The organism is Gemmobacter aquaticus, from assembly GCF_007859075.1.
In the GTDB taxonomy this organism is placed as follows: Bacteria; Pseudomonadota; Alphaproteobacteria; order Rhodobacterales; family Rhodobacteraceae; genus Gemmobacter; species Gemmobacter aquaticus.
In genome coordinates, this window is sequence record NZ_VOAK01000011.1 from 883,329 (window position 1) to 939,283 (window position 55,955).

The 55,955-nt window shown below is 63.5% G+C and carries 54 protein-coding genes and 1 tRNA gene (2 of these 55 cut by a window edge); 26 read left to right on the forward strand and 29 right to left on the reverse strand.

Going from position 1 to position 55,955, the window contains the following annotated elements:
* From secD to FQU74_RS06520, 8 genes are all read left to right on the forward strand, one after another.
* On the forward strand, positions 1 to 1,312 hold the 3' portion of the coding sequence (gene secD, locus FQU74_RS06485) for a protein translocase subunit SecD (RefSeq protein WP_146285590.1). Its footprint begins 356 nt before the window's first position; 1,312 of the gene's 1,668 nt are visible here — the last part of the coding sequence; its start codon lies beyond the left edge, outside the window; it ends in the stop codon at positions 1,310 to 1,312.
* Between the two features lie 10 nt (positions 1,313 to 1,322).
* Positions 1,323 to 2,303 (forward strand): protein translocase subunit SecF, encoded by a 981-nt coding sequence (secF, locus tag FQU74_RS06490; RefSeq protein ID WP_146285591.1) that lies wholly within the window; start codon positions 1,323 to 1,325, stop codon positions 2,301 to 2,303.
* Between the two features lie 8 nt (positions 2,304 to 2,311).
* Positions 2,312 to 2,665: an Mth938-like domain-containing protein gene (locus tag FQU74_RS06495; protein WP_146285592.1), complete on the forward strand. Its 354-nt coding sequence runs from the start codon at positions 2,312 to 2,314 to the stop codon at positions 2,663 to 2,665.
* A 78-nt stretch (positions 2,666 to 2,743) separates the two neighbouring features.
* Positions 2,744 to 3,367, forward strand: coding sequence for a heme ABC exporter ATP-binding protein CcmA (ccmA, locus tag FQU74_RS06500; protein WP_146285593.1), 624 nt, complete (start codon positions 2,744 to 2,746; stop codon positions 3,365 to 3,367).
* Positions 3,364 to 4,020 (forward strand): heme exporter protein CcmB, encoded by a 657-nt coding sequence (gene ccmB / locus FQU74_RS06505; RefSeq protein WP_146285594.1) that lies wholly within the window; start codon positions 3,364 to 3,366, stop codon positions 4,018 to 4,020. Before ccmA ends, ccmB begins: the two co-directional genes overlap by 4 nt.
* Before the next feature lie 51 nt (positions 4,021 to 4,071).
* Positions 4,072 to 4,800 (forward strand): heme ABC transporter permease, encoded by a 729-nt coding sequence (locus tag FQU74_RS06510; RefSeq protein ID WP_146285595.1) that lies wholly within the window; start codon positions 4,072 to 4,074, stop codon positions 4,798 to 4,800.
* Positions 4,797 to 4,967, forward strand: a complete 171-nt coding sequence (gene ccmD, locus FQU74_RS06515) for a heme exporter protein CcmD (protein ID WP_146285596.1) — start codon at positions 4,797 to 4,799, stop codon at positions 4,965 to 4,967. Before FQU74_RS06510 ends, ccmD begins: the two co-directional genes overlap by 4 nt.
* A complete protein-coding gene (locus FQU74_RS06520) occupies positions 4,967 to 5,515 on the forward strand; it encodes a DsbE family thiol:disulfide interchange protein (RefSeq protein ID WP_146285597.1) in 549 nt (182 codons plus the stop codon). The genes ccmD and FQU74_RS06520 overlap by 1 nt, the downstream gene beginning before the upstream one ends.
* A 5-nt stretch (positions 5,516 to 5,520) precedes the next feature.
* Here the strand turns inward: FQU74_RS06520 and FQU74_RS19270 are convergent, their stop codons facing one another.
* Both FQU74_RS19270 and acnA read right to left on the reverse strand, forming a co-directional pair.
* Entirely contained in the window at positions 5,521 to 5,658 is a 138-nt protein-coding gene (locus FQU74_RS19270) for a hypothetical protein (protein ID WP_158635548.1), read from the reverse strand.
* 133 nt (positions 5,659 to 5,791) lie between these two features.
* A complete protein-coding gene (gene acnA, locus FQU74_RS06525) occupies positions 5,792 to 8,545 on the reverse strand; it encodes an aconitate hydratase AcnA (protein ID WP_146285598.1) in 2,754 nt (917 codons plus the stop codon).
* 266 nt (positions 8,546 to 8,811) lie between these two features.
* Here acnA and FQU74_RS06530 point away from each other — a divergent pair, with 266 nt between their 5' ends.
* Positions 8,812 to 9,513 carry a DUF1223 domain-containing protein gene (locus tag FQU74_RS06530; RefSeq protein ID WP_373288982.1) on the forward strand — a complete coding sequence of 234 codons (702 nt, stop codon included), beginning with the start codon at positions 8,812 to 8,814 and terminating at the stop codon, positions 9,511 to 9,513.
* Positions 9,514 to 9,520: 7 nt separating this feature from the next.
* Here the strand turns inward: FQU74_RS06530 and FQU74_RS06535 are convergent, their stop codons facing one another.
* From FQU74_RS06535 to FQU74_RS06560, 6 genes are all read right to left on the reverse strand, one after another.
* Entirely contained in the window at positions 9,521 to 10,402 is an 882-nt protein-coding gene (locus FQU74_RS06535) for a lysophospholipid acyltransferase family protein (RefSeq protein WP_146285599.1), read from the reverse strand.
* A 5-nt stretch (positions 10,403 to 10,407) separates the two neighbouring features.
* Entirely contained in the window at positions 10,408 to 11,274 is an 867-nt protein-coding gene (locus FQU74_RS06540) for a DMT family transporter (protein ID WP_146285600.1), read from the reverse strand.
* A 57-nt stretch (positions 11,275 to 11,331) separates the two neighbouring features.
* Entirely contained in the window at positions 11,332 to 12,411 is a 1,080-nt protein-coding gene (locus FQU74_RS06545; RefSeq protein ID WP_146285601.1) for a FliG C-terminal domain-containing protein, read from the reverse strand.
* A gap of 57 nt (positions 12,412 to 12,468) precedes the next feature.
* Positions 12,469 to 12,630, reverse strand: coding sequence for a chitin-binding domain-containing protein (locus FQU74_RS06550; protein ID WP_146285602.1), 162 nt, complete (start codon positions 12,628 to 12,630; stop codon positions 12,469 to 12,471).
* A 118-nt stretch (positions 12,631 to 12,748) separates the two neighbouring features.
* Positions 12,749 to 14,053 carry an adenylosuccinate lyase gene (gene purB / locus FQU74_RS06555; RefSeq protein WP_146285603.1) on the reverse strand — a complete coding sequence of 435 codons (1,305 nt, stop codon included), beginning with the start codon at positions 14,051 to 14,053 and terminating at the stop codon, positions 12,749 to 12,751.
* Between the two features lie 147 nt (positions 14,054 to 14,200).
* Positions 14,201 to 14,452, reverse strand: a complete 252-nt coding sequence (locus FQU74_RS06560) for a DUF333 domain-containing protein (RefSeq protein ID WP_146285604.1) — start codon at positions 14,450 to 14,452, stop codon at positions 14,201 to 14,203.
* Positions 14,453 to 14,578: 126 nt separating this feature from the next.
* Between FQU74_RS06560 and FQU74_RS06565 the strand changes: the two genes are divergently transcribed.
* Complete coding sequence (locus FQU74_RS06565) at positions 14,579 to 15,361, forward strand: heme-dependent oxidative N-demethylase family protein (protein WP_146285605.1); 783 nt, start codon at positions 14,579 to 14,581, stop codon at positions 15,359 to 15,361.
* Here the strand turns inward: FQU74_RS06565 and FQU74_RS19275 are convergent.
* From FQU74_RS19275 to FQU74_RS06580, 3 genes are all read right to left on the reverse strand, one after another.
* Positions 15,358 to 16,077 (reverse strand): hypothetical protein, encoded by a 720-nt coding sequence (locus FQU74_RS19275; RefSeq protein WP_158635549.1) that lies wholly within the window; start codon positions 16,075 to 16,077, stop codon positions 15,358 to 15,360. The genes FQU74_RS06565 and FQU74_RS19275 overlap by 4 nt on opposite strands.
* A 192-nt stretch (positions 16,078 to 16,269) precedes the next feature.
* Positions 16,270 to 17,679 carry a type I glutamate--ammonia ligase gene (glnA, locus tag FQU74_RS06575; protein ID WP_146285606.1) on the reverse strand — a complete coding sequence of 470 codons (1,410 nt, stop codon included), beginning with the start codon at positions 17,677 to 17,679 and terminating at the stop codon, positions 16,270 to 16,272.
* Between the two features lie 75 nt (positions 17,680 to 17,754).
* Positions 17,755 to 18,093: a P-II family nitrogen regulator gene (locus FQU74_RS06580; protein ID WP_146285607.1), complete on the reverse strand. Its 339-nt coding sequence runs from the start codon at positions 18,091 to 18,093 to the stop codon at positions 17,755 to 17,757.
* A gap of 175 nt (positions 18,094 to 18,268) precedes the next feature.
* Between FQU74_RS06580 and FQU74_RS06585 the strand changes: the two genes are divergently transcribed.
* From FQU74_RS06585 to tig, 3 genes are all read left to right on the forward strand, one after another.
* Complete coding sequence (locus tag FQU74_RS06585) at positions 18,269 to 19,804, forward strand: NAD(P)H-hydrate dehydratase (protein ID WP_146285608.1); 1,536 nt, start codon at positions 18,269 to 18,271, stop codon at positions 19,802 to 19,804.
* Between the two features lie 137 nt (positions 19,805 to 19,941).
* Positions 19,942 to 20,026, forward strand: a tRNA-Leu gene (locus FQU74_RS06590).
* A gap of 28 nt (positions 20,027 to 20,054) precedes the next feature.
* Positions 20,055 to 21,389 carry a trigger factor gene (gene tig, locus FQU74_RS06595; protein WP_146285609.1) on the forward strand — a complete coding sequence of 445 codons (1,335 nt, stop codon included), beginning with the start codon at positions 20,055 to 20,057 and terminating at the stop codon, positions 21,387 to 21,389.
* Between the two features lie 444 nt (positions 21,390 to 21,833).
* On the opposite strand, the gene efp is transcribed toward tig, so the two are convergent.
* Positions 21,834 to 22,403, reverse strand: coding sequence for an elongation factor P (gene efp, locus FQU74_RS06600; RefSeq protein ID WP_170246199.1), 570 nt, complete (start codon positions 22,401 to 22,403; stop codon positions 21,834 to 21,836).
* A gap of 129 nt (positions 22,404 to 22,532) precedes the next feature.
* Here efp and epmA point away from each other — a divergent pair, with 129 nt between their 5' ends.
* From epmA to FQU74_RS06615, 3 genes are all read left to right on the forward strand, one after another.
* Positions 22,533 to 23,582 (forward strand): EF-P lysine aminoacylase EpmA, encoded by a 1,050-nt coding sequence (epmA, locus tag FQU74_RS06605; RefSeq protein ID WP_146285610.1) that lies wholly within the window; start codon positions 22,533 to 22,535, stop codon positions 23,580 to 23,582.
* A gap of 93 nt (positions 23,583 to 23,675) precedes the next feature.
* Positions 23,676 to 24,953, forward strand: a complete 1,278-nt coding sequence (locus FQU74_RS06610; RefSeq protein ID WP_146285611.1) for a hemolysin family protein — start codon at positions 23,676 to 23,678, stop codon at positions 24,951 to 24,953.
* Positions 24,954 to 25,186: 233 nt separating this feature from the next.
* Positions 25,187 to 26,284, forward strand: coding sequence for a TRAP transporter substrate-binding protein (locus FQU74_RS06615; protein ID WP_146285612.1), 1,098 nt, complete (start codon positions 25,187 to 25,189; stop codon positions 26,282 to 26,284).
* Between the two features lie 126 nt (positions 26,285 to 26,410).
* On the opposite strand, the gene FQU74_RS06620 is transcribed toward FQU74_RS06615, so the two are convergent.
* Positions 26,411 to 28,276, reverse strand: coding sequence for a TRAP transporter large permease (locus tag FQU74_RS06620; RefSeq protein ID WP_146285613.1), 1,866 nt, complete (start codon positions 28,274 to 28,276; stop codon positions 26,411 to 26,413).
* On the reverse strand, positions 28,273 to 28,857 hold the full coding sequence (locus FQU74_RS06625) for a TRAP transporter small permease subunit (RefSeq protein ID WP_146285614.1): 585 nt from the start codon (positions 28,855 to 28,857) through the stop codon (positions 28,273 to 28,275). The genes FQU74_RS06620 and FQU74_RS06625 overlap by 4 nt, the downstream gene beginning before the upstream one ends.
* 254 nt (positions 28,858 to 29,111) lie before the next feature.
* Here FQU74_RS06625 and FQU74_RS06630 point away from each other — a divergent pair, with 254 nt between their 5' ends.
* Positions 29,112 to 30,146 carry a cysteine synthase A gene (locus tag FQU74_RS06630; protein WP_146285615.1) on the forward strand — a complete coding sequence of 345 codons (1,035 nt, stop codon included), beginning with the start codon at positions 29,112 to 29,114 and terminating at the stop codon, positions 30,144 to 30,146.
* Between the two features lie 3 nt (positions 30,147 to 30,149).
* On the forward strand, positions 30,150 to 32,789 hold the full coding sequence (locus FQU74_RS06635) for a DUF3772 domain-containing protein (protein WP_146285616.1): 2,640 nt from the start codon (positions 30,150 to 30,152) through the stop codon (positions 32,787 to 32,789).
* A 24-nt stretch (positions 32,790 to 32,813) separates the two neighbouring features.
* On the opposite strand, the gene FQU74_RS06640 is transcribed toward FQU74_RS06635, so the two are convergent.
* A complete protein-coding gene (locus FQU74_RS06640) occupies positions 32,814 to 33,659 on the reverse strand; it encodes a helix-turn-helix domain-containing protein (RefSeq protein ID WP_146285617.1) in 846 nt (281 codons plus the stop codon).
* Positions 33,660 to 33,837: 178 nt separating this feature from the next.
* On the opposite strand from FQU74_RS06640, the gene FQU74_RS06645 reads away from it, so the two are divergent.
* Positions 33,838 to 34,101: a hypothetical protein gene (locus FQU74_RS06645; protein ID WP_146285618.1), complete on the forward strand. Its 264-nt coding sequence runs from the start codon at positions 33,838 to 33,840 to the stop codon at positions 34,099 to 34,101.
* Positions 34,102 to 34,216: 115 nt separating this feature from the next.
* A complete protein-coding gene (locus FQU74_RS06650; protein ID WP_146285619.1) occupies positions 34,217 to 35,149 on the forward strand; it encodes a PHP domain-containing protein in 933 nt (310 codons plus the stop codon).
* Positions 35,150 to 35,152: 3 nt separating this feature from the next.
* Here FQU74_RS06650 and FQU74_RS06655 read toward each other — a convergent pair whose 3' ends face one another.
* Positions 35,153 to 35,842, reverse strand: a complete 690-nt coding sequence (locus tag FQU74_RS06655) for a PAS domain-containing protein (RefSeq protein WP_146285620.1) — start codon at positions 35,840 to 35,842, stop codon at positions 35,153 to 35,155.
* 220 nt (positions 35,843 to 36,062) lie between these two features.
* On the opposite strand from FQU74_RS06655, the gene FQU74_RS06660 reads away from it, so the two are divergent.
* From FQU74_RS06660 to FQU74_RS06670, 3 genes are read left to right on the forward strand one after another with little or no spacing between them, the layout of a single operon-like run.
* Positions 36,063 to 36,956 carry a YicC/YloC family endoribonuclease gene (locus tag FQU74_RS06660; RefSeq protein WP_146285621.1) on the forward strand — a complete coding sequence of 298 codons (894 nt, stop codon included), beginning with the start codon at positions 36,063 to 36,065 and terminating at the stop codon, positions 36,954 to 36,956.
* A 2-nt stretch (positions 36,957 to 36,958) separates the two neighbouring features.
* On the forward strand, positions 36,959 to 37,594 hold the full coding sequence (gene gmk, locus FQU74_RS06665) for a guanylate kinase (RefSeq protein ID WP_146286233.1): 636 nt from the start codon (positions 36,959 to 36,961) through the stop codon (positions 37,592 to 37,594).
* Positions 37,591 to 38,115 (forward strand): gamma carbonic anhydrase family protein, encoded by a 525-nt coding sequence (locus tag FQU74_RS06670; RefSeq protein WP_146285622.1) that lies wholly within the window; start codon positions 37,591 to 37,593, stop codon positions 38,113 to 38,115. Before gmk ends, FQU74_RS06670 begins: the two co-directional genes overlap by 4 nt.
* Positions 38,116 to 38,286: 171 nt before the next feature.
* On the opposite strand, the gene hutU is transcribed toward FQU74_RS06670, so the two are convergent.
* The 3 genes from hutU to hutI are packed head-to-tail and all read right to left on the reverse strand — an operon-like array spanning position 38,287 to position 42,682.
* Entirely contained in the window at positions 38,287 to 39,969 is a 1,683-nt protein-coding gene (hutU, locus tag FQU74_RS06675; protein WP_146285623.1) for a urocanate hydratase, read from the reverse strand.
* Positions 39,970 to 39,978: 9 nt separating this feature from the next.
* A complete protein-coding gene (hutH, locus tag FQU74_RS06680) occupies positions 39,979 to 41,508 on the reverse strand; it encodes a histidine ammonia-lyase (RefSeq protein WP_146285624.1) in 1,530 nt (509 codons plus the stop codon).
* Positions 41,498 to 42,682, reverse strand: coding sequence for an imidazolonepropionase (gene hutI, locus FQU74_RS06685; RefSeq protein WP_146285625.1), 1,185 nt, complete (start codon positions 42,680 to 42,682; stop codon positions 41,498 to 41,500). Before hutI ends, hutH begins: the two co-directional genes overlap by 11 nt.
* A 72-nt stretch (positions 42,683 to 42,754) precedes the next feature.
* On the opposite strand from hutI, the gene FQU74_RS06690 reads away from it, so the two are divergent.
* The 3 genes from FQU74_RS06690 to FQU74_RS06700 are packed head-to-tail and all read left to right on the forward strand — an operon-like array spanning position 42,755 to position 45,763.
* Entirely contained in the window at positions 42,755 to 44,104 is a 1,350-nt protein-coding gene (locus tag FQU74_RS06690; RefSeq protein WP_146285626.1) for a formimidoylglutamate deiminase, read from the forward strand.
* Positions 44,104 to 44,787, forward strand: coding sequence for a GntR family transcriptional regulator (locus FQU74_RS06695; protein WP_146285627.1), 684 nt, complete (start codon positions 44,104 to 44,106; stop codon positions 44,785 to 44,787). Before FQU74_RS06690 ends, FQU74_RS06695 begins: the two co-directional genes overlap by 1 nt.
* The gene (locus tag FQU74_RS06700; protein ID WP_146285628.1) at positions 44,753 to 45,763 is read left to right on the forward strand and encodes an NAD(P)-dependent oxidoreductase; all 1,011 of its coding nucleotides are present in this window, start codon (positions 44,753 to 44,755) and stop codon (positions 45,761 to 45,763) included. The genes FQU74_RS06695 and FQU74_RS06700 overlap by 35 nt, the downstream gene beginning before the upstream one ends.
* Here FQU74_RS06700 and FQU74_RS06705 read toward each other — a convergent pair whose 3' ends face one another.
* The 10 genes from FQU74_RS06705 to FQU74_RS06750 all read right to left on the reverse strand — a co-directional run.
* Complete coding sequence (locus FQU74_RS06705) at positions 45,764 to 46,423, reverse strand: SDR family NAD(P)-dependent oxidoreductase (protein ID WP_146285629.1); 660 nt, start codon at positions 46,421 to 46,423, stop codon at positions 45,764 to 45,766. It abuts the gene before it with no gap.
* Positions 46,424 to 46,610: 187 nt separating this feature from the next.
* The gene (gene purF, locus FQU74_RS06710) at positions 46,611 to 48,086 is read right to left on the reverse strand and encodes an amidophosphoribosyltransferase (protein WP_146285630.1); all 1,476 of its coding nucleotides are present in this window, start codon (positions 48,084 to 48,086) and stop codon (positions 46,611 to 46,613) included.
* A gap of 110 nt (positions 48,087 to 48,196) precedes the next feature.
* A complete protein-coding gene (locus FQU74_RS06715; protein WP_146285631.1) occupies positions 48,197 to 48,805 on the reverse strand; it encodes a CvpA family protein in 609 nt (202 codons plus the stop codon).
* A 19-nt stretch (positions 48,806 to 48,824) separates the two neighbouring features.
* On the reverse strand, positions 48,825 to 50,180 hold the full coding sequence (radA, locus tag FQU74_RS06720; protein WP_146285632.1) for a DNA repair protein RadA: 1,356 nt from the start codon (positions 50,178 to 50,180) through the stop codon (positions 48,825 to 48,827).
* A gap of 1 nt (position 50,181) precedes the next feature.
* The gene (locus FQU74_RS06725; RefSeq protein WP_146285633.1) at positions 50,182 to 51,159 is read right to left on the reverse strand and encodes an LLM class flavin-dependent oxidoreductase; all 978 of its coding nucleotides are present in this window, start codon (positions 51,157 to 51,159) and stop codon (positions 50,182 to 50,184) included.
* The gene (locus tag FQU74_RS06730) at positions 51,156 to 51,572 is read right to left on the reverse strand and encodes a paraquat-inducible protein A (RefSeq protein ID WP_146285634.1); all 417 of its coding nucleotides are present in this window, start codon (positions 51,570 to 51,572) and stop codon (positions 51,156 to 51,158) included. The genes FQU74_RS06725 and FQU74_RS06730 overlap by 4 nt, the downstream gene beginning before the upstream one ends.
* A gap of 283 nt (positions 51,573 to 51,855) precedes the next feature.
* On the reverse strand, positions 51,856 to 52,602 hold the full coding sequence (locus tag FQU74_RS06735) for an ABC transporter ATP-binding protein (protein ID WP_146285635.1): 747 nt from the start codon (positions 52,600 to 52,602) through the stop codon (positions 51,856 to 51,858).
* Positions 52,599 to 53,342: an MlaE family ABC transporter permease gene (locus tag FQU74_RS06740; protein WP_373289008.1), complete on the reverse strand. Its 744-nt coding sequence runs from the start codon at positions 53,340 to 53,342 to the stop codon at positions 52,599 to 52,601. The genes FQU74_RS06735 and FQU74_RS06740 overlap by 4 nt, the downstream gene beginning before the upstream one ends.
* A 32-nt stretch (positions 53,343 to 53,374) precedes the next feature.
* Positions 53,375 to 54,436: an alanine racemase gene (gene alr, locus FQU74_RS06745; protein WP_146285637.1), complete on the reverse strand. Its 1,062-nt coding sequence runs from the start codon at positions 54,434 to 54,436 to the stop codon at positions 53,375 to 53,377.
* Between the two features lie 172 nt (positions 54,437 to 54,608).
* Positions 54,609 to 55,955, reverse strand: the 3' portion of a protein-coding gene (locus tag FQU74_RS06750) for a mannitol dehydrogenase family protein (RefSeq protein ID WP_146285638.1). Its footprint extends 87 nt past the window's final position; only the last 1,347 of its 1,434 coding nucleotides appear in the window; its start codon lies off the right edge, out of view; its stop codon occupies positions 54,609 to 54,611.

The following is a 55,955-nucleotide window of genomic DNA, read 5'->3' on the forward strand; positions in this document are numbered from 1 at the left end:
GCCCGCTCCCGACGGTGTGCTGCGGGTGGCCATCTCCAATCCGGCGGGGCTTGAGGTCGCGCTTGAAAAAGTGCGCGCGCTTGCCACGCCAGTCACAACGCTGACGGGGATGGGTTCGTCGGATATCGAAGTGCGGGCCGAGGGCGGCGAGATTGTCGTCCAGCTTTCCGAGGCCGAGCGTGTCGCATCCGACCAGCGCACCGTGCAGCAAAGCCTTGAAATCATCCGCCGCCGTGTCGACGAAGTCGGCACGCGCGAACCGACGATCCAGCGTCAGGGCACCGACCGTATTCTGATCCAGGTGCCGGGCATCGGATCGGCGGCCGAGCTCAAATCGCTGATCGGAACCACGGCAAAGCTGACCTTCCATCCCGTCGTGCGCGTGACGCAAGATGCCGGCACTCAGGTTGGCGCCCGCGAGGCGCTGATGCCAGAGATGGACCGGACGGATCTGTTCTACGTCGTCGAAAAGACCCCCGTGGTCTCGGGGGACGAGCTGACCAATGCCCAGCCCTCGTTCGACCAGAATGGCAAACCGGCGGTCGAGTTCCAGTTTGACGCAACCGGTGCGCGCAAGTTCGGCGACTATACGGCGAACAACATCGGCAAGCCCTTTGCCATCGTGCTGGACGGGCAGGTGATTTCGGCGCCCGTGATCCAGAGCCATATCCCCGGCGGGCGCGGTATCATCACCGGCAGCTTCTCGGTCGAGGAGAGCACCGAACTCGCCGTGCTTCTGCGCGCAGGTGCCCTGCCGGCCGAGATGACCTTCCTTGAAGAACGCACCATCGGGCCGGAACTGGGCGCGGATTCGATCCGCGCGGGCCAGAATGCGGCGCTGGTCGCGACGGCATTTGTGGCCTTTTACATGATCGCAAGCTATGGCCTCTTCGGGGTCTTTGCGGTGCTGGCGCTGGCTGCGAACATCGCCATGATCTTTGCCATCCTCTCGGTGATCGGGGCGACGCTGACGCTGCCGGGCATCGCGGGCATCGTGTTGACCATGGGCATGGCGGTGGATGCCAACGTGCTGATCTATGAACGTATCCGCGAGGAACTACGTGCCGGTCGCTCACCGGGGGCGGCGATTGACGAAGGCTTTGGCAAAGCGCTGTCGGCAATCGTCGATTCGCAGCTGACGGGCCTTCTGACCGCCGTGATCATGTTCTTTGTCGGCACCGGCCCGGTGCGCGGCTTTGCGGTGACCACAGGCATCGGTATCCTGACCTCGATGTTCACTGCAGTCTATGTGACGCGGGCCATCGTGAACATCTACCTCGGGTGGCGTCGCCCGAAGACCATCATCGTCTGAGGAAGAGGCCATGGCATTTCGTCTGAAACTGGTTCCCGAAAAGACCAACATCGACTTCTTCCGCTGGCAGTGGCTGACCTTCGGCGCCTCGGTGATCGCGGTGGTGCTGTCGCTGTTGTCGGTCGCGGTGATTGGCCTGAACTTTGGTGTCGACTTCAAGGGTGGCACCACGATCCGGGCTGAAAGCACGCAGAACAACGACATCGCGCTCTACCGCGAGGCACTTGAGGGCCTCGGCCTGGGCGAGGTCTCGATCACTGATGTCTTCGACCCGTCGTTCCGTGCCGACCAGCATGTGAAGATGCTGCGCGTCGCCCCGCAAGAGGGCTATGAGGCCGTCACCCCTGAGGTGATTACCCAGATCGAGACCGCGCTGCAGACCGTTGACCCGAGTGTGACCTTCCCTTCGGTGGAATCGGTCGGGCCGAAGGTCTCGTCCGAGCTGATCATGAAGGCACTGCTGGCGGTCTTTGCCGGTTCTGCGGGGATCTGGATCTACGTCTGGCTGCGGTTCGAGTGGCAGTTCGCGGTGGGCTGTGTGGCCGCGCTGATCCATGACGTTGTGGTGACGGTCGGGGTGTTCTCGATCTTCCAGTTGAAGTTTGACCTGACGATCGTGGCGGCGCTGCTGACCATCCTGGGCTATTCGGTCAACGACACCGTCGTGATCTTTGACCGGCTGCGCGAAAACCTTGCCAAGTACAAGCAGATGCCGCTGCGCGATCTGATGAACCTGACCACGAACGAAACGCTGTCGCGCACCATCATGACGGCGACCACCACCGCTCTGGCGCTGACCGCGCTCTTGATTTTTGGCGGCGACGTGATCCGCGGCTTCGTCTTCGCCATGCTGTTTGGTGTCATCATCGGTACATATTCGACGCTCTATGTGGCCAAGAACATCGTGCTGATGCTGGGCGTTGACCGGGGCGACAAGCCCAAGAAGGAACGCGAACGGGGCGAGCACGAATTCGCCAACATCGACGCCTGAGGCCCGCCATGCGCCTGACTGAAATCAGCTACGGCGAGGCGCAACCCGTAGAGAGCTACGGGCCGGGGTTCTTTCGCATCGGGGGCCGTGTCCTGCACGGCCCCACGATCATTACGCCATGGGACGCAGGCCCCTGGGGCGGACTTGAGGACGCGGCGGCGCTTGAAGGTCTGGCCGACAAGGTCGACGTGATCTTCCTTGGCATGGGGCGCGACATCGCACCGGCGCCACCCGCGCTAAGGGCCACGCTGGAGGGCTTGGGGCTTGGCGTAGAGGTCATGTCATCACCCGCCGCCTGCCGCACCTACAACGTGCTGCTCAGCGAGGGGCGCAGAGTCGCGCTGGCGCTGCTGCCGGTCTGACGCGCCGACCATGCTGCCTTTGTCGCAGGCATGCGCTTTGGCTTTGAACCCATCCGGGCAATCGGCTAGGCAGGGCGCATGGAACTGATCGTATCCGATGTGGCTGTGGCGCGTGGCGGCATTCCGGTGCTTGAAGGGGTGAACCTGTCGGTTTCCTCGGGCACGGCACTGGTGCTTCGCGGGCCGAACGGCATTGGCAAGACGACGCTTCTACGCACGCTGGCGGGGCTGCAGCCGCCCTTGCAGGGAACTGTCACCCTGCCGCCCGAGGGGATTGCCTATGCAGCCCATGCGGATGGGTTGAAGGCCACGCTGACGGTGACCGAAAACCTGCACTTCTGGGCCAGTGTGAACGGGCAGGGCGGTGTCGAGGAGGCCATCACCCGGATGAACCTTGCCGATCTGCGCGACCGCCGGGCGGCGAACCTGTCCGCCGGGCAGAAGCGTCGGCTAGGCCTTGCGCGCCTCTTGGTCAGCGGTCGGGCGATCTGGTTGCTGGATGAGCCCACGGTCAGCCTCGATGCCGCCTCTGTGGCGCTGTTCGCGGGCGTCGTTCGGGAACATCTGGTGCGCGGTGGTGCGGCCGTCATGGCCACGCATATCGACCTTGGTATCCCCGAGGCCGAGGTGCTTGACCTGTCGGCCTTCCGCGCCAACCGTCATATTCCTGCAGGCCACGGCTTTGACGAGGCCTTTGCATGATCGCCCTTCTGGTTCGCGATCTGAGACTGGCGATCCGCGCGGGCGGTGGCTTCGGGCTAGGTCTCGCCTTCTTCCTGCTGGTGGCGGTTCTTGTGCCGCTTGGCGTCGGGCCCGAGGGTGGGCTTCTGGCAAAGATCGCGCCGGGTATCCTGTGGGTCGGCGCGCTGCTGGCCTGCCTTCTGTCGCTGGACCGGATCTTTGCGCTGGATTTCGAGGATGGCTCGCTGGACCTTCTCGCAACCGCCCCCATCCCGCTGGAAGGGGTGGTGGCGATCAAGGCGCTGGCACATTGGCTGGTGACCGGACTGCCGCTGACGTTGGCCGCGCCGCTTCTGGGCGTTCTTCTCAACCTGCCGCTGACGGGGCATGGCTGGCTGGTGCTGTCGCTCTTCCTCGGCACGCCTGCACTGTCGGTGATCGGGGCTTTTGGCGCGGCGCTAACGGTGGGGTTGAAACGCGGGGGGCTGCTGCTGAGCCTGCTGGTGCTGCCGCTTTACGTGCCGACGCTGATCTTTGGGGCCGAGGTGGTCAAGCGGGGCGCGGCAGGCCTTTCGGTCGAGGCGCCACTCCTGCTTATGTCCGCAATCACCCTGGGGTCGGCCGCCGCCCTGCCATTTGCCGCCGCCGCCGCGCTGCGCATCAACCTGCGGTGAGGCGCGAAGATGACGCTTGCCGCACAGCCATCAAGGATTTAGCGAGGCCCAATGTCGATCTGGGAATATGCCAATCCGAAGAAGTTTTCCGAGACCGCCGCGCGCATCCTGCCGGTGGTCGCGCCCCTTTCTGCGCTTACCCTGCTGGTGGGGCTGATCTGGGGGTTCTTCTTCACACCGGATGACTACAAGCAGGGCGCGACGGTCAAGATCATCTACCTGCATGTGCCTTCGGCCATGATGGCGATCAACGCTTGGGGGATGATGCTGGTGACAAGCCTTGTCTGGCTGATCCGGCGCCATCATGTCAGCGCGCTTGCCGCGCGTGCGGCGGCGCCGATCGGGCTTGCTTTCACACTGATCGCGCTGGTGACGGGGGCGTTGTGGGGCCAGCCGATGTGGGGCACCTGGTGGGCCTGGGATCCGCGGCTGACCTCGTTCCTGATCCTTGCGCTGTTCTATCTGGGCTATATCGCGCTGTGGCAGGCGGTCGAGAACCCCGATACCGCCGCTGACCTGACCTCTGTTCTGTGCATCGTCGGTTCGGTCTTTGCCCTGCTTAGCCGCTATGCGGTGAACTTCTGGAATCAGGGTCTGCATCAGGGCGCCTCTCTCAGCCTCGACAAGGAGGAAAACGTCTCGGACGTTTTCTGGTTGCCGCTTCTCGTCTGTATTGCTGGGTTTATTCTACTGTTCGTGTCGCTGGTGCTGCTGCGCACGGTGACAGAAATCCGCCTGCGCCGCCTAGCGGTGATCGAGGCACGCGAGAGGGTGGAATGATGCCGGATCTGGGGAAATACGCGGTTCCTGTGCTGGGTTCCTATGGGGCGACCCTTGCCATTCTGGCGGTGCTGATCGGGGTGTCGGTCTGGCGCCATGCGCGCGTGAAGCGCGCATTGACCGAGGCCGAGGCACGCCGCGCGCGGGCCGAGAACGGGGGCAAGTGATGGGTCGCATCCTCTATTTCATCCCGCTGCTGCTGATCGTGGGGTTCCTTGGCGCGGTCGCGCTGCCCAAGCTGATCGAAAACGCCGAGAACCCCGGCGATGTAAACGCGATCCCCTCGACGCTGGCAGGAAAACCCGCGCCGACGCTGGAGTTGCAGCCCCTTCAGGACCTTCCGCTTTTGACCGATGTGGCGGTGCGGGCACCCGAGGTGAAGCTTGTGAACTTCTGGGCCAGCTGGTGCGCGCCGTGCCGTGCCGAGCATCCGACGCTGATCAAGCTTCAATCCGAGGGGCTGACGATCCTTGGCGTGAACTACAAGGACAAACCCGAGAACGCGCTCGGTTTCCTTGCAGAACTTGGCAACCCATATGCTGCTGTTGGTGCGGATTCCGGCCGTCTGGGCATCGAGTGGGGGGTGTATGGCGTGCCTGAGACCTTTGTCATCGATGCCAAGGGCCATGTCATCCTGCGTCACGCCGGGCCGATCACCGAACAGGAACTTGAACGGGTGATCCGCCCGGCGATCGCCAAGGCCCGCGGCGAGTAATCCGGCTAGACCAGCTGCAAAAGCCAGACGACTGCGACCATACAGGCCGCAGCCACCGCATGTTCACGCCGTGGGAACAGAAGCCGCGGCCAAAGGCGGGCGCGGTCAAGCTCGGCTTGGGGAAGAAGATCGGGGAAGGTCATTGTGCACTCCTGTCTGGGGTGCAGCCATTCTGCGCGGGAAGAACTTAATGCGAACATAACGCGCGGCCGAAGCAGCCCAAATGACAACGGGCGCCCCAGTAAGGGGCGCCCGTCGTTTTCCGTCCCAGCCTGATCAGGCGCGTGCGAGGTCGCGCAGCACGTAGTGCAACACGCCGCCATTCTCGACGTATTCGATCTCGATTGCCGTATCGATGCGGCACTTGATCTGGATCGTCTTCACGCTGCCATCGGCATACTGGATGGTGCAGGGCACCAGGCTCAGCGGTTTCAGATCGCCCGCCAGACCGGCGATCGAGACCACTTCGTCACCCTTCAGGCCCAGCGACTTGCGGTTCATGCCTTCGGTGAACTCGAACGGGATGACGCCCATGCCGACGAGGTTCGACCGGTGGATACGTTCGAACGATTCGGCGATCACGGCCTTGACGCCCAGAAGCGCCGTGCCCTTGGCAGCCCAGTCACGCGAGGAGCCCGCGCCATATTCGATACCACCAAAGATCACCAGCGGCGTGCCCTGATCCTGATAGGCCATCGAAGCGTCGAAGATCGAGGTCTGCTCGCCATCCGGCCCTTTGGTGTAACCGCCCTCAACGCCATCCAGCATCTCGTTCTTGATGCGGATATTGGCAAAGGTGCCGCGCATCATGACTTCGTGGTTGCCACGACGCGAGCCGTAGGAGTTGAAGTCCTTCACCGGAACCTGACGTTCGGTCAGATACTTGCCGGCCGGGGTGGTCGCCTTGAACGAACCCGCGGGCGAGATGTGGTCGGTGGTGATCATGTCACCCAGAATCGCGAGGACGCGGGCGCCTTCGATATCCTTGATGACACCCGGCTCTTTACCCATGCCGCGGAAGTAGGGCGGGTTCTGGATATAGGTCGAGGTCGGCGGCCAGTCGTAGGTCTGGCTGTCGGTCACCTCAACGCCCTGCCACTTTTCGTCGCCCTTGAAGACGTCGGCGTATTTGGCCTGGAACATCTCGCGCGTGACAACGCTGTCGACCAGATCGGCCACTTCCTTCGAGGTCGGCCAGATGTCTTTCAGATAGACCGGCTTGCCGTCTTTCGAGGTGCCGATCGGGTCTTTCGTCAGGTTGATGTTCAGATCACCCGCGATGGCATAGGCCACGACCAGCGGCGGCGAGGCGAGGAAGTTCGCGCGCACATCGGGGCTGATACGGCCCTCGAAGTTCCGGTTGCCCGAAAGCACCGCAGTCGCGACAAGGTCATTCTCGTTGATCGCCTTGGAGATCGCCGGATCGCCCAGCGGGCCCGAGTTGCCGATACAGGTGGTGCAGCCGTAGCCCACGAGGTTGAAGCCGATGGCATCCAGGTCCTCTTGCAGGCCAGCAGCTTGCAAGTACTCGCCCACGACCTGCGATCCCGGTGCCAGCGAGGTTTTCACCCAGGGCTTGCGGGTCAGGCCAAGCGCGCGTGCCTTGCGGGCCACGAGGCCGGCCCCCATCATCACATAGGGGTTCGAGGTGTTGGTGCACGAGGTGATCGCCGCGATCACGACCGAGCCGTCACCCACCTTGTAGTCCTTGCCCTCTACCTGCACGGATTTGCGCGGGTCGGTCGGCGGAGCGACCGGGGCAGGGCCTTCCGATGCCATTTCGACCGCCGGGGTGGTGATGTCGATGCCGCGGTAATCGGCCACGACCTTGTAGAAGGTACGGGCCGCATCGGTCAGCGGCAGATAGTCCTGCGGGCGTTTCGGGCCCGAGATCGCCGGGACGATCTCACCCATGTCGAGGTGCAGGGTGGAGGTGTAGATCGGGTTGTAATCCGCGCCGCGCCAGAAGCCGTTTTCCTTGGCATAGGCCTCGACCAAGGCGATGCGCGATTCCTCGCGGCCGGTGTTGCGCAGGTAGCGCAGGGTCTCGTCGTCGATCGGGAAGAAGCCGCAGGTCGCGCCATATTCCGGTGCCATGTTGGCGATGGTGGCACGGTCGGCCAGCGGCAGGTGGTCAAGGCCTTCGCCGTAGAATTCGACGAACTTGTTCACCACGCCATGCTTGCGCAGCATCTGCACGACCTTCAGCACGAGGTCGGTAGCGGTGGTGCCTTCAACCATGCGGCCGGTCAGCTTGAAGCCAACAACCTCGGGGATCAGCATCGAGACGGGCTGGCCCAGCATCGCAGCTTCCGCCTCGATGCCACCCACGCCCCAACCCAGAACGGCAAGGCCGTTCACCATGGTGGTGTGGCTGTCGGTGCCGACCAGAGTGTCGGGATAGGCCACGAGCTGGCCGTTCTGGTCGGTGTCGGTCCAGACGGTCTGCGCCAGATATTCCAGGTTCACCTGGTGGCAGATGCCGGTGCCGGGCGGCACCACGCGGAAGTTGTTGAACGCCTTTTGCCCCCATTTCAGGAAGACATAGCGCTCCATGTTGCGCTCGTATTCCAGATCGACGTTCATCTGGAAGGCGCGCGGGTTGCCGAACTCATCGATCATGACCGAGTGGTCGATGACCAGATCGACCGGGTTCAGCGGGTTGATCTTCTGGGCGTCACCGCCAAGGCCAAGGATGCCATCGCGCATGGCGGCAAGGTCAACCACGGCCGGAACGCCCGTGAAGTCCTGCATCAGCACGCGTGCGGGGCGGTAGGCGATCTCGATCGGGTTCTTGCCGCCCATCTTGCCCCAGTCGGAGAAGGCCTTGATGTCATCCACGGTGACGGTCTTGCCGTCCTCGAAACGCAGCATGTTTTCCAGCACCACCTTCAGCGCGGCGGGAAGCTTGGAGAACTCGCCCAGACCGGCGGCCTCGGCGGCGGGGATCGAGTAATAGGCGACGGATTGACCGCCGGCTGTCAGGGTTTTCCTCGTTTTGCTGCTGTCGTGTCCGACGGTGACGGTCATGGTCGCCTCCTGGCTGTGGCTCGGAAATTCGGGCTCGCGGGAACCCCCTTAAGCGTCTTGCCGCATTGCGGCGCATCGCGCAAGGGAATCTGCCGGGCCTTTGTATGCAATTGTATGCCGAAAATCCAGCACGGATTTCAACGGTACGTCCAATCTTGCCAAATGGGGTCTGTTGCGTGCTATGCCACGCGCCTGGCTCTCGCAAAACCTTGATTGGCGAGGGGCGGGCGCTTTGGGTAGAACCAAGGCATCGAAAGGGGATCGGAATGATGATGCACAGGGCCTTTGGCCTGGCTTGCGGGGTCTGGGCGCTTGCGTCAGTCGCGAGCCTTGCCCAGAACACACCGCTTGTGGTCGAGCTTTATACCTCGCAAGGCTGTTCTTCCTGCCCCCCGGCGGATGACCTTTTCGCGCAGATGACAGAAGACCCGAACCTGATCCCGCTCGCACTGCATGTCGACTACTGGGATTACATCGGTTGGATCGACAAGTTCGCGAAGCCGCAATACACGCAGCGGCAAAAGGCCTACGCCAAGGCGGCGGGCAGCCGCATGATCTATACGCCGCAAATGATCGTCGCCGGCGAGTCCAGGGTTGAGGGGAATGACCCGGACTCCATTCTGGGCGCCATCCAGAAAGAGGCGGCTGTCGTCTCGGATGTTTCGCTTTCGGTTCAGCGGGAAGGCGGCGCATTGCGCATTCGCGTCGAGGGTACTGCCTCATCGGCGCCGATGCGGGTGCAGCTTGTGCGCTACCAGCCCGAGAAAACCGTGACGATCGAACATGGCGAGAACGCCGGTAAAACCGTGACCTATCACAACATCGTGACCCGATGGGAGCGTGTGGCGGACTGGAACGGTGGGCAGCCACTGGACATGTCGCTGCCGATAGAGGGCGATGAGCCTGCTGTGGTGCTTGTGCAGCGTGACGGGCCGGGGCGTATTCTCGCGGCCGCGCGGGTCGATTGATCCCGCGCTAGACCTTCCAGCGCTTGTGGATCCAGAACCACTGGTCCAGATGCTCGCGCACATGGGCCTCAAGATGGTCGTTCAGGGCCTGAGACATCTCTTCTGCGGTGGTGTGCGGAATCGGCGCGTCGACCAGAACGTCGAAATCGAGGCCGTTCTCGCGCCGCGTCGCATAGCTTGGGATCAGCAGCGCGTCATATTTAAGCGCGAGTTCCGAGGCCGAGAGCGCGGTCTTGGCCGGATGGCCAAAGAAAGTCAGCGTCGCGCCAAGGTTCATGTGCTGGTCCTGCACGATACCCAGCATCCCGCCTTCACGCAGGAAGCGCACCATGCCAGCCATGCCTTGACGGCCCCGCGCAAAGAGGGGTGAGCCGATGCTGGCCATCGCCTGAACGTAATGTTCGTTGAAGTACCGGTTGGTCATCGGGCGATAAAGGCCACCGATCTTGAACCCGCGCGCCTTCAGGGCCGCGCGGCTGGCGTCATAGCTGCCGAAATGGCCGGTCACCAGCACGACGGGGCGGTTCTGCGCCTTGGCCTCTTCCAGCGCCTCGAGGCCAGGCCCCCGGATGGGTGCGCGGCGGGCACGTTCCAGAAACTCTTCGCCCGAATACATCTCGATGATGGTCCGGCCGACATTGTCGGGCACCGCGCGCATCATGCGCCGCACCTCGGCCTCGGGCATCTCTGGGAAAATCAGGGCGAGGTTGTCGCGGATCCGACGGCTGTAGCCGGCCACTGGAGCGATCACGCGCGACATGATCCAGCCACACAGCGGCACGCGCCAAGTGTAGGGCAGCAGAAGCAGCGCCCGGATTAGCCCCACCAGCACCAGATTTTGAATCCAGTGGTCCAGTCGGAACGGGGGCTTTTCAGGTGTCTTCGCCATATCTCTCAAACGGTGCGGCTGGCGCGGGTTTCGCGGTGCCAGACATAGAGGCCCGCCCCTGCGATCACAAGGGCGCCGACAATTGTCCACCTGTCGGGCCATTCGTCGAAGAAGACGATACCCCAGATGGTGGCGTAGAGGATGCCGACATAGCCAAAGGGCGCAATCGCCCCGGCTTCGGCAATCGTATAGGCACGGATCAGCAGGAACTGCCCTGCGGTCCCGATCACCCCGATCAGCGCAAAGCCCCAGAGATCAGCAACGGCAATTGGTTCGAACCACCAGATCATCATGACCGAGGTGACGATAGTGCCAAACATTGCTGAATACATAAGCGAGGTCGCCGGTGCCTCGGTGTCGCCGACAAAGCGTGTCGTAAGGGCATAGCCTGCGAAACAGGTGGCGCAGGCCAGAGGCAGCAGTGCAGCAGGCTGAAAGACGCCCATGCCGGGGCGGATGATGATCATCGCCCCGATCAGCGCCATGATGACGCCGGCGATGCGCCTCGGGCCGAGACGTTCACCCAGAAAGAGCGCCGCGCCGAGCGTGATCAGCACCGGGTTGACATCCGTGATCGCCGTCGCCTCGGCAAGGCCGATATGCGCAAGCGACAGAAAGAAGAACGCGGTCGCCCCGAACTGAAGCAACGAGCGGAGCAGTTGCAGACCCGGCCGATTGGTTCGCAGCACGCTGCCCATGCGCGGAAGGAAGAACAGGCTGACAAGTACGGTCTGACCGGCATAGCGGGCCCAAACCACCTGCAGTGACGGATAGTCCTGCGAGAGGTGTTTCGCCAAAGCGTCCATCAGCGTGAACATGGCGATCGACGCCAGAACAAGCAGTATGCCGCGACCGTTTTCCGAACCTTGCATGGCGCCTCCGTTGCGGGGCGGACCCTAGGCTTTGCCCGGGGCAAGGGCAAGGTGGGCTCAGGTCTCGGTCTCGGAGGGCGCGAGAACCAGTTCCCCCGCCGCCTCAAGCGCGCGAATTGCCGTGACTACGGCGGCCATTGCAGCCTCGCCCTCGGCCGCCTTGACGTTGCCGCGATCGGCGATTTCGTCGCGCAGCGATTGCGCCATGCGCTGCGAAAGGTTGGCAAGAAGGAACTCGGCCGTGGCCGATCGCGCGGGATCTGCACTTGCAGCAGCGAGCGCCACCACAAGGGTTGGCTGATCGACCACGCGCAGGATACGCGGCACATCCCGCGCCTCAACCCGAAGGGGGATATGGGCAAAGGTGAAGATTGACCTGCGCACCTCTGCCGCAAATGCGGCATCGGCTTCGAGCAAGCCGTCCAGCATATCAGCGCGCATCCCCTCGGTCGCGACGTTGAGAATGGCGCCAACGCGCTCGGCCGGGCCGGTATCGAAGGCACGCGGGGGGGTGCTATCCAGTTGTGTCAGCAGCGCAATTCCGATCCGCCGCACGGTCGCGGGGGCTATGTCGCGTGTCCGGGACATGCTGTGCGCGATACGCCGGGCATGATCGCCCGGCAGTTGGCTGAGCAATCCCGCAGCCGTCGACGGAGGAAGCTTCGAGAGAAGGACCGCCGCAACCTCTGCGCTTTCGCATGTGACCAGTGGCAACAGTGCTTCAGCCGATGCGACAGAAATACGATCCCACGGGTCACTGTCGCCGCGCATCCGCATCATCCGGCGCAGATGCGTGGCCGTGGCGTCCGAGATGTGACCCTCCATGAGGTTGATCGCCCCGGCAAGCCCGCCCGGAAATGTCAGACCTACCTGGCCCAGTTCATCCAGAAACTCCGACACGACCTGTTCGAGTGTGGCGCGGTCAACGAGCCGCATGTCGCCCATCTGCTGCGCAAGGTCGGCCTGCATGCCATCAGGAAGGGAGCCGAGGGGGAGGGGGGTGCCCTCGGACAGCAGGATACGGACGATGATCGCCGCTTTCTGCCGACGATTCAGGCTGACGGCACGCGGTCGCGCGGACACTGACCCAGAGGCCGCAACCTGAGCCGGTTTGATTTGTGCGAGTGCCTGAGCCATGCCACCACCTGATTCATCGCCTTTCGGGCAGACTGGCAGGTGGCGGTTAACGGCAGATTAGCTCGACTGTGTTTCGCAGGCCCGCGTATCGGGGTTCCAGCTTGTCCCTTCGGCGCAGGACATCTTTGCCTCTTCATGGCCCGCGCAGGCCGCTGCGGCGACACTGGGCAGGGAAAGAACGGCGACCACGGCCAGGAACGGAAGGCTACGGCGTTTCATGGCAATCTCCCTTCGGTGTGATGGTCGATGATAGCATCAAATCGCCGTCCGCGTCCGGTAAAGGAAACGTGAAGGGGCGGGCAATCGCCCGCCCCCTGTCACGTTGCCGCGTTCTGTATCACTTGCCGAAAACGCGGGCGAAGATCGTGTCCACATGTTTGGTGTGATAGCCAAGGTCGAACTTCTCTTCGATCTCGGCAGGCGAGAGGGCCGAAGTCACCTCGGGATCTGCCAGAAGCTCGGTCTTGAAGTCGGCGCCCTTCTCCCAGACTTTCATCGCGTTGCGCTGGACAAGGCGGTAGCTGTCTTCGCGGCTGACGCCCGCTTGCGTCAGGGCAAGAAGCACACGCTGCGACATGACCAGCCCTTTGAACTTGTTCATGTTCTTGAGCATGTTCTCAGGGTAGATCACCAGCTTTTCGACCACACCCGCCAGACGATGCAGCGCGAAGTCCAGCGTCACGGTGGTGTCTGGCCCGATCGCGCGCTCCACCGAGCTGTGCGAGATATCGCGCTCGTGCCAAAGTGCCACATTCTCCAGCGCGGGGATGACTGACATCCGCACAAGGCGGGCAAGGCCGGTCAGGTTTTCGGTCAGCACCGGGTTGCGCTTGTGGGGCATCGCGGACGAGCCCTTTTGGCCGGGGCTGAAGAACTCTTCGGCCTCCAGCACCTCGGTGCGCTGCATGTGGCGGATTTCGATGGCGATATTCTCGATCGACGAGGCGATGACCCCCAGAGTGGCGAAGAACATCGCGTGACGGTCACGCGGGATCACCTGGGTCGAGACCGGCTCGGGCAGAAGGCCCAGCTTTTCGCAGACATATTCCTCGACGCGCGGGTCGATGTTGGCAAAGGTGCCGACCGCGCCCGAGATGGCGCCAGTGCGGATTTCCTCGCGGGCCGCGACCAGACGGCGACGGTTGCGATCCATCTCGGCATAGAAGCGGGCGAAGGTCAGACCCATCGTGGTGGGCTCGGCATGGATGCCGTGGCTGCGACCGATGCGGACTGTGTCCTTATGTTCAAACGCGCGGGTCTTGAGCGCGGCCAGCACGCGATCGACGCCGGCAAGCAGCAGATCAGCGGCGCGGACGAGCTGGATGTTCAGCGTGGTGTCCAGCACGTCGGACGAGGTCATGCCCTGATGGACAAAGCGCGCTTCATCATTGCCGATGATCTCGGCCAGATGGGTCAGGAAGGCGATCACGTCGTGCTTTGTCACCGCCTCGATTTCGTCGATGCGGGCCACGTTGAATTCCACGTCCCTGGCTTTCCACACCGCCTCGGCATTGGCCTTGGGGATCACACCCAGCATGGCCTGCGCGTCGCAGGCATGGGCCTCGATCTCGTACCAGATGCGGAACCGGGTCTGCGGTTCCCAGATGGCAACCATGTCGGGGCGGGAATAGCGCGGAATCATCGGGCAGCCTTTCGTTTGCGGCAAGGATCGGGCGTCAGGGATCGGCCTTGCGCATAGTCGCTTCTGCCCCGGCGTTCAAGGCGGCGAAGTTGGGCTTTTGGCCAGCCACCCTGTCCCGCGCGTGCAGGTTCAGAACGAAGCGTGGGGTCAGAGGCTGTTCTTGCCGCGGAAGAGTTGCCATTCCTCGACCACCGTGCCGTCGGGCAGGTGGCAATAGCCCGCTTCGCCCGCCTGCTCCTGCCGCAGTTCCAGCCTGCCGCCGAGTTCCGCGCAGTATTGGGCCGCCGGGTTTGAGGCGGATGCCCAGCGTCCAACCTCGGCCGTCGGTGCCCCGCCGCCCCCGCAGCCGGCAAGCAGGGCGGCAAGAAGGGCTGTGGCTGTGATGGTGCGAACAGGCATTGGGGGCTCCGCAGGGGTTTGGGCTTGGGTGGAGTTTTTCACCATCCGCGGCGCCTGTGCAAGACTTGGGCTGCACAACTGCAAGGGGGCTTTCTGTTGGCCAGCGCTTTGGCTAGGTTTGCCGCCATGACGAAGCCGATCCTGCAATCCCGCCTTCCGCTTTCCCCCTGGATGGACCCACGTTGCTGGCGCCTGCCGGGCATACAGCCGGTTGAGGGCGAGGACTGGCTGCGGGTGGACGATGCCTTTGCCGCACAGATGGCCGAACGCGATTCCCGCATCGCGACCGAGCCGTCACGCGTGCACGCGCTGTTGCCCGAAGCGAAAGAGGCGGCGGCAGAGCTGCTGGCGATCCTGCTGGAGCGGCTTGCGCAGACGCCGGGATACCGGGTGGCATACGACCACGTGCAGCGTCCTGATGGTGTCACGGTGCCCCTTGATCCCGCGCAACCGCTGCTGACGGCCGGGCGGCTTGTGCAAGAGGATCTGTGCCTGCTGACGCGGGCAGGTGATGAACATCAGCTTTCGGGTGCGATCCTGTGTTTCCCGGCAAGCTGGACACTGGCGCAGAAGATCGGGCGACCGATGACGGTGGTACACCACCCGGTCAGCCATTACTCGGAAGAGGTGGCGCGCCGGGTACAGCGCTTGTTCGATGCGATCCGTCCGGGGCAGGCGCTGTGGCGGATGAACGCCCTGGTCTATGATGACCCGACGCTGTTTCAGCCGCGCCCGGAAGGTGCCGCGCGGCCCAAGCCGGTTGATCGCACCTACATGCGCTGTGAACGACAGTGCCTTGTACGGTTGCCGGCAAGTGGTGCTGTGCTCTTTTCCATCCATACCTATCTTGTCCGCGTCGCCGACCTTCCGGCCGAGGATCGGGCAGGGATGGAGGCCGCCGGGCTCTAGAACAGCAGCGACAGCGCCGCAGTTCCGGCGATCTGCTGAAGCCCCACGGCTGCCCCAGTCAACGCAACGGCGCGCGATGACAGCCGAAGATCCTCACCGCGCACGAAGCTATGCGCCATCAGCGCGGCCCCGACCGGCACCGAAACCGCAAGGACCGAGCAGTTGAACGCGTGGGCGGTGATGCGCTGCGCAAGCTCGGGCTGCGCCTCACTGCGAGTTCGCAGCGGCTTCGCGTCGTCGCGTGGGCGCTGCGGCATTGCATCCCGTGCCAGCGACGTGCGCGCGGCCATCAGATCGATACCGAAGAAGGCGTCGAGGAAATCGGCATCCAGCGGCAGCTCACTGCGCTGGCAGAGCAGGCTGGAGGTGGGGCAGAAGCGGTGAAGCGCCGCGATCACCTGACCGCAGAGCCCCGACAGACGGGCGCGATCATTGTCGAGCGATCCGACCACGTCCATCTCGGGGTTCGCAGCAACGGCCACGACGAGGCAGCTTGCCCCATCATCGGCAAAAGCATCGCTCAGACCCACCAGCAGGCGACGGTCGCCAAAGTCGAACCAGGCCGCGCTGTCAGATGCCAGCGTCAGCTGATAGTCCTCATCGATATCGCGTTCCAGTTGGCGATCCACTTCGCTGACGACGCGCATGAAATTGGGCGCCGGAGCATCGGCGTAAACCATCATCGAAATCATCGAACCGCCGATATCGCGCATCATGGATCCCCCAGTTGTCCCGTGCGTGGCGGGTTGCTGGCCCTGCGCCGTTCAGGCCTTGCAGGGCAGTCCCTTAAGCAAGAGTGAACCACAGCATAGAAGAGCGATCAAGGATTGATTCAACCTTTGCGAGTATCAGGCGCAAGAAAAAAGGGGCGCCTTTCGGCGCCCCTTCTGCAATCCGATCTGCTGCAATCAGCAGGAGTAGTACATCGCATACTCGACCGGGTGAGGCGTATGCTCATAGGCATAGACCTCTTCCCACTTGAGGCCGATGTAGGCATCAAGCTGCTCTTTGGTGAACACGCCACCAGCCAGCAGGAAGTCCATGTCCTTCTCCAGCTCTTCCAGCGCCTCGCGCAGCGAGCCGCAGACGGTCGGGATGGCGGCCAGTTCTTCCGGCGGCAGATCGTAGAGGTCCTTGTCCGAAGCCGGGCCCGGATCGATCTTGTTCTTGATGCCGTCGAGGCCAGCCATCAGCAGGGCAGCGAAGGCCAGGTAGGGGTTCGCAGCCGGATCGGGGAAGCGAGCTTCGACGCGCTTGGCTTTCGGCGATTCGGTCCACGGAATACGGACACAACCCGAGCGGTTGCGGGCCGAGTAGGCGCGCAGAACCGGGGCCTCGAAGCCGGGGATCAGGCGCTTGTAGCTGTTGGTCGAGGGGTTGGTCAGCGCGTTCAGCGCCTTGGCGTGCTTCAGGATGCCGCCGATGAAGTAGAGCGCCTCTTGCGAGAGGTCGGCATACTTGTCACCTGCGAAGAGCGGTTTGCCGTCCTTCCAGATCGACATGTTGACGTGCATCCCCGAGCCGTTGTCGCCCTTCATAGGCTTCGGCATGAAGGTCACGGTCTTGCCATAGGCGGCCGCGACGTTGTGGATCACGTACTTGTACTTCTGGATGTTGTCGGCCTGTTCGACCAGACCACCGAAGATCATGCCCAGTTCGTGCTGGCAGGTCGCCACTTCGTGGTGGTGCTTGTCGACCTTCATGCCCATGCGCTTCATGGTCGAGAGCATCTCGCCGCGCAGGTCCTGGGCCTCGTCAACCGGGTTCACCGGGAAGTAGCCGCCCTTGTGGGCCGCGCGGTGGGCAAGGTTGCCGCCTTCGATTTCCTTGTCGGTGTTCCAGGCAGCGGCCTCGGCGTCGATCGAGAACGACACTTTGGATGGCGTGACCGAGTAGCGGACGTCGTCGAAGATGAAGAATTCAGCCTCGGGGCCAAAGTAGGCGGCATCGCCCACGCCCGAGGATTTCATGTAGGCTTCAGCCTTTTTCGCGATCTGGCGCGGGCAGCGGTCATAGGCCTCGCCGGTGTCGGGTTCGACCACGTCGCAGTGCACGCACAGCGTTTTCTCGGCGTAGAAGGGGTCGATGTAGACCGAGGTCGCATCGGGGATCAGCTTCATGTCTGACTGATCGATCGACTTCCAGCCGGCAATGGACGAACCGTCGAACATGAAGCCTTCTTCAAAGAAGTCCTCGTCGATAAGGTCCACCACGATTGTCACGTGCTGAAGCTTGCCTTTCGGATCGGTAAAGCGGACGTCGACGTATTCGACTTCCTCGTCCTTAATCAGTTTCAGAGCATTCTTGATAGCGCTCATCATGCTGCCTTTCGGTTGGAGTTTGGCGGTGGGACCTGCGAGATGGGCAGCAGGACCGGTGTCTTGGGTAATGGGTCAGATCGCGTCGTCGCCGGTTTCACCGGTGCGGATGCGGATGGCCTGCTCGACAGGCGACACAAAGATCTTGCCGTCGCCGATTTTTTCGGTGCGCGCGGCATTGATGATCGCTTCGATGGCGGTGTCGACCATGTCATCCGGCAGGATGACCTCGATCTTCACCTTGGGCAGAAAGTCGACAACATATTCGGCGCCGCGATAGAGTTCGGTATGGCCCTTCTGACGACCGAAGCCCTTGACTTCGGTCACGGAAAGACCCTGAACGCCGGCTTCCTGAAGCGCTTCCTTCACTTCGTCGAGCTTGAACGGCTTGATGATCGCTTCGATCTTCTTCACCTGTCGACTCCCCCTCTGCGATGCTCTTGGAAGGTCAATCACCACTTCCCCGGGGCCGGAACAATCCGCTAGGCTTTTGGCTGCAATCACCGGCGCCGGAAATTCGGTGCATTGCCTAAAATTTGTTCACTGCGCCGGTTTTCGGGGCAGTTTTTGAATCCTCTGGGTCAATATGATGACAGAATTGCTGACCGCTGCCCAAATGCGCGCCATCGAGCAAGCCGCGATCCGCTCGGGCGAGGTGACCGGACTGGACTTGATGGAGCGCGCGGGGGCTGGCGTCGTCGAGGCGATTCTGGCGGAATGGCCCGAACTGGTCGAGGCGCCAGAGCGCGCAGTGGTGCTGTGCGGCCCAGGCAACAATGGCGGCGATGGGTTCGTGGTTGCGCGGCTGCTGGCCGGGCGGGGCTGGAAGGTTGAGGTCTTCCTGTACGGCGACCCTTCCAAGCTGCCCCCGGACGCGCGGGTAAACTATGAGCGGTGGTTGGCAATTGGAGCCGTCAATCCCTGGGCGCCCGCAATCATCAGCACTGCATCGGCAGACCTGTTCATTGATGCGGTCTTTGGGGCAGGGCTCACGCGCGCGCCGGCGACAGAGGTAATGGAGCCGCTCACCGAGTTGTACGTCAAGGGCGAGACCTTTGACAGAATGGTGGCCGTGGACGCGCCAACCGGGCTGTGCATGGACAGCGGACGGCCGCTTTCAGGCGAATGGGGGGCCGTCCACGCCTTCTTGGCCGTCACGTTTCACAAGGCGCGGATCGGCCATTACCTTGATGAAGGCCCATTCTACTGTGGAAAAGTGGTTACTGTGCCGATCGGGCTGCGTCCCGACCAACACGGTCCAGGACCTGCATTGATCGGGGCGCCGTCGTCTTCGATGCTCGGCAAGGGTGGCGCGTGCAACAAGTTCGGATACGGGCACGCACTGGTCATGGCTGGCCCGCCGGGTCGTGGCGGCGCGGCCCGTCTTTCGGCGCGGGGCGCGCTGCGGATCGGTGCCGGGCTGGTGACGCTGGGATGCCCGGCGGATGCGCTGGCCGAGAATGCGGCGCGGCTGGATGCAATAATGCTGCGCGGGATCGAGGATGCCGGGGCGCTTTCCGCCCTGATGAGTGATCCTCGGATCAACGCCCTTTGCCTTGGGCCGGGGTTCGGGATCAGCACGCGCGAGGCGGCTCTGATCCGGGCGGCGTTGCAGGCAAAGCGCGCAACGGTGCTTGACGCCGATGCGCTGACCCTGATCGCGCAAGATCCGTCGCTGTTTGGGGCGCTGCATAAAGAATGCGTGCTGACCCCACATGGCGGAGAGTTTGCGCGCCTTTTCCCCGACATCGCAGAACGGCTGGCGGCGCCGGCCACGACCGGCCCGGCCTATTCAAGGGTCGATGCCACACGAGAGGCTGCGGCGCAGGCAGGGTGCGTGGTGCTGTTCAAGGGGCCGGATACGGTGATCGCAGACCCGGATGGGCGCTGCGCGATCAATGCGGCCGTCTATGAACGCGCGGCGCCATGGCTCGCCACCGCGGGCTCTGGCGATGTGCTGGCGGGCTTCATCACCGGGCTTCTGGCGCGCGGGTTTGGCCCGTTTGAGGCGGCCTGCACCGGGGCATGGCTGCATGTCGAGGCGGCGCGCAGCTTTGGCCCCGGCCTGATCGCCGAGGACCTGCCCGAAGAGTTGCCCAAGGTGTTTCGCGCCCTCGGATTGTGACCTCGCGCGGGGTTTCCGCGCGATGGTGGTTTGGGCGGTGATTTTTCCCTCGCATCCCGCTTGGGCCTTTGCTAGAAGGGCGCGGATTTTCAGGGCGCGGGCAGCCTCGTTTCGGGGCTGCTTGCGTTTTGAGGCAAGCGGGTGTGGCGGAACTGGCAGACGCACCGGATTTAGGTTCCGGCGCCGCAAGGCGTGGGGGTTCGACTCCCTTCACCCGCACCAGAGATGTGAACGAAGGACGGAAACACCCATGCAGGTCACCGAGACCCTGAACGAAGGTCTGAAGCGCGGCTACACCATCACGGTGACCGCGGCTGAACTGGACGCCAAAGTCCAGCAAAAACTGGTCGAGGCGCAGCCCGAGATCGAGATGAAGGGCTTCCGCAAGGGCAAGGTTCCGCTGGCCATGCTGAAAAAGCAGTTCGGCCCGCGCATCCTCGGCGAAGCGATGCAGGACGCCATCGATGGCGCGATGAAAGACCATTTCGACAAGTCGGGTGACCGCCCGGCGCTGCAGCCCGAAGTCAAGATGGTTGGCGGCGAAGAGTGGAAAGAAGGTCAGGACGTCGTCGTCGAGATGTCCTATGAAGCCCTGCCGCCGATCCCGGACCTGGATGCCTCGGCCGTCACGCTGGAGCGTCTGATCGTCAAGGCCGAGGATTCGGCCGTGGAAGAGGCGCTGAAGAACCTGGCCGATACCGCCAAGTCGTTCGAAGACCGCAAGAAGGGCTCGAAAGCCAAGGACGGCGATCAGGTGACGATCGACTTCGAAGGCTTTGTCGATGGCGAGGCGTTCGAGGGTGGCAAGGGCGAAAGCTATCCGCTGGTCCTCGGTTCGGGCTCGTTCATTCCGGGCTTTGAAGAGCAACTGGTTGGCGCCAAGGTCGACGAAGAGGTCGAGGTCAAGGTTTCCTTCCCGGAAAACTATGGCGCCAAGCACCTGGCGGGCAAGGAAGCCCTGTTCAAGTGCAAGGTTCATGCCGTGAAGGCCCCCAAGGCCGCCGAGATCGACGATGAGCTGGCCAAGAAGTTCGGCGCCGAAGACCTCGCCGCGCTGAAAGGCCAGATCGCCGAGCGTCTGGAAGCTGAATACAAAGGCGCTGCCCGCGCCGTGCTGAAGCGCGCGCTGCTGGATCAGCTGGATGGTCTGGTCAAGTTCGACCTGCCCTCGAAACTGGTCGAGGCCGAAGCGTCGCAGATCGCCCACCAGCTGTGGCACGAAGAAAACCCGGACGTCCATGACCACAACCATGGCCATGTCGAGCCGACCGACGAGCACAAGAAACTGGCCGAACGCCGTGTCCGTCTGGGCCTGCTGCTGGCCGAAGTTGGCCGCAAGGCCGAAGTGCAGGTCACCGATGCCGAGATGACCCAGGCCGTTCTGAACGCCGCCCGCCAGTATCCGGGCCAAGAGCGCGCCTTCTTTGAATTCGTGCAGAAGAATGCCCAGATGCAACAGCAACTGCGCGCGCCGATCTTCGAGGACAAGGTGGTCGAGTTCATCGTGGCTGGCGCCAAGGTGACGGACAAGGAAGTGTCGAAAGACGATCTGCAAAAGGCCGTCGAGGCGCTCGACGAACTCTGATCGCGTCTTTGGCGCAAAGGTTCAGGGGCCGTGCCGAAAGGTGCGGCCCTTTTCTTTTCGGGCAAGGTTGAAAGGGGGCTGTCTGCCCCCTCTTGCCTGCGGCAATTCATCCCCGAGGATATTTGGGAAAAGAAGAAAGGGCAGGCCCGCAGGCTTTACTGGACATGGGGGCTTGAGTGCCGCGATCTGGCAGCCCCGGAAGAGGTGCCAGGCAGGTGTCGCGAATATGTGGGGAAAGGGGGCGGAGGACAGCGTCCCTGTGCCGGCCTGGCCGGATTGGGGCGGTGAGCGCTTTGCTGTGGGTGTGCCGGGAGCGGGTAGGCTGCCACGCACCGTGACGTCGTCATGCCCGGTACGTCAAGCGCGCACGAATGGGCGGCGGCCTCGCGTTTTGCTGGGAGCCGGAGTGGCAGGCCCGGATGTGGGTCCGGGCCTACGGGATGGTTATTCCTTGGCGCGCTCGACGTAGGAATTGTCTTCGGTGTTGATCACGATGCGGGTGCCCGGTCCGATGTGCGGGGGGACCATCACGCGAAGGCCGCTGTCGGTCATCGCGGGCTTGTAGGACGAAGAGGCGGTCTGACCCTTCACAACCGGCTCGGTGTCGGTGATTTCGACGATGATCTTTTGCGGGAATTCGATGGCGATCGCCGTGCCTTCAAACGTCTTGACCCAGCACCGCATGCCTTCTTGCAGGTAGACCTTGTTGTCGGCAATCACATCACCGCTGACGACGATCTGCTCGTAGGTCTGCGGCTCCATGAAGTGGAAGCCTTCGCCGTCCTCATAGAGGTAGTCGTATTCGTATTCGTCAACGTGGGCTTTCTCGACCTGCTCGGTCGTGCGCCAGCGTTCCGACACCTTCACCCCGTCCGAGATGCGGCGCATGTCCACCTGCGTGACGGGTGTACCCTTGCCGGGGTGGATGTTCTCGGCCGAGAGAATGGCGTAAAGGCGGCCGTCGATATCGACGACATTGCCTTTGCGAAGGCTGGAGGCGATGACTTTGACCACGGGTATTCCTTGCGTTATCTGGGGCAGCCGGGTCCGTGCGCATTCGGGATGCGCAATCGGGGCCGGACGGGCGCGATGGCGCCGCTCATAGCGCCTTCGGCGCCTGATTTCCAGCCAAAAGAGGCAGAAATGACCCGCACCGCACCGTCTGACTGGTGGAAACCCGAAGTGCACGAGGGCCGTCGGCCGGCGCTGCTGGCACGCAATCGCATTCAGCAGGCCATCCGCGGCTGGCTGGCCACGCGCGATTTTCTGGAGGTTGATCCTGTGGCCCTGCAGGTCAGCCCCGGCAACGAGGCGCATCTGCACGGCTTTGCCACCATCGCCATCGGGAACGAGGGGGCGGGGCGGCAGATGTATCTGCACACCTCGCCCGAGTTCGCGATGAAGAAGCTGCTGGCGGCGGGCGAGCGTCGTATTGCCTCTTTCGCCCACGTCTGGCGCAACCGGGAGCGGGGGGCGTTGCACAGCCCCGAGTTCACCATGCTGGAATGGTACCGTGTGGGCGAGGACTACACTGTGCTGATGCAGGACTGCGCCGACTTCCTGCGTCTTGCGGCGACCGAGGCGGGCACCACGATGCTGCGCTATCGTGACCGCGCGTGCGACCCCTTTGCCGAGGCAGAGCGGCTGTCGGTGGCCGAAGCCTTTGATCGTTACGCCGGGATCGATCTTCTGGCATCGATCGACGCCGAAGGTGAGCCCGACGCGGCGAAACTTGGCGCGGCGCTTGATCGGGTGGGCATCCGCCGCGCGGCGGACGACACATGGTCGGACATGCTGTCGCGTGTACTGGTCGAGAAGGTCGAGCCGCATCTGGGCCATGGCCGCCCGACGATCCTTGACCGTTATCCTGCCGCCGAGGCTGCGCTTGCCCGCCGCACGCCAGATGATCCCCGCGTCGCCGAGAGGTTCGAGTTCTATGCCTGCGGTGTAGAGTTGGCCAACGGCTTTGGCGAGTTGACCAACCCCGACGAACAACGCCGCCGTTTCGGGCTGGAAATGGATGAGAAAGAGCGCGTCTATGGCGAGCGGTATCCGATCGACGAAGAGTTTCTGTCGGCGCTTTCCTTGATGCCTGCGGCAAGCGGGATTGCACTGGGGTTTGACCGGCTTGTGATGCTCGCCACCCATGCGCCGGGCATCGACCATGTGATCTGGACGCCGGTCGCACGCTGATCTTTTTTCGAGGAAGGCTGGAATTGCCGTCGGGGAACGCCTATCTTGGCGCGACCTGCCGGCCCGGCCCGGCGTTGTCCCCCTGAAAGCACAATGTATCTTGAAATCGCGATCGTCTTCCTGCTCACCCTGGTGAACGGAGGTTTGGCGATGTCCGAGCTTGCCATTGTTTCGGCGCGCACCGCGCGGTTGAAAGTTCTCGCTGACAGGGGATCGCATGGCGCAAAGGTCGCCATGGCGCTGGCGGATGATCCCGGACGGTTCCTGTCATCGGTGCAGATCGGCATTACACTGGTGGGCGTGCTGTCAGGCGCGTTTTCGGGCGCGACGCTAGGTGCGCGCCTGTCGGGAACTTTGCTTCAGGCGGGGTTCAGCCCTGCGGTTGCCCATCCGCTGGGCATGGGGTCGGTCGTCGTGGCCATCACCTATCTGTCGTTGATCGTCGGTGAACTTGTGCCCAAGCAGATCGCGCTGCGTGCCCCGGAAAGCGTCGCCGTGCGCGTAGCGCCCACAATGCGCTGGATCGCGAGGTTGACCGCGCCATTGGTCTGGCTTCTGGATTTCTCGGGCAAGATGGTTCTGCGCTTGCTGGGCCAGTCCGGCGTGTCGGACAGCACCATGTCCGACGAAGAGGTGAAGCTCGTCCTGTCCGAGGCGCATAGCGCCGGCGTGATGGAGAAGGCCGAGACCGAGATGATCGCAGGCGTCATGCGCATTGCCGACCGTAGCGCGCGCGGTCTTATGACGCCGCGCCACGAGGTCGAGATGGTCGATGTGAATGATTCTTCACAAACGATCATCCGTCGCTTTCGCGAGGGGCGCCATTCTCGGTTGGCGGTAAAGGATGGCGAGCCGGACAATGTGATCGGTGTGCTTCATGCGCGCGACTTCCTTGGCAGCACGGCGCAACGGGGTGGGCTTGATGTGCGCTCGCAGGTCATCGAGGCACCAGTTGTGCGCGATGGCATGGGCGCGCTTGCGGTCATCGAAGCCCTGCGGGGATCGGCAGCCCACATGGTGCTCGTCTATGACGAATACGGCCATTTTGAAGGTGTCGTGACCCCGATGGACCTGCTTGAGGCGATCACCGGCTCTTTCGCCGATGACGTCGAGGACGAGCCGAAGGTCGTCGAGCGCGACGACGGTTCCATGTGGGTGGCGGGCTGGATGCCGGTGGACGAATTCGCCGACCGTCTGGGGTTCTCGTTGCGCAACGACCGCGATTTCGAGACCGTGGCGGGCTTTGTGATCGACACGATGGGGGCTTTGCCGGATGTTGGCGACGTCATCACCCATGCCGGTTGGCGGATCGAGGTTGTTGACCTGGATGGCCGCCGCATCGACAAGATTCTGGTCTCCCGCGCGGCCTGACGGCGGGCGGTTCTGCCTATGGCGCGGGCCTTTGCACAATGTCGCGGCAGCTTGCTGCGATGCAGCATCGCGGGGCCAAATTTCCCTTACGGAATAGACGTTTGACGGACGCTGCGTCAGGCATTTTGTCTGGACAGACGAAACGTGCCATGCCACGGTCATGCCACTCGTCGCAGGTGTGGCGCCCCGAGGGCGCGCCCGATGCGATGCTGATCCTAACCGGGAGGAAATACATGGATCGTCGTTCATTCCTGACCAAAGCCGCCCTTGGCGGTGCTGCGGCCGGGGCACTTGCTGCGCCCGTCATCGCGCAATCCGCGCCCAAGGTAACCTGGCGCCTGACCTCATCGTTCCCGAAATCGCTCGACACGATCTATGGTGCGGCCGAGGTGCTGTCCAAGCGGATTTCCGAGGCGACCGATGGCAATTTCCAGATCCAGGTTTTCCCGGCAGGCGAACTGGTGCCAGGTCTGCAGGCTGCTGACGAGGTGACGGCGGGCAACATCGAAGCTTGCCACACCGTCGGCTACTACTACTGGGGCAAGGACCCGAGCTGGGCTGTTGCGGCGGCGGTGCCGTTCTCGCTGTCGGCGCGCGGTATCAATGCGTGGCACTATCAGGGCGGCGGGATCGATCTCTACAACGAGTTCCTTGCCCAGCATAACATCGTGGCTCTGCCGGGCGGCAACACCGGCGTGCAGATGGGTGGCTGGTTCCGTAAGGAAATCAACACCGTGGCCGACATGCAGGGCCTGAAGATGCGCGTTGGCGGCTTTGCCGGCAAGGTGATGGAGAAGCTGGGCGTCGTTCCGCAACAGATCGCGGGCGGCGACATCTATCCGGCGCTGGAAAAAGGCACCATTGACGCCTCCGAATGGGTCGGCCCCTATGACGACGAGAAGCTGGGCTTCTACAAGGTCGCGCCCTACTACTACTACCCCGGCTGGTGGGAAGGTGGCCCGACCGTCCACTTCATGTTCAACAAGGCCGCCTACGAAGGTCTGCCGCCCGCCTATCAGTCGCTGCTGAAGTCGATCTGCCAGGGCGTCGATGCGAACATGCTGCAGATGTATGACTATCTGAACCCGGCCGCGATCAAGCGTCTGGTTGGCGCCGGCACGCAACTGCGTCCGTTCAGCCCGGAAATCCTGAACGCCTGCTTTGATGCGGCAAACCAGGTCTATGCCGAGATGGAAGCCACCAACCCGGCATTTGCCAAGCTGTGGGGCTCGATCAAGGCGTTCCGGACCGAACACTACACCTGGACGCAGATTGCCGAATACAACTACGACACCTTCATGATGATGCAACAGAACGCGGGCAAGCTGTAAGCCTTCCCCCGTTCCTGCGTGGAACATCGCTCCCCCGGCTGAAAGGCCGGGGGTTTTTTCTTGCCGAAAGAAGCAATGAAAAAAGCCCCCGCGACAGGCGCGGGGGCTTTGCGTATTTGTGCCCGGTCAGTTGCTGGGCTGCGGTTGGCCGATGGCCGGCGCGCCAAGCGAGGGCTGACCGATCGCAGGCTGACCCGGGGCGGGGGCAGGCGCAGGGGCCGCACCCGGCGCAGGCGCACCAAGGTTGGGCTGACCCAGTCCCGGAGCCGCACCAGGAACTGCGCCCGGAGCAGGTGCGCCGCCCAGTCCACCCGGCTGACCCAGACCTCCCGGTTGGCCGAGGCCACCGCCGAGACCGCCACCCAGACCACCGCCGCCAAGGCTTGGCATCTGGGGCAGGGTGATCGTCACATTCGACGTATCAACCGGTGCGCCCTTGTAGTGCATCACCATACCCGGGAAGGCGATCACCAACCCGATCATCGCCACCTGGATCACCACGAAGGGCACCGCCCCCCAATAGATCTGCCCGGTTGTCACCGGGGCGGTTTGCTTGCCTGTCACCTTGTCGATGAACGGCAGTCGGGGTGCCACAGACCGCAGGTAGAACAGCGAGAAGCCGAACGGCGGGTGCATGAACGATGTCTGCATGTTCACGCCAAGGATGATGCCCAGCCAGATCAGGTCGATGCCCAGTGCCTCGGCCGGGGCAACCAGCAGCGGCACGATGATGAAGGCCAGCTCGAAGAAGTCGAGGAAGAAGGCCAGCAGGAACACAAGGATCGACACCACGATCAGGAAGCCCATCTGCCCGCCCGGAAGCGAGGTCAGCAGATGCTCCACCCACAGGTGCCCGTTCACGCCATAGAAGGTCAGCGAGAACACACGCGCGCCGAGCAGGATGAACATCACGAAGGCCGAAAGCCGCGTGGTCGCGGTCAGCGCTTGGCTGATCACCCCCATGTTCAGCCGCCCCTTCAGCGCCGCCAGCAAGAGCGAACCCACTGCACCCATCGCGCCACCCTCGGTCGGCGTCGCAATGCCAAGGAAGATGGTTCCGAGCACGAGGAAGATCAGCGCCAGCGGCGGGATCAGCACGATGATGACCTGCTGCGCCAGCCGGGACATGACGCCGATCTTGAAGAACTTGTCCAGGACCGCCGCGACATAGATCGCCGCCACACCCACGGTTGCACCCAGAATGTCGGCATTGCTGCCATGCGTCTCGTAGAGCCAGAGATGCGCGCCATAGGCGATGCCTGCACAGGCAACCAGCGCGACCAGCAGCGAGGTGACACCCGAACCCAGCGTACGTGCCTCGAGCGGCAGCGCTGGCATCGAGTCAGGCTTCAGGATCGACATGATCAGGACATAGACCATGTAAAGTCCTGTCAGCACCAGGCCGGGGATCATCGCGCCAGCATACATGTCGCCCACCGAACGGCCCAGCTGGTCGGCCAGAACGATCAGGACAAGGCTGGGCGGGATGATCTGCGCCAAAGTGCCCGAGGCCGCAATCACGCCCGAGGCGATGCGGCGGTCATAGCCGTAGCGCAGCATGATCGGCAGCGAGATCAGGCCCATCGCGATCACCGAGGCCGCGACGACGCCGGTCGTCGCAGCAAGCAGCGCGCCCACGATGATGACCGCATAGGCAAGCCCGCCGCGGATCGGCCCGAACAACTGCCCGATTGTATCGAGCAGGTCCTCGGCCATGCCGGATCGTTCGAGCACGATCCCCATGAAGGTAAAGAAGGGAATGGCCAGCAATGTCTCGTTCGACAACACCCCCCATAGCCGGTTGGGCATGGTGTTGAGCAAAGGCCAGCTCAGGTTGATCGCGTCGGAATAGGGCGCAAGCCAGACCCCGATCACGAAGAACATCAGCCCGTTCGCTGCCAGCGAGAATGCTACCGGATAGCCCAGCAGCAGAAACACCACCAGCGAGACGAACATGATGGGCGCAAGGTTAAGCGCGATGAACTCGATCATTTCGCCAGTTCCTCCTTCAGCGCCTCGCCCTCGGCCTCGGCCGCGGCGTGGGACGACACGAAGGGATTGGGATCTTCGATGTCACCGCGCATGACTGCGATCTTCTTGATGATTTCGGAAATGCCTTGCAGCCACAGAAGCGTGAACCCGATCAGCAGCAATGATTTGGCGGGCCAGATGATCAGGCCGCCCGAGTTGGTCGAAACTTCGCCCGACCGGAACGATTGTGCGACATAGGGCACGAAGTACCACAGCATCAGCGTGACGAAGGGCATAAGGAAGACGACATGCCCAAAAAGGTCGATCCAGTGCTGCACGCGCCGCGACCAGAGGCCGTAGACGATATCGATGCGCACATGTTCGTTCTGCTTCAGCGTATAGGCCGCCGCCAGCAGGAAGGCTGCCCCGAACAGGTACCACTGCATCTCGAGCCAGGCGTTGGACGAGGTGTTGAAGACCTTTCGTATAATGGCATTCGCGGCGCTGATCAGCACCGCGATGAAGATCAGCCAGGCCACCGCCTTGCCGATGATTTCGTTGAAGCGGTCTATCCCTGAGGATAGCGCCAGCAGTGACTTCATCCTGATTACCCCCCTGTTGGTATCGGCTTGTCGGGCTGCTCTTACCCGATTTCTGGAAATTGGTAAACTTTTTTGTCCAGTTATCCGGATTTCGTCCCTTGTCCTTGCAGTTTCACGGATTTTTCGACGCAAACCAAGTGAAACCTCGGGGAAACCCGCCTTGTTTCTGCTGTCGTGGCGCGGGGCGGTTGCCGGGTTCTTGAGTTCCGCCCCGGCTGACCCTAAAGCTAGGCAACAAATTGAGGGAAGCGAAAATGTCCGTGTATCGTGATCTGGCAAGTTCCATCGGAAACACACCTCTGATCCGCCTGAACAAGGCGAGTGAGCTGACGGGGTGCGAGATTCTGGGCAAGGCCGAGTTCATGAATCCGGGCCAGTCCGTCAAGGATCGCGCGGCGCTTTACATCATCCGCGACGCGGTGGCCAAGGGACTGCTGCGCCCCGGTGGCACGATTGTCGAGGGAACGGCCGGCAATACCGGGATCGGGCTCGCGCTGGTTGGCGCCTCGATGGGGTTCCGCACGGTGATCGTGATTCCGGAAACGCAGAGCCAGGAAAAGAAAGACATGCTGCGTCTTGCGGGCGCCGAGCTTGTTCAGGTTCCGGCTGCACCCTACAAGAACCCCAACAACTACGTCCGCTATTCGGGCCGTCTGGCCGAGGCGCTGGCGAAGACCGAGCCGAACGGCGCGATCTGGGCCAACCAGTTCGATAATGTGGCCAACCGTCAGGCGCATGTCGAAACGACGGGACCCGAGATCTGGGATCAGACCGGGGGCAAGGTTGATGGCTTTATCTGCGCGGTTGGCTCTGGCGGCACGCTGGCAGGCGTCGCGATGGCCCTGCAGCCCAAGGGCGTGAAGATCGGCCTCGCCGATCCCGAGGGCGCCTCGCTGCACAGCTTCTACACCCAGGGGACGCTGGATGCGCCGGGCACCTCGATCACCGAAGGGATCGGGCAGGGTCGCATCACTGCGAACCTCGAAGGGTTCCGCCCCGACCACAGCTACCGCATTCCCGATGCCGAGGCGCTGCCGATCATCTTTGACCTGCTGCAGGATGAAGGGCTGTGCATGGGGGGATCGACCGGTATCAACATTGCGGGCGCCGTCCGCATGGCGCGCGACCTGGGGCCGGGGCACACGATCGTCACGATCCTTTGCGACTACGGCACGCGCTATCAGTCCAAGCTCTTCAATCCGATGTTCCTGCGCGAGAAAGGTCTGCCGGTGCCCGATTGGCTGGACCGCGGCCCGCGCGACATCCCCGAAGTCTACGTGGACGCCTGACGCATGATCTGGACGGCGCGGCCCGAAAAGAGCGGCCTTGCGGTAATTGCCCGGACGATCCTTCTTTGCGCGGGATTGTTTTCGGGTGCGGGTAGTGTCGTTGCACAGACCGCAGGCCCGCCACCCGCGCCGGCGCAGACCACCCAGACGATCGGGCCACCGCCTGCACCGCTGACGAAAAGCCAGACGGCGGGGCAGTCTTCAGGTGCCAAGTCCATCACCGCTTCGGGCCCCGCCGCGACCCAGCTTGACTATGCCGCATGGGAGCAACTTGCCCAGCGGGCCGAGCGGACCATCGGCGATCCGGCAACGTCGAACAGCGGGCTGGAACTGGTCAGGGGCCAGCTCGCCGATTGGCGCGCCAAGTTTCAGAGCGCGCAGTCAACCAACGCGACACGGATCCAGAGCCAGCGCGACCAGATCACCGCCCTTGGCCCTGCGCCCGCAGAGGGCGAAACCGAGACGCCCGAGATCGCAGAGCGCCGGAAGGTTCTGAACGAACAGCTGCAACGGCTCGAGGCACCCAAACGTGCCGCAGACGAGGCCTATCGGCGCGCCAACGGCCTGATTACCGAGATTGACCGCGAACTGCGCGAGCGGCAAACGCAGCAACTGCTGAAACTCTGGCCCACCCCGGTCAACCCGGCAAATTGGGATGATGCCCTCAAGGCCGTGGGGCAGGGCATCAGCACGCTTGCGGCCGAGGTCAAGGGGAACTGGGGGCAAGAGGTCAGGCGCACCGAACTGCGCGACCGCCTTCCTGCTGTCGGCATGCTGCTGCTGGTCGCGATGGTGCTGATCTTCCGCGGGCGTCGATGGATCGAACAGTTTGCCAACTGGCTCAACAGCTCTGCCGGTTCAACGCGATGGAGCCGCGTTCTGTCCTTCTTCGCCTCTCTGGGGCAGGTGATCGTGCCGGCGGGTGGGGTTCTGCTGATCTCGGTCGCCGCGGTGCTGACCGGACTTTCGGGCTATCTGGGCAAGCAGGTTCTGTCGGCCCTTCCCGGTGCCGGGTTCGCCATATTCGCCGCCTACTGGCTGGCCGGACGCCTTTTCCCCAAGGACAACTGCGCCAGCGGTCCGCTCGCGTTGTCGTCGAGTGCCTGCGCCGAGGGGCGCTTCTATACGACGATGATCGGGGTGATCTACGCCGCGCAAAGCCTGCGAGAGGCGTTGTTGCCGACCGCGCGCCAGTCGGACGAGGCCTTGCCGGTGCTGGCGCTGCCCCTGATCCTGTTGATGTCGCTTGTGGTCTGGCGGCTTGGCCGGATCCTGAGCCGTCATCTGGGGCGCGGCACTGAAAACGAGGAAGCGATCAGCTTTCGCGACCGTGTCCTGCGGGTTGTCGGGCAGGTGCTGGTCGCCATCGCCTTCATATCTCCCGCGCTCGGGTTGATCGGATATACGACCGCTGCCAATGCACTGATCTTCCCTGCTGCGGCCTCGCTCGGTCTTGCCGGGCTGCTACTGCTGCTGGTGCAGTTGATCGGCGACATCTGGCGCGCATTGACGGGGGGCGACGACGAGGGTCACGGCCTGATGCCTGTGATTGCGGGCTTCGTGCTGACGCTGGCATCCCTGCCGCTGTTTGCGCTGGTGTGGGGTGTTCGGGTCGAGGACCTGACCGAGCTTTGGAACCGGTTCACCCAAGGCGTCACACTTGGCGAGACGCGGATCTCGCCCGCGAACTTCATGTATTTTCTGGTGCTGTTCGGCGTCGGCTATGGCGCCACGCGACTGTTTCAGGGGGCGCTGAAGTCCTCGATCCTGCCCAAGACGCGGCTCGATCAGGGCGGACGGAATGCCGTGGTCTCGGGGGTTGGCTACCTCGGCGTCTTTGTCTCCGGCATCATTGCGGTGTCTTCGGCGGGGATTGACCTCTCGGGTCTGGCCATCGTTGCCTCTGCATTGTCGCTTGGTATCGGTTTCGGTCTGCAGACTATCGTCCAGAACTTTGTCGCTGGTATCATCCTGCTGATCGAGCGTCCCGTCAGTGAAGGCGACTGGATCGAGGTCGGCGGCGTTTCCGGCACGATCAAATCGATCTCGGTCCGCTCGACCCGCATCCAGACTTTTGACCGCTCGGACGTGATCGTGCCGAATGGCGATCTTATCAGCCAGCAGGTGACCAACTGGACGCGGTTCAGCCTTGCCGGTCGTGTCATCATCCCGATCGGGGTCGACTACAGCTCGGATACGCGCAAGGTCTCTCGTGTCCTGCAAGAGATTGCCGAAGCACAGCCTTTGGCTTTGCTTGAGCCACCGCCGGTGGTGGCTTTCATGGGCTTTGGCGCGGATTCGATGATGTTCGAGATCCGCATGATTATTCGGGACGTGAACTTCTCGCTCTCGGTGCGAACCGAAGTGAACCACCAGATCGCCGAGCGGTTCGAGGCGGAAGGCATCAAGATGCCCTTCTCGCAGCGCGATATCTGGCTGCGCAATCCCGATGCCGTGGCGGCGGCCCTTGCCTCGCTGCACGAGGCGGCGACGAACGCGAGCGGTCTGCCTGCACCGGCAGGAGCCAGCGTGGCAGCACCTGCGCCGCAAGTGCGCGATGACTATGTCGAGGATGCCCCGGCCGGCCTGCGCGATGTGCCGCACGGCGGCTCCGATCCGTTCGACGACGAAACTGAACGATAGGGTGCCCTCTGACGCGAAACCGCGTCAGAGCCCGTCGGGAACGCGTTGCAGGGCGCGCTGCACAATAGGCGGGGCATAGGCAATGTCATGCACGCTGTCCTGCCGCACGATCGCGCGCCATTGCGCAGGGTCGACGGGCAACCGCTCCAGTACCGCTGCCGTCATTCGGTTCATCCCGTCGATGCGCCGCCGCACGAGCAACGAGAAACCGGGATAGAAGCGCATGTTTCCTTCCAGGCCGAATTCGAAGAAATTGATGTTGGTCTGGTTCTGCCGATCCTGACAGTAGATCGAGACGCCGTCGACATGCCCACGCACCAGCCCGAAGTAGGCCAGGCGCGGAAAACGCCTCGCTGTGGGGTTCTCCTGCTTGAGCAGCAGGTTTTCTTCGAAGCCCTTGAAGAGCGTGACGTCATCCTGCGTCTTGATCAGCGCAAGGTTGGTGATGATCTTTCCCTGCAGCATGAACGACTTGCGCCAGAATCGATACATCCCGTCGGGCAGCGTGTCGGGGTTCACGGGGTGGGACCGGCCGATCAGCAGCTTGTCGAGCAACTCTTGTTGAAAGCGGCCCGTCTGCGCCTGTTGCAGTTTGTCGAGCGGCTCAAGCAGAATGCGGGCATCCACTTCGAAATGGCCACAGATCCGGGCAAGGATATCCGGGCGCGGAAAAGCCTCGCCCGAGAGGTAGCGATTGAACTGCGTGCGGTTGATACCGATTTGCTGGCAGAGCACCGTTATGGGCGGACCGCCTTCGCACAATTTGCGCAGGTTCTGCCCGAAGACCGCCCGGACCTCGGTGGGCGACATCGCCGGTTTTGGGGTCGGCGTCGGGCGTTGCGGGGCGATCCGGTCGGGCATTCTGGACATGTGACGCTGTTTAGCGTCATGGATGATACAAATTTGTGGTCTTGTCCACGGCTTTGATGCGGATATTCACATCCCGCGTCAGAAGATGCTGTGCGAAAATGAAAATCGTGGAAGTCAGGTCGTTCCTTGGACATCGGTGATGCGGTTCGGGTGCGGCCAAGCGTGAGCGGAGTGTGCCATGCTGGGTGTCGTGATATGGTGTTGCCAGTCAACTGGGCGTGCGATCATCTGGTGCGCTGATCATGGGGATCTGGCCCATTTCGATGGCTTTCCGCCTCGCACTGACCCCATAGTGCTGGGCGTCGGCGATCTGGTGGATGTCGAGGTACAGATGCTCGGTTCTGTGCGCCGCTGTGCGCGACTGCGCGTGGTTGAGGCCGGCTACATGCCCGAAATTCTGGACAGCCTGACCGAACGCCGCCGTCCGATCGCTGCGGCCTAGTCGCAATTCGCGACATTCTTCCACAGAATATTCCCGTTCCGCCCCTTGTGTCGTTTCCTGTCACGCGTCTGCGTCTCTGCGCTGCCAGATTGGCCGCAAACATCTGGAGAGCGATATGCGCCTGACTGCCTTTGAAACGCCCGGCCGCTTCTGGCGCGGCAACCTGCACACGCATTCCAATCGGTCTGACGGAGCGCTGGATCCGGCCGAAGTCTGCCGCCGCTATCGGGCCGAGGGGTATGACTTCATTGCGCTGACGGATCACTTCATCGGGCAGTATGGGTATCCGATTGTCGATACCGTTCCCTATCGCCAGCCGGGTTTCACCACTATCCTCGGCGCGGAACTGCATTCGGGGCCCATGCGGAACGGCGAGCTTTGGCACATTCTTGCTGTCGGCTTGCCAGCAAACTTTGCCCCAGGTAACGCGCCGGATTTCAAGGTTCATCCGGGCATGGAAACCGGACCGGACATTGCGGCCCGCGCCGCAGCAACCGGAGCGTTTGTGGCCATTGCTCACCCCCAGTGGTCGGGTCTGACGTTGGAGGATGCCCGCAGCATCACCGCGGCCCACGCGGTTGAGGTGTACAACCACGGCTGCGCCATGGGCTGCGATCGCGGAGACGGGTTTGCCATCGCTGATCTTCTGGCCTCGGAAGGGCGCATGCTGCCGCTGATCGCAACAGACGATGCGCATTTCACCGAGCCTGATCACTTCGGCGGTTGGGTCATGGTGAAATCCCCGGTCAACGCGCCGGAGGCGCTGGTCGAGGCGTTGAAGGCCGGTGCGTTCTACTCCAGCCAGGGCCCCGAGTTGCGCGACGTGGTGATTGATGGTGGGCGTGTGCACATCGAAAGCTCGGCGGTCGTGTCAATGATCGTGCAGGGGCAGGGCACGGCAGCCAAGGCCATCCACGGCCATTCCATGACGCGCGGCGCGGTCCCGCTGGAGCGGTTCCGCGCCTCGCGCTGGATCCGGGTCACGGTGATCAATGCAGCCGGGAAACGTGCCTGGACAAACCCGGTTTTGAACCCGGCCTTCGGCTGATCTTCACTCTGCCAGATCGACCAGTTGAAGATAGGGGCGCCCGGACCGGGTCGGCTTGACCGTAAATGACCGAATTGGGCTTGGGGTGGGGCGGACCGAGAAATCCTCAAACTCGGTCAGCTTGTGATAACGCGGCAGGTCGATCCGTGTCGCACGCGCACCTGTCGGGATCAGATGGCGCGGTGCGCGACCGATCTTGCCCTTCAGCGCGAGGACACCGATACCCAGCTCGCCACGCGTGCCATCGGTTTCGATGGGGAGGATCGCGAGCTTGCCGCGAAGCGCGGGCGCATCTGGTCCGGCATCGCAGCTAAACGATATTTCAAGCGTTGCAGGCCGCAGAAGGCAGAACTCCAGCAATCCGGCAAAGTGCGCGCGAGCCTGCGGATCGAACAGCGCCGCAAGCGGCATGCCGGCTGCGTCCATGCCAATCAGGTCACCCAGCAGTTGTCCGGCGATGCGCAGCCGTCCGACACCGGGGGCCGTGCGCTCAACCATGAAGGCGCCGGGCAGAACGCCGGCCATGCCGCGCGGCTGGATGTCCTGCCGCCGGGGCAGCGCACCCTGCCGGCGTAATGCCTGCCAATAGGCGCGCATTTCTGCCAATGCAGCATCAACCGCCCGATCGTCGCTCAGGCATACCTCAGCTGCGGCATTGCCCTGCACACCCTTACCAGTGGACCAGATTCCCATCTGCCCGTTCCTTTCACACAACCGCAGCCACCTGATACGGACACAACGTTGCGCGAGGCACGGCTTTCAGCCATGGTCTTGCGCGACGATGTTGCACTGTCCTGACAGGCCAGGGGCTACACACCAACTACACGGGATCAGGATAGCAAGTTTCCGGTCGAAGTGAATCCGGAATCTGATCACATGGTTAACGAAGTAAAAAGTGCCACGGGGAGGACGCATGACGACTTCAATGACAGGCTTTGCCGCGCGCAAGGGACAGGGAGCAGGGGCCAGTTGGGTCTGGGACCTGCGGGCGGTGAATGGCAAAGGCCTGGATCTGCGGTTGCGGGTGCCTGACTGGATTGACGGGCTTGAGCTTGCTTTGCGGGGCGAGTTGCAAAAGGCGCTAAGTCGCGGAAATGTCAGCCTGACATTGCGCGTGACACGCGATCCCTCCGAGGCAGAGGCGCTGCGCCTGAACCCTGTTGCGCTTCAGGCCGTGTTGGCGGCGTTGGCAACGGTCGACGCGGCGGCCATGCAGACCGGTGTGACGCTTAGTCAGTCGACCCCGGTCGATGTGCTGGGCTTTCGTGGTGTTGTCGAAACCGGTGGCGCGGAGGAGGACTACGCCGGGCTGCGCACGGCGATCCTTGCCGACCTCACCCCGCTTTTGCAGGATTTCAACCAGATGCGCGCTGCAGAGGGCGCGGCACTGGCTGCAGTAATCTCTGCCCAGATCGAGCGGATCGCTTTGCTCGCCGCCGACGCGCGGCTCGCGGCCGACGCCCGACGCGATGCCCAGTCGGGGGTGCTGCAGACTCAACTCGGCCGCATCCTCGACGCGGTCGACAGCATCGAGCCCGCGCGCCTTGCCCAGGAGCTTGCGCTGCTTGCCGTCAAGACCGACGTCACTGAAGAGCTGGATCGCCTTGCGGCCCATGTGGAGGCCGCGCGCGCGCTTCTGGCCGAGACCGGCCCTGTCGGCCGCAAGTTCGATTTCCTCATGCAAGAGTTCATGCGCGAGGCGAATACGCTGTGCTCCAAATCGCAGGACATCCAGCTGACCCGTATCGGGCTTGACCTCAAGACCGTCATCGACCAGATGCGGGAACAGGTTCAGAACGTGGAATGACCATGACGCGCAAGGGTTTGCTCCTTATCCTCTCATCGCCCTCGGGCGCCGGAAAATCAACCTTGGCCCGGCGGCTGATGGACTGGGACCCGACCTTGCGCTTTTCGGTGTCGGCCACCACGCGCGCACCCCGCCCAGGTGAGCAGGATGGGCGCGAGTATTATTTCAAGACCCGGCCTGAATTTGAGGCAATGGTTGAGGCGGGTGAGATGCTGGAACACGCGGAGGTGTTCGGCAATCTCTATGGCTCACCCAAGGGTCCCGTTGAGAAGGCCATGGCCGAAGGGCGCGATACGCTCTTTGATATCGACTGGCAGGGCGGACAGCAGATCCGCTCTTCTTCGCTTGCCCGTGATGTGGTGTCGATCTTCGTGCTACCGCCGTCGATTGCCGAGCTTGACCGGCGTCTGCGCGGTCGCGCGCAGGACAGCGAAGAGGTCATCGCCGGACGTATGGCAAAAAGCCGCGATGAGATCAGCCATTGGGCCGAGTATGACTATGTCATCGTGAACCGCGACATTGATGCGGCGTTCGATGAACTGGTCACGATCCTCAAAGCCGAACGCATGCGCCGCGACCGCCAGCCGGGCCTGTCCAATTTCGTCCGCGGCCTGAACCGGGAGTTTGACGCACGATGATCTATGAACTTGACGGGATTGCCCCGCAGATCGCCCCGGACGCATGGGTTGCGCCCGATGCCAACCTGATCGGTCGTGTGGTGCTTGAGCGTGCGGCTTCGGTCTGGTTCGGCTGCACTCTGCGCGGAGATAACGAGGAAATCCGGGTGGGCGCGGGCAGCAATGTGCAGGAAAACTGCGTGTTGCATACCGACATGGGCTATCCGCTGGTGATTGGCGCAGACTGCACCATCGGACACAAGGCCATGCTGCACGGCTGCACGATTGGCGCGGGCAGTCTGATCGGTATGGGGGCCACCGTGTTGAACGGGGCGAGGATCGGTCGCGGATGCCTGATTGGCGCTGGCGCCCTGATCACCGAGGGTAAAGAGATTCCGGATGGTAGCCTTGTCATGGGGGCGCCGGGCAAGGTGGTCCGGTTGCTCGACGACGCAGCGCGCGCCAAACTTCTGAAATCGGCCGAGAACTACCGCGCCAATGCCGCAAGGTTCCGCGCCGGGATGAAGATGGTCTCAGCCTGATATGTCGCAAGGGGGCGCTCGCGCCCCCTCTTGTCCTTGCGGACAATTCACCCCCTGAGGATATTTCTGAAAAAGAGAACGGACGCAGGAGCCTTCTTCTTTTCCCAAATATCCTCGGGGGGTGAGGCGCGGGACGCGCCGAGGGGGGCAGACAGCCCCCCCTTGCCGAGGTCAGTTGCCCAGAATACCGGGCAGTCGCAGGCCGTGCTCGCGCGCGCACTCGAGTGCGATGTCGTAGCCCGCATCGGCATGGCGCATCACGCCAGAGGCCGGATCGTTCCACAGCACACGCTCAAGCCGCTTTGCAGCCTCGGGCGTGCCATCTGCCACGATCACAACGCCTGAGTGCTGCGAGAAGCCCATGCCCACGCCGCCGCCATGATGCAGGCTGACCCAGGTGGCGCCGCTGGCGATGTTCGTCATCGCGTTCAGAAGCGGCCAGTCGCTGACCGCATCGGATCCATCGCGCATGCCCTCGGTTTCGCGGTTGGGCGAGGCGACCGAGCCAGAATCGAGGTGGTCGCGGCCGATGACGATCGGCGCCTTCAACTCGCCCGAAGCGACCATCTCGTTGAACATCAGCCCCGCGCGGTGGCGGTCACCAAGCCCGATCCAGCAAATTCGCGCAGGCAGGCCCTGGAATGCGATCCGCTCGGCCGCCATGTCGAGCCAGCGGTGCAGATGGTGGTTCTCGGGGAACAGGCGCTTCATCGCGGCATCGGTCTTGGCAATGTCCTCGGGGTCGCCAGACAGGGCCGCCCAGCGGAAGGGGCCGATACCCTTGCAGAACAGCGGGCGGATATAGGCCGGCACAAAGCCGGGGAAGGCAAAGGCGTCGGCGTAGCCCTCTTCCTTGGCCATCTGCCGGATGTTGTTGCCGTAGTCGAGCGTCGGCACACCGGCAGTCTGGAAGCCCACCATGGCCTCGACTTGCTGGCGCATGGACGCGCGGGCGGCACGTTCGACGGCTTTGGGCTCGGTCTCCTGGCGGGCGCGCCAGTCGGCCACACTCCACCCCGCAGGGCAATAGCCGTGCAGCGGGTCGTGCGCGCTGGTCTGGTCGGTGACGATATCGGGCCGAGGACCGCCGGCCTGCATACGCTTCAGCAGTTCGGGGAAGACCTCAGCCGCGTTGCCCAGAAGGCCCACGGATTTGGCCTCGCCCTTTGCCGTCCAGTCACTGATCAGGGCCAGCGCCTCGTCAAGCGTCCGGGCCTTTGCATCCAGATACCGCGTGCGCAGGCGGAAATCGATGCGGGTCTCGTCAACCTCGACCGCCAGACAGCAGGCGCCCGCCATCACGGCGGCGAGAGGCTGGGCGCCGCCCATACCGCCAAGGCCGCCTGTCAGAACCCATTTTCCGGTCAGGTCGCCATTGTAATGCTGGCGGCCGGCTTCGGCGAATGTTTCATAGGTTCCTTGCACAATGCCCTGAGTTCCAATGTAAATCCAGGAACCCGCGGTCATCTGGCCATACATCATCAGACCCTTGCGGTCCAATTCATTGAAGTGGTCCCAAGTGGCCCAGTGCGGAACAAGGTTCGAGTTGGCGATCAGCACGCGCGGCGCGTCGGCGTGGGTCCGCACGATCGACACCGGCTTGCCGGATTGCACGAGCAGGGTCTCGTCCGCCTCCAGATCCTTCAGCGCGGCAACGATACGGTCAAAGTCTTCCCAGGTGCGGGCGGCGCGGCCAATGCCGCCATAGACGACCAACTCATGCGGATTTTCGGCCACATCGGGGTGAAGGTTGTTCATCAACATCCGCATTGCGGCTTCGGCACCCCAGGTCTTGCAGGTCTTTTCAGCGCCGGTCGGCGGAAAGATGTCGCGCAGATTATGACGTTTGTTCATGGGGATACCTCACAGAGCGGGGGCGGCAAGGCCGCAGGCGTGAACGAGGGCGCCGGCAGCAACCAGCTGCGCGGCCTGGGCCAGATCGGGGGCCATGTAGCGGTCATCCTGCAGATGCGGGATATCTGCGCGCAGGCGGGCGACGGTGTACTGCAGCGGGGCCGAGGTTGTCAGCGGTGCCCGGAACTCGACGCCTTGGGCCGCACACATCGCCTCGACCCCAAGGATGACGTTCAGGTTCTCCACCATGCGTCCCAGACGCCGCGCGCCGTGGGCGGCCATGCTGACATGATCTTCCTGATTGGCCGACGTCGGTGTGGAATCGGTAACGCAGGGATGGGCGAGATGTTTGTTCTCGCTCATCAGCGCGGCGGTCGTGACCTCGGCAATCATCAGGCCCGAGTTCAGGCCGGGGTTCGGCGTCAGGAACGGCGGCAAGTCAAAGCTGAGCGTCGGATCCACCATCAGGGCCACGCGGCGTTGGGCGATGGCACCGATCTCACTGACGGCGAGCGCGATCATATCCGCTGCAAAACCAACAGGTTCCGCGTGGAAATTACCACCAGAGACGATGCGGCCGTTTGTAAGGACAAGCGGATTGTCAGTCGCTGCATTCGCCTCGATCTCAAGCGTGCGTGCGGCCTGACGCAGGATATCCATCGCAGCGCCGGTGACCTGCGGCTGGCAGCGGATGCAATACGGGTCTTGCACGCGGCTGTCATCCTCGCGGTGGCTCTCGCGGATCACCGATCCGTCGAGCAGAGCGCGCATGAAGGATGCGGCCTCGATCTGCCCGGCATGGCCGCGCAGGGTGTGGATTTCGGGCTGAAGTGGCGCGGTCGATCCCATGATCGCATCGGTCGACAGGGCCGAGACGACGAGCGCCGTCTGCGCCGCACGCCATGCACCAAAGAGACCGGCGAGAGCATAGGCGGTGGAAAACTGCGTGCCGTTGATCAGCGCCAGCCCCTCTTTCGGGCCGAGCGTAATCGGAGAAAGCCCTGCTTTTTCAAGCGCTTCTGCGCCGGTCATCACCTTCCCCTGATATTCGGCAAAAGCCGCGCCGATCATCACCGCCGCCATATGCGCCAGCGGTGCCAGATCGCCCGATGCCCCGACCGAGCCCTGCGCGGGGATCACCGGGGTGACGCCACGCTCCAGCATGCCCTCCAGCAAGGCGATGATCTGCCAGCGCACGCCCGAAGCCCCGCGACCGAGGCTGAGAAGCTTCAGCGCCATCATCAACCGCGCGGTCGCCCGTGGCATCGGATCGCCCACGCCGCAGCAATGGCTGAGGATCAGGTTTTCCTGAAGTTTGGCAGTATCTTCCGATGCGATTTTCAGGCTGGCAAGCTTGCCGAACCCGGTGTTCACGCCATAGACCGGCACATCGCCAGCCGCGGCGGCGGCGATGCGGTCGGCGGCGGCATCGACGGCTGCGCGCGCGGTCGGAGCAAGCCGGGCCGGTGCCTCATCCCTCCAGATACGTTCCAGTTGTGACAGTGTCGTGCTGCCCGGTGTCAGGATTTCAGGCGTCAAGTTTGCCTCCGAAGATGCGGGAATGAAGGGGGGTGGCGCCGACGCGCCACGAGAGTTCGGCGGGGTGGCGGGCGTGCCAGATGGCAAGGTCAGCGCGCATGCCGGGGGCGATGATCCCTGCGTCCCGTAAGCCGAGCGCCGCCGCTGCATGAACGGTGGTGCCCAGCAGGGCCTCGGCCGGGGTCATGCGGAACAGCGTGCAGGCCATGTTCATCGCAAGGCAGGGCGAGGTCATCGGCGCGGTGCCGGGATTGCAGTCGGTCGCAACCGCCATACGCACACCGTGCCTGCGCAAAAGATCGATCGGCGGAAGCTTTGTTTCGCGCAATGTGTAAAAGGCGCCCGGCAGGATCACCGCGACGGTTCCGGCTGCGGCCATCGCGTGGGCGCCGTCCTCATCGAGATACTCCAGATGGTCCGCAGAAAGCGCGCCATGCCGGGCGGCCAGTGCCGCGCCATGCAGGTTGGACAGCTGCTCGGCATGCAGCTTGACCGGTAGGCCGAGTGCTGATGCCTCGGCGAACACCCGTTCGATCTGTGCAGGCGAAAAGGCGATGCCCTCGCAAAACCCGTCGACCGCATCGACCAGACCTTCGGCATGGGCCGCGCGCAGGGCCGGGATTGCCTGTTCGGTCAGATAGTCATCCGCCCGGTCACGATATTCGGGCGGTACGGCATGGGCGCCAAGGAAGGTGGTCACAACCCGGATCGGCCGTAGCTGGCCGATCTTTCGCGCGACACGAAGCATGCGTAGTTCTGTCTCAACATCAAGACCATAGCCTGACTTGATCTCAAGGCTTGTCACTCCCTCGGCCAGCATCTGATCGACACGCAACAGCGACTGCGCCAGCAGGTCGTCCTCGGAGGCAAGGCGCGTCGCCTTGACGGTCGAGATGATGCCGCCACCGGAACGCGCAATCTCTTCGTAACTGGCGCCCTGCAGCCGCATCTCGAACTCGGTCGCGCGGGTGCCCGCAAAGACGACATGGCTGTGACAGTCGATCAAGCCCGGTGTCACAAGCCGCCCGCCAAGGTCGATCTGCTCGCCTGTGTCCGCAAGATCACCCATCGGGCCGACCCAGGTGATCCGGTCGTCCTGCAGAACAACGGCGGCCTGTTCCATCAGCCCGTAGCCGTCCTGCATCGTCGCCACTGTAGCATTGGTCAGAATCATCAGAGGGCCTTGCATTGGTCTGCGCTTGATGTGAATATGTCTGCACATAATAACCGATGTCAAGAGGATGCCATGGCAACGATCTGGGCGGAAACAGCGCTGCTTCCCGATGGCTGGGCGCGCAATGTGCGGATTGATCTGAGGGACGGGCGCATCGCGGCCGTGACGCCCGGCGCCGCGCCCGAGGGGCAGAGGGTCGCCTGCCTGATCCCGGCTGGTCACAATCTGCACTCGCATGCGTTCCAACGCGCCATGGCCGGCATGACCGAACGTCGCGGCCATCCGCAGGATACGTTCTGGACGTGGCGGCAGCTGATGTACCGATTCCTGGATCAGCTGACCCCCGAAGATGTCGAGGCGATCACAGCCTTCGTTCAGGTCGAGATGCTGGAGGCGGGCTATGCCTCGGTCTGCGAGTTCCACTATCTGCACCATGCGCCCGGCGGGGTGCCCTATACCGATCTGGCCGAACTGGCCAAGCGTGTCATCGCTGCGGCCCAGGAAACCGGGATCGGGCTGACGCTACTGCCGGTCGCTTATGAACAGGGCGGATGCGACGGGCGGCCGCTTCAGGGTGGGCAGATGCGTTTCGGAAATGATTTCAACAGGTTTCAGCGCCTTGTTGAGGAATCGAGCGCGGCAATAAAGGCGCTGCCAGATGGCGTGATCGGGGTCGCGCCGCATAGTCTTCGTGCGGTCAGCCAGCACACGCTGGCGGCCTGCGCCGGAATGCCCGGGCCGCTTCATATGCATCTGGCCGAACAGGTTGGCGAGGTCGCCGAGGTTGAGGCCGCATGGGGCGCGCGCCCGGTGGAATGGGTGCTCGCCAATACCGAGGTCGGCCCGCGCAACTGCTTTATCCACCTCACCCAGATGCTGCCGCACGAGACTGCGGCGCTCGCCCAGACGGGCGCGGTCGCAGGCCTCTGCCCGATCACCGAGGCGAGCCTTGGCGATGGAATTTTCGATGGCTTGCGCTGGCTTGCAGCGGGCGGCGCCTTTGGTGTGGGATCGGACAGCAACATCCGCATCGCGCAGGCCGAGGAGTTGCGCGGCCTCGAATACTCGCAACGCCTGCGTGACCGCGGCCGGGCCATGCTTGCGACCGATGATCTCTCGACCGGACGCGTGCTGCTTGAGGGGGCTGCGCGCGGCGGGGCGCAGGCGGCGGGGCGCCAATCGGGGAAGATCGAGCCCGGTTGCTGGGCAGACGTCGTCGCATTGGACATGAGCGCCGTCGATCTTGAAGGCCGCCAGGGGGATGCAATCCTTGATGCCTGGATCTTTGCCGGTGATGACAGAATGGTGGCCGAGGTCTGGTCAGCGGGCCGTCATGTGGTAAAGGCTGGACGACACGTGGCGCGTGACACCGTCGAGGCGCGCTATCGGGCGGTCATGCGGCGGCTGGTGGGAAGTCTGTGATGCTTGCAGGGTGGGAGGATATCCGGGCCGAAGTGCTGCGCCGCATCCGCGCGCACGACTGGCGTCCGGGCGATACCATTCCCACCGAGGAGGCGCTGGCGCTGGAGTTCGGCGTCGCGCGTGCAACCGTCAACCGCGCCTTGCGCGAACTGGCCGAGGAGGGCGTGCTTGAACGCCGTCGCAAGGCCGGAACCCGCGTTGCCCTGCACCCTGTACGCCGGGCAACGCTTGACATCCCTCTGACGCGACTGGAGATCGAGGGGCGGGGGCAGGCCTACAGCTATCGCCTTCTGTCCGAGGAGATGGCTTCGCCGCCCCCGGCCGTTGCCGCCCGGCTCGGCCTTCCGCAAGGTGCGCAGATGCTGCATCTCGTGTGTCTGCATCTTGCAGATGACCGTCCCGCCGTGCTGGAAGACCGGTGGCTGAACCCTGAAACGCTGAAGGTCCAGCCTGACTTTCATCTTGTGTCAGCCAACGAGTGGCTGCTGGCGAATGTGCCCTACACGACCGGCGACATCAGCCTTTCGGCGGCCAATGCAACCGCAGATGAGGCGCGGTTGCTGGATCTGCCGCCCGGCAGCGCGCTTTTCATCATCGATCGCACGACCTGGGACCGCGACCACCCGGTGACCTGTGTCCGGCTCGCCCATGTGCCGGGCTTCCGGATGCGGACCACTGTTTGAACGCCACGGAAATAACACGCGACAAATCAACCTGTGGTATTCTATCACCGACTGGCAGTCGGATCGGAGGGGCACGATGCGCTATGGCTATGTCGGGATCGGCAATCTGGGAAGCCAGCTGGCGATGAGCCTGATCCATGCGGGCTTCGATCTGACGGTCTATGACCGCGACCCTGCCGCTGCCGCGCGGCTTGGCGAGGTCGGCGCGACCGTGGCGCCCTCGCTGGCGGCATTGGCCGAAGAGGTGGACCATATCTTCACCTGCCTTCCGACTCCGCAGGCAAGCGAGGTGGTACTGGCCCAGGTCCTGCCGGGGCTTCGTCCCGGCGCCACCTGGATAGAGAACTCGACCCTCGGTCGCGACGATGTGCTGCGTCTGGCGCATCTGGCCGATGATCAGGGCGTGGGCATGCTGGAAGCGATGGTGACCGGTGGCCTTCACCGCGCCTCGCGGGGCGAGATCACGCTGCTCGTTGGAGGGCCAGAGGCGATCTATCAGATGCACCAGCCCGCGCTGAAGGCGATGGGGCGACAGCATTTCCACATGGGGCCTCTTGGCTCTGCGGCGCTGATGAAGGTCATCACCAATATGCTGGCCTTCGCCCATCTGGTTCTGGATGGCGAGGCGATGATGCTGGCCAAGCGCGGCGGGCTTGATCTGCGCACCGCGTGGGAGGCGATCAGCGCCTCGTCGGGGTCGAGCTTCGTCCATGAAACCGAAGGGCAGCTGATTCTGAACGGCAGTTACCAGATCGGCTTCACGATGGACCTTGCGCTCAAGGATCTGGACTTCGCCATGCGCTTTGGTCGCGAATTCGGCGTGCCGCTTGATCTGGCCTCGCAGGTCAACCAGACTTTTCTGAAAGGCCGGGCAGCCTATGGCGGCAAGGCTCAGTCCACGCAGATCGTCAAGCTTCTGGAAGACCTGTTGCAGACCGAGCTGCGCGCCGAGGGTTTCCCGGCGCGGCTAGGCTGATCAGATCAGGCTTACCAGTCGCGCGGCCTCTGCCCGCGGATCGGAAAGGCGTGCGCGATCCTCGCCGGGATGGAAGCGCGCGCGGGTGGCCGTCGGCATCGGGGCAGGGGTTTCAATCAGGACGCGCGGGCCAATGCGCGCCGTTTCGGCCTGCCAGCTTTTCGCCAACGCGATCTGAGCCGCCTTGGTCGCTCCATAGGCCCCATAGTTCATGTCACCGCCATGTGGATCATCGAGGAACATCGCCGTCGCCCCGGCTTGCGCCAGCAGAAGCGGTGCCACCATCGGGATCAGAACGCCGGTCGCCCGCACATTGGTTGCGATCGACTTGTCCCAGTCCTTCGTATCGATGAAATGCGCGGGCGAAAGCGGCGCTGCGTGCACGGCGGCATGAATCCAGAGGTCCAGCTTGCCCCAGCGGTCATGGATCGACCGGCAGAGCCAGGCCATGGCCTCATCATTGGTCACGTCCATGGGCGCCAAAGTCAGCTCACCCGCACCCGGCTGACGGGCGGCCTTCACGCGGTCGTCCAGCTCTTCCAGCCCGCCCACGGTGCGCGCGACTGCGACGACATGCCAGCCACGGCTCGCCAGCTCCTCGGCCATGGCAGACCCCAGCCCGCGCGAGGCTCCGGTGACGAGGGCGATGCGTTGGCTCATGCTGTCTGACCTTCTCTCGGGCTGTGGACCTGGGCGCCGGGGGTTTCACACCCCCGGACCCCCGTGGGATATTTGTACAAGGGGAAAGAGGCAAGCGCCGCAAACCGGACGCGATGCCGCATCCTTTTCATTCTGGCGGAAATCCCTCGGGGGTCGGCGCGGCAGGTGCGAGGGGGCGGCGCCCCCCTTAGCCTGCTTCCTTCATCTCGAAACCCTCGGCCAGTTTGTCCGAAGGCGGGATCGGGTATTCGCCCGAGAAGCATGCGTCGCAGAAGCGGGGCGCCTTGGGATCGCGGCCCGCGGCCTCGCCCGCTGCACGGTAGAGACCGTCGAGCGAGATGAACTTCAGGCTGTCGACGCCGATCCACTCGCGCATTTCTTCTTCAGACATGGTCGCGGCCAGCAACTTCGAACGCTCTGGCGTGTCGACACCGTAGAAGCAGGGCCAGGCGGTCGGCGGAGAGGCGATGCGGAAGTGTACTTCGGCAGCACCTGCGTCGAGGATCATGTCCTTGATCTTGCGCGACGTTGTGCCCCGCACGACCGAGTCATCCACAAGGATCACCCGCTTGCCTTGAATAAGCGCACGGTTCACGTTCAGCTTCAGCCGGACGCCCATGTTGCGGATCTGTTCGGTCGGTTCGATGAAGGTCCGGCCCATGTACTGGTTGCGGATGATCCCCATCGCATAGGGGATGCCGGACTGCTGCGAATAGCCGATGGCGGCGGGGGTGCCACTGTCGGGCACCGGGCAGACAAGGTCGGCCTCGACCGGGGCTTCCTTGGCCAGCTCCACCCCGATCTGGCGGCGGGTTTCATAGACCGAGCGACCGCCGAGGATCGAGTCGGGGCGCGAGAAATAGACCTGCTCAAAGATGCAGAACCGCGAGGGCGCGGGCTGGAAGGGGCGGGTCGAGGTGACCTTGTTCCCCTCGATCACCACCATCTCGCCGGGCTCGATCTCGCGCACGAACTCGGCGCCGATGATGTCGAGCCCGCAGGTCTCAGAGCTCAGCGCCCAGCCATGGTCCGAGATACGGCCCAGAACCAGCGGTCGCACGCCATGCGCATCGCGCACCCCGATCAGCTTGGTACGGGTCATCGCAACGACCGAAAACGCACCCTCAACGCGGCGCAGCGCATCCTTGATCCGTTCGGAAATGTTGGTCTGGATCGACCGTGCCATCAAGTGAATGATGCACTCGCTGTCCGACGAGGATTGGAAGATCGATCCGCGCTCGATCAACTCCTTACGCAGGGCGGCGGCGTTGGTCAGGTTGCCGTTGTGGGCAATCGCAGCGCCGCCCATCGAGAACTCGCCAAAGAACGGCTGCACGTCGCGGATCGCGGTGGAGCCTTTTGACCCGGCGGTCGAATAGCGCACATGACCGATGGCCAGCTCGCCGGGAAGGGTAGCCATAACGTCGGCGCGGGTAAAGTTGTCACGGACATAGCCGAAGCGCCGGGCCGAGTTGAAGCCGTGCTCGGGATCGTAGCTGACGATGCCGCCCGCCTCTTGCCCGCGGTGCTGCAGGGCGTGCAGGCCAAGCGCCACGAAGTTTGCCGCATCAGCCACGCCGATCACGCCGAAGATGCCGCATTCCTCCTTCAGCTTGTCGCCATCCTCAAGGGGGTCGAACGGTGTGCCGGGGATGGCGCGCATGTGTGGCTCTCCGAATCCGAAGGGGGGCGTTCGGCCCCCCTTTAACCCCTTGTCGTCAGAGTGTCACGCCCAGATGCGGCACATTGTCCGTGCGCCACGGCACAGCGGCGTCAACCATTCGTGACAGGTGCTGCCGGGGCGGTTGCCGGATCGACCGGCGTGGCGGGCGCTGCGCAGACAGACACCAGTTGTTCATACTTCTGCACGATCCAGCCGGGCGCATCCGAGGGGATCTGGTCATCAAGATTGCCCTGAAAGGCCGCGAAAACCTTGGCGGAACGCGAATTGTCAACCATCGGGATCGCCTCGGCCGCGACGGCGCGATCATAGACTATGAAGGCCACCGCAACCAGCAGAACGCCCCGCGCGACGCCAAAGAGGAAGCCAAGCGCCTGATCCAGCCCGCCCAGCACCGTCTGGTTGACCCAGCTTGACAGAAGGGGGGTAAACAGGGCTGCAACCACAAGGCCAAGAGCAAAGACCGCCGCAAAGGCCGCGATCACCGAAAGCTCGCAGCTGTCGCCGATGAAATCGCCCACGACGGGCAGTTCCTTGATCAGGGGCTGTGCCTGTGCGGCGAACATGAAGGCCACGACCGCGGCGCCGATCCAGCCGGCGATGGCCATCACTTCGCGGATCAGACCACGCGAATAGGCAAGGATCGCCGATAGGATGATGATCCCGGCCACCACGCCGTCGATGATGGTGAAACCCTGCATTCCGTCACTCCTTGGGGGATCAGCCCGCCCCGAACATTTCACCCACGAAAGCCGTCAGATCAGCCGTTTCGCGCAGGCGCATACCTTCTGCCTGACCGGACTTCGACCGCGCAGGCAATGTGGCCTGTGAGAAACCAAGTTTCGCCGCCTCTTTCAACCTGTTTTCGGTCTGTCCGACCGGGCGCAAGGCGCCCGATAGCGAGATTTCTCCGAAAAGCACCATGTCGGGCGGAATTGCCACATCCTCGCGCGCACTCAGCAATGCGGCCGCTACGGCCAGATCGGCGGCGGGTTCATTCACACGCATGCCACCGGCAACGTTCAGAAAAACGTCGAGCCCGGTAAAGGGGATGCCACAGCGCGCCTCAAGCACCGCAAGGATGGTGGACAGCCGCCCGGAATCAAGACCGACAACCGTGCGGCGGGGCGTGCCAAGGTTCGATGGCGCGACAAGGGCCTGAATCTCGGTCAGAACCGGACGCGTGCCTTCGATCCCGGCAAAGACCGCCGAACCCGGCGTTGCGGCTTCGCGGTCCGACAGGAACAGGGCAGAGGGGTTCAGAACCTCGGCCAGGCCGTCGCCGGTCATCTCGAACACGCCGATCTCGTCGGCAGGCCCGAAGCGGTTCTTGACCGCGCGCAGGATACGGAACTGATGCCCGCGCTCGCCCTCGAAATAGAGAACGGTGTCAACCATATGCTCCAGAACGCGGGGCCCGGCGATGGCGCCCTCTTTCGTCACATGCCCCACGATCACCACCGCAACGCCGCGGCGCTTGGCGAAACTCACCAGCTCATGCGCCGCCGCGCGCACCTGACTGACTGACCCCGGCGCGCTTTCCACATTGTCGAGCCACATGGTCTGGATCGAATCGATGATCGCAAGCTGCGGGCGCTCGGAATCCAGCGTTGTCAGGATGTCGCGCAGGTTGGTTTCCGCCCCAAGCGCGACCGGCGCATTGCGCAGGCCGAGCCGTTGTGCCCGCATGCGGACCTGCGCGGCGGCCTCTTCGCCGGAAATGTACATGCATTTCAGGCCATTGTGCGCGAAACTTGCAGCGGCTTGCAGCAGCAGGGTCGATTTTCCGATGCCCGGATCCCCGCCCACGAGGATCGCCGATGCTGGCACAAGACCGCCTCCCAGAACGCGGTCCAGCTCTCCGATCCCCGAGGACGAGCGGGGCGGCGGCGCCTCTTCCGTCGCCAGATCGGTCAGCGGGATGCTGCGCCCCTTGGCCTGCGGTCTGGGCCCCGAGGACAGCGGCGCCTCCTCGATGATCGAGTTCCATGCCCCGCAGGCGTCGCATTTGCCCGCCCATTTCTTGTGAACGGCACCGCAGGCGGTGCAGGAAAAGCTGGGGGTTGCCTTTGCCATGTCAGAACCACGCCTTTGCGGTCAGCGAGAGCGAGCGTTTGCGCGCCTCGAAATCATGGGTGTCGGTCACGACGATCACCTCGTCAGCTTGGGTTTGCGCCACAATGGCCTCCAACCCTGCACGCACCTGATCGGGTGTGCCGACAGCGTGGCAGCCGAGCATGGCCATGACCTGCGCCTCTTCCCGTGCATTCCAGTCGAGGGGGCCGGGCGGCATCTGGTATCGGCGGTTGTTGCGCACAAGACCAAGGAAGCCCTGCTGCATGGTGGTGAACAGATAACGCGCCTCGGCCTCGGTCTCGGCGCAGACAACATTGGCCGCAACGATCGCATGGGGTTCACGCAGCCGAGCCGATGGTTTGAAGTTGCTGCGATAGAGATAGAGCGCATCCAGCAGTGCCGCAGGTGCGAAGTGGGAGGCAAAGCCGAAGGGCAGGCCCAACTCCGCCGCCAGAAGCGCGCCGAAATGCGACGAGCCCAGAATGACGAACTGCACATCTGTCCCGGCCGCGGGAACAGCCGTGATTCCAAGCGCGTTTTCAGGCGCGAACCAGCCCATCAGCTCCACCACATCCTGCGGGAAGCGATCAGCCCCCTGCGGGTCGCGGCGCAGCGCGCGGATGAGGGTTGCGCCATCGGTGCCCGGCGCGCGGCCAAGGCCAAGGTCGATACGGCCGGGAAAGAGCTGGGCCAGCGTTCCGTATTGCTCTGCCACCACATAGGGGGCGTGATTGGGCAGCATGACCCCGCCAGACCCGATGCGGATACGGCTGGTCGCGGCCCCGACATGTGCAACCACCACCGGCGTCGCAGCAGAGGCGACGCCGACCATGTTGTGATGCTCGGCCACCCAGTAGCGGTGAAAGCCAAGTGTCTCGACATGGGCCGCAATGGCTGCGGCATTCTTCAGGGCCTGAGCTGGCCCCTGATCCTCGCGGACACGCGTGAGGTCCAGAAGTGAGAGTGGCGGGCGCGTCATTTCGGGCTCTTCAGGGAAAGCGAGACAAGGATAAGCCCGGTGAAAAGATACATCCCCCAGGCGATTTCGACGGTGGCAAGCCCAACGCCCTTCACGATCACCACATAAAGCGCAATCAGGAAGACGTCCGCCATGGCCAGCTTGCCAATCACCGCAAGCGCGGGCTCGGTGCGTGGATCGAGCAGGCCGAAATCACGCAGTGCACGGCCGGTCACCTTCAGGATCGGCGCAAAGATCGCGCAGAAGGTGACGACAAGCGCCAGAAGCGCATCGCTTTCCCAAAGCGACTGCAGACCCGAGACGACAGAGATTTCTGACATCCCGAACATGGGCAGCAGTCCCGCGCGCAAGAGCGGTGCAAACCAGGCAATCGGAAACAGGAGAAGTAGCGACAGGTTCAGGTAGCGTGACATGGCGGCGATCCTGCGGGCAATCGTGACCGGGTGCAAGGTGGCATGACCTGCGCCACAGTGCAGGGGAAAGGCAAGGGGGACTGTCTGCCCCCATCGGCGCGTGACGCGCCATTCGGCGCTGAAAACCATTCCCCGGATGGTTTTCCGGGCGCGCCTCATCCCCGAGGATATTTGGGAAAAGAAGAAGGCCGCTGCGTCCGTTCTCTTTTTCAGAAATATCCTCAGGTGGTGAATTGTCCGAAAGGACAAGAGGGGGCGCGAGCGCCCCCTTTCTTCTGCGACGTTACCGCACAGATTCAATCGGGCCTTCGGCGCGGCCGTGAATGAATTGCTGCACATAGGGATCAGGCGTCGAGTCGAGCTCGGACACCGGTCCTGTCCAGCGCACCTTGCCGCCGTGCAACATGGCGACATTGTCGGCAATCGCGCGCACGCTGGTCATGTCATGGGTGATCGTCATTGCGGTTGCGCCCATTTCGACCACGATCTCGCGGATCAGGTCATTGATGACGCCCGACATGATCGGATCAAGCCCGGTCGTGGGTTCATCAAAGAAGATCACCTCGGGGTTGGCCGCGATGGCGCGGGCGAGGCCCACGCGCTTCTGCATGCCACCCGAAAGCTCGGCTGGATAAAGGTCGGCCACTTGTGGGCCAAGGCCCACGCGGCGCAACTTTTCGATGGCGATCTCGCGCGCTTCGGCCTTTGGCTTCTTCAGTGCACCACGCATCAGGCGGAAGGCGACGTTTTCCCAGATGCGCAGGCTGTCGAACAGCGCACCGCCCTGAAATAGCATGCCGAAGCGGGCCAGGAATTCGTCTCTGTCGCCGGTGGTCACATCCTGACCATCCAGCGTGATCTGGCCGGCGTCATGGTGAACAAGGCCGAGGATGCACTTCAAAAGCACCGACTTGCCGGTGCCTGACCCCCCGATGATCACCATCGAGGTGCCGCTTGCGATGGAGAGATCCACGCCGCGCAGGACGTGGTTGCTGCCGAACCGTTTCTCGACGCCTTTGAGCTCGATCATGAGAAGAACAGCTCCGTCAGGAGGTAGTTGGCGGCAAAGATCAGCACCGAGGCAGAGACCACGGCGGATTTCGTGGCCTTGCCCACGCCCTGCGCCCCGCGGCCCGAGTTCATGCCGTGATAGCACCCCATCAGCGCAACGAGGAAGCCAAAGGCCGCGCCTTTCAGAAGGCCCGATGTGATGTCCCACATTTCGAGAAAATCGACCGTGTTCTTGATATAGGCGGCGGAGTTGAAGCCGAGCCGCTGCACGCCCACGATCCAGCCGCCCATGATCCCGATGCTATCGCCCACTGCGACGAGCACCGGCACCGCCAGCGTTGCTGCAAGAACGCGCGGAACCGCAAGGTATTTCAGCGGGTTGGTCGAAAGCGTCACAAGTGCGTCAATCTGTTCGGTCACCTTCATCGTGCCGATCTCGGCCGCGATGGAGGAGGCGACCCGCGCGGCAACCATCAGCCCGCCAAGAACCGGTCCAAGCTCGCGGGCCATGCCGATCGCGACGATCGCGGGCACCACTGCCTCGGCGCTGAACCGTGCACCGCCTGCATAGATCTGAAGCGCCAATGCTCCGCCGGTAAAGAGGGCCGTCATGCCGACAACGGGCAGTGAGAACCAGCCGATCTGCATGAGCGCCTGCAGAAACTCGCGCGGGTAAAAGGGCGGTCGCAGGAGGTGGCTGACCACGTCGGCGGCAAAGATCGCCACGCGGCCAAAGCTCGCCAGCATCCCGAGCGTCATACGGCCAAGTGCCGCAACCGGGGAAAGCAAGCTCACATCTGCCCCCGCGTGGCGGCCGAAACATAGCGGCGGGCATAGCGGTGGCCCAGCGAGGTCAGGACCTCATACCCGATGGTGCCGGCAACATCGGCCAGATCATCGACGCCCTGCATCGGCCCAAGAATGTCAAGCGCGCGCGGGATCTGCTGCAGATGGCTGATATCGGCGGTGATCAGGTCCATCGACACGCGCCCGACGATCGGCACGGGGGTTTCTCCGTCCCATAGCGTCGCCGCGTTGGAATAGCGTCGGGTGAGGCCGTCAGCATAGCCTGCCGCGATGGTGGCGATCAGCCGGGGCTGGTCGGCGATGTATCCGCAGGAATACCCCACGATCTCGCCCGCCTCGACCTCGCGCACCTGAATGATCGGCAGCGAGAGGCCCACGACCGGATGCGACGCGACAAAAGGACGACCGCCATAGAGGCCGACGCCGGGGCGGGTCAGTTCGAAATGATAGTCCGGGCCCAGAAGAATGCCGCCGGTCGCTGCAAGGCTGCGCGGCACGCCGATTCCATCGGTCATCGCATGGAACTCTGCAAGCTGCGCGGCATTCATCGGATGATCAGGCTCATCGGCGCAGGCCAGATGGCTCATGACCAGTTCGGGCCCCTGTTCCAGCACGAGCGGGGCTACGGCTTCCCACTCCGGCGCCTCAAGCCCCAGACGGTTCATGCCGGTATCAAGCTGAATGCCGAAGGGATGGCCCGGCAGGCTTTCCAGATGCCGGGTGATCTGATCGACCGAGTTCAGCATCGGCGTCAGGTCCAGGTCCTGAATCATCTCGGTGTCGCCCGGCATGTGGCCGCCCAGCACGTTGATCTGGGGCCCCGGTCCAAGCGCCTGCCGCACGGCTGCGCCTTCCTCGGCCACCGCCACAAAGAAGCGCCGCGCGCCAGCCTCGGCCAGGGCGCGGGCCACACGTTTTGAGCCGAGCCCATAGGCGTCGGCCTTCACTACGGCGCCCGTCTGGGTGGACGGATCGCTCAGCCTGTCCAGCGCGCGCCAGTTGGCGGCGATGGCGTCAAGATCAATGGAGAGTGTCGCGGTTGCCATGAGGCGGTTTTGACAGCGCAGGCGGGAAGGTCAAGGGGAAATGCCAGCCGCACGCGAAACCCGGCCTGCCTTGGGGGGCCGATGGCAGAAATGCGCCCCGTTCGGCCTGGGGGGCAGGAACGGGGCGCCAAGGGGGCAGGGCGACACAGCGCCGCCCGGCCGGCCTGTCCGGTCATTCTGCCAGCCAGGCTTTCAGGGTGTTTGCCGTTCCCTGCGCCCAGAGGCTGTTCAGCCAATGCGTGAAATCGGCGGCGAAACCCGCATTGTCAGCAACATCGCCATAGATGCTGCGCTGGTTCAGCCAAAGCTGCGGATTGTCCTTGGCCTGTAACGCCAACGCCTGAAGCGCATCCCAGTTGGGATCATTGGGGGCAATCTCGGCGCCGCTGTCCGTCGTGCCCGCGCAATAGCGGCACCACATGGCCGAGACGAGCGCGAGGCCGCGTGCCGACCGTCCCGCCGCCAGCGCATCGCGCACCGACGGAATGATGAACTTGGGTTGCCGGTTCGACCCATCAAGGCAGAGGCGGCGTTCGGTATCCGCAACCTCGGGGTTGGAGAACCGCGCGCGGATCAGGTCATAATAGGCCGGGATGTCGGTATTCGGCACCGGTGGTACAAAGGGACTGACCTCTTCCCGTTCGACCTTGTCAAGCAGAGCCGAGATCAGGGGGTTGGCCATGGCCTCGTGGACATATTCGATATCCATCAGCCCGCCCGGATAGGCGATGATCGCATGCCCGCCGTTCAGGATGCGGATCTTCATCATCTCGTAGGCGTGAACCTGATCCGAGAAGGTGACGCCAACCCGTTCCAGCGCCGGGCGACCGGCGGGGAATATGTCCTCAACCACCCACTGCCGGAAGGGCTCGCAGGTGACGGGGACCGGATCGTCGTCCAGGCCAAAGCTGGCGGCCAGGGCGCGCTCGCGCGGGCCGGTGGCGGGAGTGATGCGGTCCACCATGGCGTTGGGGAAGGCGACATTGGCGTCAATCCAGTCGGCCATTTCAGGGTCCGACAGCCGCGCGAGGCCCGAGACAGCCGCGTGGGTGACATGCCCATTGCCCGGCAGGTTGTCACAGCACATGACGGTAAAGGGCTGCACGCCCGCTGCACGGCGCATCTTCAGCGCCTTGATGATCGCACCAAAGGCTGTCGCGGGCGCATCCGGGCTGGCCGAATCCGCAACAATCTCGGGTGCGGTCGGATCGAACTGACCGGTGGCTGCGTTGATGAAGTAGCCTCCCTCGGTCACCGTCAGGCTGACGATGCGGATATCGGGCCGGCTCATTGCGGAGATGAGGCTCGCGTTGTCAGGTTCCACCGGCAGAAAGTCGATCATGCTGCCCACGCGACGGCAACTCTTGCCTGCTGGGTCCAGCTCGATCACGGTCGAAAGGCAGTCCTGCGCCTTGAGCGCATCGCGCATGCGGGCGTCGCCCGCCCGGACGCCTGCGCCAAGGATTGCCCAATCGTGATCCAGCCCGAGGTTGAACAGGTCATCCAGATACACCGCCAT

Coding starts and splice junctions, on each gene's coding strand:
- secF (WP_146285591.1), top strand. CDS start 1,323: ATGGCATTTCGTCTGAAACTGGTTCCCGAAAAGACCAACATCGACTTC.
- FQU74_RS06495 (WP_146285592.1), top strand. CDS start 2,312: ATGCGCCTGACTGAAATCAGCTACGGCGAGGCGCAACCCGTAGAGAGC.
- ccmA (WP_146285593.1), top strand. CDS start 2,744: ATGGAACTGATCGTATCCGATGTGGCTGTGGCGCGTGGCGGCATTCCG.
- ccmB (WP_146285594.1), top strand. CDS start 3,364: ATGATCGCCCTTCTGGTTCGCGATCTGAGACTGGCGATCCGCGCGGGC.
- FQU74_RS06510 (WP_146285595.1), top strand. CDS start 4,072: ATGTCGATCTGGGAATATGCCAATCCGAAGAAGTTTTCCGAGACCGCC.
- ccmD (WP_146285596.1), top strand. CDS start 4,797: ATGATGCCGGATCTGGGGAAATACGCGGTTCCTGTGCTGGGTTCCTAT.
- FQU74_RS06520 (WP_146285597.1), top strand. CDS start 4,967: ATGGGTCGCATCCTCTATTTCATCCCGCTGCTGCTGATCGTGGGGTTC.
- FQU74_RS19270 (WP_158635548.1), bottom strand. CDS start 5,658: ATGACCTTCCCCGATCTTCTTCCCCAAGCCGAGCTTGACCGCGCCCGC.
- acnA (WP_146285598.1), bottom strand. CDS start 8,545: ATGACCGTCACCGTCGGACACGACAGCAGCAAAACGAGGAAAACCCTG.
- FQU74_RS06530 (WP_373288982.1), top strand. CDS start 8,812: ATGATGATGCACAGGGCCTTTGGCCTGGCTTGCGGGGTCTGGGCGCTT.
- FQU74_RS06535 (WP_146285599.1), bottom strand. CDS start 10,402: ATGGCGAAGACACCTGAAAAGCCCCCGTTCCGACTGGACCACTGGATT.
- FQU74_RS06540 (WP_146285600.1), bottom strand. CDS start 11,274: ATGCAAGGTTCGGAAAACGGTCGCGGCATACTGCTTGTTCTGGCGTCG.
- FQU74_RS06545 (WP_146285601.1), bottom strand. CDS start 12,411: ATGGCTCAGGCACTCGCACAAATCAAACCGGCTCAGGTTGCGGCCTCT.
- FQU74_RS06550 (WP_146285602.1), bottom strand. CDS start 12,630: ATGAAACGCCGTAGCCTTCCGTTCCTGGCCGTGGTCGCCGTTCTTTCC.
- purB (WP_146285603.1), bottom strand. CDS start 14,053: ATGATTCCGCGCTATTCCCGCCCCGACATGGTTGCCATCTGGGAACCG.
- FQU74_RS06560 (WP_146285604.1), bottom strand. CDS start 14,452: ATGCCTGTTCGCACCATCACAGCCACAGCCCTTCTTGCCGCCCTGCTT.
- FQU74_RS06565 (WP_146285605.1), top strand. CDS start 14,579: ATGACGAAGCCGATCCTGCAATCCCGCCTTCCGCTTTCCCCCTGGATG.
- FQU74_RS19275 (WP_158635549.1), bottom strand. CDS start 16,077: ATGATGCGCGATATCGGCGGTTCGATGATTTCGATGATGGTTTACGCC.
- glnA (WP_146285606.1), bottom strand. CDS start 17,679: ATGAGCGCTATCAAGAATGCTCTGAAACTGATTAAGGACGAGGAAGTC.
- FQU74_RS06585 (WP_146285608.1), top strand. CDS start 18,269: ATGACAGAATTGCTGACCGCTGCCCAAATGCGCGCCATCGAGCAAGCC.
- tig (WP_146285609.1), top strand. CDS start 20,055: ATGCAGGTCACCGAGACCCTGAACGAAGGTCTGAAGCGCGGCTACACC.
- epmA (WP_146285610.1), top strand. CDS start 22,533: ATGACCCGCACCGCACCGTCTGACTGGTGGAAACCCGAAGTGCACGAG.
- FQU74_RS06610 (WP_146285611.1), top strand. CDS start 23,676: ATGTATCTTGAAATCGCGATCGTCTTCCTGCTCACCCTGGTGAACGGA.
- FQU74_RS06615 (WP_146285612.1), top strand. CDS start 25,187: ATGGATCGTCGTTCATTCCTGACCAAAGCCGCCCTTGGCGGTGCTGCG.
- FQU74_RS06620 (WP_146285613.1), bottom strand. CDS start 28,276: ATGATCGAGTTCATCGCGCTTAACCTTGCGCCCATCATGTTCGTCTCG.
- FQU74_RS06625 (WP_146285614.1), bottom strand. CDS start 28,857: ATGAAGTCACTGCTGGCGCTATCCTCAGGGATAGACCGCTTCAACGAA.
- FQU74_RS06630 (WP_146285615.1), top strand. CDS start 29,112: ATGTCCGTGTATCGTGATCTGGCAAGTTCCATCGGAAACACACCTCTG.
- FQU74_RS06635 (WP_146285616.1), top strand. CDS start 30,150: ATGATCTGGACGGCGCGGCCCGAAAAGAGCGGCCTTGCGGTAATTGCC.
- FQU74_RS06640 (WP_146285617.1), bottom strand. CDS start 33,659: ATGTCCAGAATGCCCGACCGGATCGCCCCGCAACGCCCGACGCCGACC.
- FQU74_RS06645 (WP_146285618.1), top strand. CDS start 33,838: ATGCTGGGTGTCGTGATATGGTGTTGCCAGTCAACTGGGCGTGCGATC.
- FQU74_RS06650 (WP_146285619.1), top strand. CDS start 34,217: ATGCGCCTGACTGCCTTTGAAACGCCCGGCCGCTTCTGGCGCGGCAAC.
- FQU74_RS06655 (WP_146285620.1), bottom strand. CDS start 35,842: ATGGGAATCTGGTCCACTGGTAAGGGTGTGCAGGGCAATGCCGCAGCT.
- FQU74_RS06660 (WP_146285621.1), top strand. CDS start 36,063: ATGACGACTTCAATGACAGGCTTTGCCGCGCGCAAGGGACAGGGAGCA.
- gmk (WP_146286233.1), top strand. CDS start 36,959: ATGACGCGCAAGGGTTTGCTCCTTATCCTCTCATCGCCCTCGGGCGCC.
- FQU74_RS06670 (WP_146285622.1), top strand. CDS start 37,591: ATGATCTATGAACTTGACGGGATTGCCCCGCAGATCGCCCCGGACGCA.
- hutU (WP_146285623.1), bottom strand. CDS start 39,969: ATGAACAAACGTCATAATCTGCGCGACATCTTTCCGCCGACCGGCGCT.
- hutI (WP_146285625.1), bottom strand. CDS start 42,682: ATGATTCTGACCAATGCTACAGTGGCGACGATGCAGGACGGCTACGGG.
- FQU74_RS06690 (WP_146285626.1), top strand. CDS start 42,755: ATGGCAACGATCTGGGCGGAAACAGCGCTGCTTCCCGATGGCTGGGCG.
- FQU74_RS06695 (WP_146285627.1), top strand. CDS start 44,104: ATGCTTGCAGGGTGGGAGGATATCCGGGCCGAAGTGCTGCGCCGCATC.
- FQU74_RS06700 (WP_146285628.1), top strand. CDS start 44,753: ATGTGCCGGGCTTCCGGATGCGGACCACTGTTTGAACGCCACGGAAAT.
- FQU74_RS06705 (WP_146285629.1), bottom strand. CDS start 46,423: ATGAGCCAACGCATCGCCCTCGTCACCGGAGCCTCGCGCGGGCTGGGG.
- purF (WP_146285630.1), bottom strand. CDS start 48,086: ATGCGCGCCATCCCCGGCACACCGTTCGACCCCCTTGAGGATGGCGAC.
- FQU74_RS06715 (WP_146285631.1), bottom strand. CDS start 48,805: ATGCAGGGTTTCACCATCATCGACGGCGTGGTGGCCGGGATCATCATC.
- radA (WP_146285632.1), bottom strand. CDS start 50,180: ATGGCAAAGGCAACCCCCAGCTTTTCCTGCACCGCCTGCGGTGCCGTT.
- FQU74_RS06725 (WP_146285633.1), bottom strand. CDS start 51,159: ATGACGCGCCCGCCACTCTCACTTCTGGACCTCACGCGTGTCCGCGAG.
- FQU74_RS06730 (WP_146285634.1), bottom strand. CDS start 51,572: ATGTCACGCTACCTGAACCTGTCGCTACTTCTCCTGTTTCCGATTGCC.
- FQU74_RS06735 (WP_146285635.1), bottom strand. CDS start 52,602: ATGATCGAGCTCAAAGGCGTCGAGAAACGGTTCGGCAGCAACCACGTC.
- FQU74_RS06740 (WP_373289008.1), bottom strand. CDS start 53,342: ATGACGCTCGGGATGCTGGCGAGCTTTGGCCGCGTGGCGATCTTTGCC.
- alr (WP_146285637.1), bottom strand. CDS start 54,436: ATGGCAACCGCGACACTCTCCATTGATCTTGACGCCATCGCCGCCAAC.